At 62.9% G+C, this 44,555-nt stretch carries 39 protein-coding genes; 28 read left to right on the top strand and 11 right to left on the bottom strand.

Annotated elements, in window-relative coordinates; genetic code table 11:
• The first annotated feature begins 183 nt into the window (after positions 1–183).
• The gene (locus ACW9IN_RS25625; protein ID WP_457368462.1) at positions 184–1,110 is read left to right on the top strand and encodes an SdiA-regulated domain-containing protein; all 927 of its coding nucleotides are present in this window, start codon (positions 184–186) and stop codon (positions 1,108–1,110) included.
• A 121-nt stretch (positions 1,111–1,231) separates the two neighbouring features.
• Positions 1,232–2,158: an SdiA-regulated domain-containing protein gene (locus tag ACW9IN_RS25620; protein WP_457368461.1), complete on the top strand. Its 927-nt coding sequence runs from the start codon at positions 1,232–1,234 to the stop codon at positions 2,156–2,158.
• Positions 2,159–2,162: 4 nt separating this feature from the next.
• On the opposite strand, the gene rpiA (ACW9IN_RS25615) is transcribed toward ACW9IN_RS25620, so the two are convergent.
• Complete coding sequence (rpiA, locus tag ACW9IN_RS25615) at positions 2,163–2,834, bottom strand: ribose-5-phosphate isomerase RpiA (RefSeq protein ID WP_457368460.1); 672 nt, start codon at positions 2,832–2,834, stop codon at positions 2,163–2,165.
• A 108-nt stretch (positions 2,835–2,942) separates the two neighbouring features.
• Here rpiA (ACW9IN_RS25615) and ilvA point away from each other — a divergent pair, with 108 nt between their 5' ends.
• Positions 2,943–4,487, top strand: coding sequence for a threonine ammonia-lyase, biosynthetic (ilvA, locus tag ACW9IN_RS25610; protein WP_457368463.1), 1,545 nt, complete (start codon positions 2,943–2,945; stop codon positions 4,485–4,487).
• 41 nt (positions 4,488–4,528) lie between these two features.
• On the top strand, positions 4,529–4,942 hold the full coding sequence (locus ACW9IN_RS25605; protein ID WP_457368459.1) for a DUF2269 family protein: 414 nt from the start codon (positions 4,529–4,531) through the stop codon (positions 4,940–4,942).
• 93 nt (positions 4,943–5,035) lie between these two features.
• On the opposite strand, the gene ACW9IN_RS25600 is transcribed toward ACW9IN_RS25605, so the two are convergent.
• The gene (locus ACW9IN_RS25600; protein WP_457368458.1) at positions 5,036–5,692 is read right to left on the bottom strand and encodes a histidinol-phosphatase; all 657 of its coding nucleotides are present in this window, start codon (positions 5,690–5,692) and stop codon (positions 5,036–5,038) included.
• Between the two features lie 143 nt (positions 5,693–5,835).
• On the opposite strand from ACW9IN_RS25600, the gene ACW9IN_RS25595 reads away from it, so the two are divergent.
• Positions 5,836–6,315: an RNA pyrophosphohydrolase gene (locus tag ACW9IN_RS25595; RefSeq protein WP_003176750.1), complete on the top strand. Its 480-nt coding sequence runs from the start codon at positions 5,836–5,838 to the stop codon at positions 6,313–6,315.
• 22 nt (positions 6,316–6,337) lie between these two features.
• On the top strand, positions 6,338–8,617 hold the full coding sequence (gene ptsP, locus ACW9IN_RS25590; protein ID WP_457368457.1) for a phosphoenolpyruvate--protein phosphotransferase: 2,280 nt from the start codon (positions 6,338–6,340) through the stop codon (positions 8,615–8,617).
• A gap of 97 nt (positions 8,618–8,714) precedes the next feature.
• On the opposite strand, the gene ACW9IN_RS25585 is transcribed toward ptsP, so the two are convergent.
• A complete protein-coding gene (locus ACW9IN_RS25585; protein ID WP_457368456.1) occupies positions 8,715–9,461 on the bottom strand; it encodes an NRDE family protein in 747 nt (248 codons plus the stop codon).
• 121 nt (positions 9,462–9,582) lie between these two features.
• On the opposite strand from ACW9IN_RS25585, the gene ACW9IN_RS25580 reads away from it, so the two are divergent.
• The 3 genes from ACW9IN_RS25580 to ACW9IN_RS25570 all read left to right on the top strand — a co-directional run bounded on the left by ACW9IN_RS25580 (position 9,583) and on the right by ACW9IN_RS25570 (position 12,142).
• Positions 9,583–10,365, top strand: coding sequence for a sulfite exporter TauE/SafE family protein (locus ACW9IN_RS25580; protein WP_457368455.1), 783 nt, complete (start codon positions 9,583–9,585; stop codon positions 10,363–10,365).
• 64 nt (positions 10,366–10,429) lie between these two features.
• A complete protein-coding gene (gene lgt / locus ACW9IN_RS25575; protein ID WP_457368454.1) occupies positions 10,430–11,242 on the top strand; it encodes a prolipoprotein diacylglyceryl transferase in 813 nt (270 codons plus the stop codon).
• A gap of 66 nt (positions 11,243–11,308) precedes the next feature.
• Positions 11,309–12,142 carry a thymidylate synthase gene (locus tag ACW9IN_RS25570; RefSeq protein WP_457368453.1) on the top strand — a complete coding sequence of 278 codons (834 nt, stop codon included), beginning with the start codon at positions 11,309–11,311 and terminating at the stop codon, positions 12,140–12,142.
• A 3-nt stretch (positions 12,143–12,145) separates the two neighbouring features.
• Here ACW9IN_RS25570 and ACW9IN_RS25565 read toward each other — a convergent pair whose 3' ends face one another.
• The 3 genes from ACW9IN_RS25565 to ACW9IN_RS25555 all read right to left on the bottom strand — a co-directional run bounded on the left by ACW9IN_RS25565 (position 12,146) and on the right by ACW9IN_RS25555 (position 15,534).
• Entirely contained in the window at positions 12,146–12,907 is a 762-nt protein-coding gene (locus ACW9IN_RS25565) for an SDR family NAD(P)-dependent oxidoreductase (protein WP_457368452.1), read from the bottom strand.
• A gap of 531 nt (positions 12,908–13,438) precedes the next feature.
• Positions 13,439–14,395: a C-terminal binding protein gene (locus ACW9IN_RS25560; protein ID WP_457368451.1), complete on the bottom strand. Its 957-nt coding sequence runs from the start codon at positions 14,393–14,395 to the stop codon at positions 13,439–13,441.
• Positions 14,392–15,534 carry a fumarylacetoacetate hydrolase family protein gene (locus tag ACW9IN_RS25555; protein WP_457368450.1) on the bottom strand — a complete coding sequence of 381 codons (1,143 nt, stop codon included), beginning with the start codon at positions 15,532–15,534 and terminating at the stop codon, positions 14,392–14,394. Before ACW9IN_RS25555 ends, ACW9IN_RS25560 begins: the two co-directional genes overlap by 4 nt.
• A gap of 288 nt (positions 15,535–15,822) precedes the next feature.
• Here ACW9IN_RS25555 and ACW9IN_RS25550 point away from each other — a divergent pair, with 288 nt between their 5' ends.
• From ACW9IN_RS25550 to ACW9IN_RS25510, 9 genes are all read left to right on the top strand, one after another.
• Positions 15,823–17,307: an aldehyde dehydrogenase family protein gene (locus ACW9IN_RS25550; RefSeq protein WP_457368449.1), complete on the top strand. Its 1,485-nt coding sequence runs from the start codon at positions 15,823–15,825 to the stop codon at positions 17,305–17,307.
• Between the two features lie 3 nt (positions 17,308–17,310).
• On the top strand, positions 17,311–18,810 hold the full coding sequence (xylB, locus tag ACW9IN_RS25545) for a xylulokinase (RefSeq protein WP_457368448.1): 1,500 nt from the start codon (positions 17,311–17,313) through the stop codon (positions 18,808–18,810).
• Between the two features lie 10 nt (positions 18,811–18,820).
• Positions 18,821–19,495 carry an HAD-IA family hydrolase gene (locus ACW9IN_RS25540; RefSeq protein WP_457368447.1) on the top strand — a complete coding sequence of 225 codons (675 nt, stop codon included), beginning with the start codon at positions 18,821–18,823 and terminating at the stop codon, positions 19,493–19,495.
• Positions 19,492–20,331 carry a MurR/RpiR family transcriptional regulator gene (locus ACW9IN_RS25535; RefSeq protein ID WP_457368446.1) on the top strand — a complete coding sequence of 280 codons (840 nt, stop codon included), beginning with the start codon at positions 19,492–19,494 and terminating at the stop codon, positions 20,329–20,331. Before ACW9IN_RS25540 ends, ACW9IN_RS25535 begins: the two co-directional genes overlap by 4 nt.
• Positions 20,332–20,352: 21 nt before the next feature.
• Positions 20,353–21,063 (top strand): ribose 5-phosphate isomerase A, encoded by a 711-nt coding sequence (gene rpiA, locus ACW9IN_RS25530; RefSeq protein WP_457368445.1) that lies wholly within the window; start codon positions 20,353–20,355, stop codon positions 21,061–21,063.
• A gap of 86 nt (positions 21,064–21,149) precedes the next feature.
• Positions 21,150–22,238, top strand: coding sequence for a sugar ABC transporter substrate-binding protein (locus ACW9IN_RS25525; protein WP_457368444.1), 1,089 nt, complete (start codon positions 21,150–21,152; stop codon positions 22,236–22,238).
• Positions 22,239–22,306: 68 nt separating this feature from the next.
• Positions 22,307–23,815, top strand: a complete 1,509-nt coding sequence (locus ACW9IN_RS25520; protein ID WP_457368443.1) for a sugar ABC transporter ATP-binding protein — start codon at positions 22,307–22,309, stop codon at positions 23,813–23,815.
• Positions 23,816–23,841: 26 nt separating this feature from the next.
• Entirely contained in the window at positions 23,842–24,840 is a 999-nt protein-coding gene (locus tag ACW9IN_RS25515; RefSeq protein ID WP_457368442.1) for an ABC transporter permease, read from the top strand.
• A gap of 25 nt (positions 24,841–24,865) precedes the next feature.
• On the top strand, positions 24,866–26,386 hold the full coding sequence (locus ACW9IN_RS25510; RefSeq protein WP_457368441.1) for an aldehyde dehydrogenase (NADP(+)): 1,521 nt from the start codon (positions 24,866–24,868) through the stop codon (positions 26,384–26,386).
• A gap of 183 nt (positions 26,387–26,569) precedes the next feature.
• Here the strand turns inward: ACW9IN_RS25510 and cadR are convergent, their stop codons facing one another.
• The gene (cadR, locus tag ACW9IN_RS25505) at positions 26,570–27,010 is read right to left on the bottom strand and encodes a Cd(II)/Pb(II)-responsive transcriptional regulator (RefSeq protein WP_457368440.1); all 441 of its coding nucleotides are present in this window, start codon (positions 27,008–27,010) and stop codon (positions 26,570–26,572) included.
• A gap of 85 nt (positions 27,011–27,095) precedes the next feature.
• Between cadR and ACW9IN_RS25500 the strand changes: the two genes are divergently transcribed.
• Together ACW9IN_RS25500 and ACW9IN_RS25495 are read left to right on the top strand one after the other, a co-directional pair.
• Positions 27,096–29,342 carry a heavy metal translocating P-type ATPase gene (locus ACW9IN_RS25500; RefSeq protein ID WP_457368439.1) on the top strand — a complete coding sequence of 749 codons (2,247 nt, stop codon included), beginning with the start codon at positions 27,096–27,098 and terminating at the stop codon, positions 29,340–29,342.
• A gap of 16 nt (positions 29,343–29,358) precedes the next feature.
• The gene (locus ACW9IN_RS25495; protein WP_457368438.1) at positions 29,359–30,222 is read left to right on the top strand and encodes a LysR family transcriptional regulator; all 864 of its coding nucleotides are present in this window, start codon (positions 29,359–29,361) and stop codon (positions 30,220–30,222) included.
• A 6-nt stretch (positions 30,223–30,228) separates the two neighbouring features.
• Here the strand turns inward: ACW9IN_RS25495 and ACW9IN_RS25490 are convergent, their stop codons facing one another.
• On the bottom strand, positions 30,229–31,647 hold the full coding sequence (locus ACW9IN_RS25490) for an MFS transporter (RefSeq protein ID WP_457368437.1): 1,419 nt from the start codon (positions 31,645–31,647) through the stop codon (positions 30,229–30,231).
• A 118-nt stretch (positions 31,648–31,765) separates the two neighbouring features.
• Here ACW9IN_RS25490 and ACW9IN_RS25485 point away from each other — a divergent pair, with 118 nt between their 5' ends.
• The 6 genes from ACW9IN_RS25485 (at position 31,766) to ACW9IN_RS25460 (ending at position 38,381) form a co-directional block, all read left to right on the top strand.
• On the top strand, positions 31,766–32,641 hold the full coding sequence (locus ACW9IN_RS25485; RefSeq protein ID WP_457368436.1) for a LysR family transcriptional regulator: 876 nt from the start codon (positions 31,766–31,768) through the stop codon (positions 32,639–32,641).
• Positions 32,642–32,751: 110 nt separating this feature from the next.
• Positions 32,752–33,816, top strand: a complete 1,065-nt coding sequence (locus ACW9IN_RS25480) for a putative 2-aminoethylphosphonate ABC transporter ATP-binding protein (RefSeq protein ID WP_457368435.1) — start codon at positions 32,752–32,754, stop codon at positions 33,814–33,816.
• 1 nt (position 33,817) lies between these two features.
• Positions 33,818–35,524, top strand: coding sequence for a putative 2-aminoethylphosphonate ABC transporter permease subunit (locus ACW9IN_RS25475; protein WP_457368434.1), 1,707 nt, complete (start codon positions 33,818–33,820; stop codon positions 35,522–35,524).
• Positions 35,525–35,546: 22 nt separating this feature from the next.
• The gene (locus ACW9IN_RS25470; RefSeq protein WP_457368433.1) at positions 35,547–36,569 is read left to right on the top strand and encodes a putative 2-aminoethylphosphonate ABC transporter substrate-binding protein; all 1,023 of its coding nucleotides are present in this window, start codon (positions 35,547–35,549) and stop codon (positions 36,567–36,569) included.
• Positions 36,570–36,693: 124 nt separating this feature from the next.
• Complete coding sequence (locus ACW9IN_RS25465) at positions 36,694–37,830, top strand: TIGR03364 family FAD-dependent oxidoreductase (RefSeq protein ID WP_457368432.1); 1,137 nt, start codon at positions 36,694–36,696, stop codon at positions 37,828–37,830.
• The gene (locus tag ACW9IN_RS25460) at positions 37,827–38,381 is read left to right on the top strand and encodes a phosphonate degradation HD-domain oxygenase (protein WP_457368431.1); all 555 of its coding nucleotides are present in this window, start codon (positions 37,827–37,829) and stop codon (positions 38,379–38,381) included. Before ACW9IN_RS25465 ends, ACW9IN_RS25460 begins: the two co-directional genes overlap by 4 nt.
• On the opposite strand, the gene ACW9IN_RS25455 is transcribed toward ACW9IN_RS25460, so the two are convergent.
• Both ACW9IN_RS25455 and ACW9IN_RS25450 read right to left on the bottom strand, forming a co-directional pair.
• The gene (locus ACW9IN_RS25455) at positions 38,378–39,745 is read right to left on the bottom strand and encodes a DUF3482 domain-containing protein (RefSeq protein ID WP_457368430.1); all 1,368 of its coding nucleotides are present in this window, start codon (positions 39,743–39,745) and stop codon (positions 38,378–38,380) included. The two genes, ACW9IN_RS25460 and ACW9IN_RS25455, sit on opposite strands and share 4 nt — an antisense overlap.
• A complete protein-coding gene (locus ACW9IN_RS25450) occupies positions 39,738–41,117 on the bottom strand; it encodes a DUF2868 domain-containing protein (RefSeq protein ID WP_457368429.1) in 1,380 nt (459 codons plus the stop codon). The genes ACW9IN_RS25455 and ACW9IN_RS25450 overlap by 8 nt, the downstream gene beginning before the upstream one ends.
• A 69-nt stretch (positions 41,118–41,186) precedes the next feature.
• Here ACW9IN_RS25450 and ACW9IN_RS25445 point away from each other — a divergent pair, with 69 nt between their 5' ends.
• Positions 41,187–41,699, top strand: a complete 513-nt coding sequence (locus ACW9IN_RS25445) for a dihydrofolate reductase (RefSeq protein WP_457368428.1) — start codon at positions 41,187–41,189, stop codon at positions 41,697–41,699.
• Between the two features lie 96 nt (positions 41,700–41,795).
• Here ACW9IN_RS25445 and ACW9IN_RS25440 read toward each other — a convergent pair whose 3' ends face one another.
• Positions 41,796–43,187: an L-cystine transporter gene (locus ACW9IN_RS25440; protein WP_457368427.1), complete on the bottom strand. Its 1,392-nt coding sequence runs from the start codon at positions 43,185–43,187 to the stop codon at positions 41,796–41,798.
• Between the two features lie 242 nt (positions 43,188–43,429).
• Between ACW9IN_RS25440 and ACW9IN_RS25435 the strand changes: the two genes are divergently transcribed.
• Positions 43,430–44,488, top strand: a complete 1,059-nt coding sequence (locus tag ACW9IN_RS25435) for a haloacid dehalogenase-like hydrolase (RefSeq protein WP_457368426.1) — start codon at positions 43,430–43,432, stop codon at positions 44,486–44,488.
• Positions 44,489–44,555: the final 67 nt, after the last annotated feature.

Below are 44,555 nucleotides of genomic sequence, written 5' to 3'. Positions count from 1 at the left end.
CGGTGTGACTGATACACCGAGTCGTCCGCATCGCAGGCAAGCCAGCTCCCACATGGATTTGGGTACGCCTGAACATCGTCTTTGCATTTTTTTCACACGCCATCCGGATAATCGTCAGCCTTTAGCGCGCGGGCCCTGTGTTCCTGTGCTTTACCTAACGTGAACCCCCGGAAAAAGCGCCCAATGGCCGTGCCCCTGCCTACTATCACTCCCAAACCGCGATCCCGCTTTGCCCTGCGCTGGTACTCCTGGCTCCTGCTGGTCGGGGCGATTGTGTATGGCGTCGCCTGGGCCATGCACTGGGATGATCGTGGCGCGCTTTGGGTGCTGGAGCGTTTCGAGTCGCCGACCGAGCGCCAGGCCAGTGTCTGGCTGCCGGACTACCATGCCGTGATCGACGCCAAGTTGCTGCCGGGCATGGAGAAGGACGAAGCCTCGGACGTTGCCTACAACCCCCAAACCAAGACCCTGTTTTCCGTCATGGGCAAAAACCCGTTCCTGGTCGAGCTGAGCCTGCAAGGCGATGTGCTGCGCAAGATGCCGCTCAATGGCTGGAACAACCCGGAAGGCCTGACGGTACTGGAAAACGGCTTGATGGCCGTGGTCGATGAGCGCCAACACAGCCTGACCATCGTCAAGGTCGATGCCGCCACCACCCAGTTGAGCAAGGCTGACTTCCCCAGTTATGACCTGGGTCCATCCAAGGACCAGAACAAAGCGTTCGAAGCCATCACCTGGGACCCGCGCAACCAGCAGATCATCTTGGGTGAGGAGCGCCCTCCAGCGCTGTTCACCTGGAAAAGCGATGGCAGCCAGACCCTGAATGGCGACAAACAGAAGCTGGCCAGCACCGAGCTGGACATGCGCAACCTGTCGGCGCTGGCCATCGACCCACGTACCGGCCACTTGCTTGCATTGTCCGCCGATTCCCACCTGTTGCTGGAGCTGGATGAAAAGGGTGAACAGGTCAGCTTCATGACGTTGCTGGGCGGTTTCAACGGGCTGAAGAGCACCATTCCCCGGGCCGAAGGGGTGACCATGGACGAAAACGGAACGCTGTATGTGCTTAGCGAGCCGAATCTGTTCTATCGTTTCGAGAAGCAGCGATAACACCCCGATTACGTCGGATAAGTCTCTATAAACGGCAGTCGCCAGACATCAAGGTGCGTTTAAGTTTAAATTCAGAGAAGCGTGATATTTATTCGCCACTTTTGACTTTGAGCCCGCCCCGATGCGCCGATTCGCCCGCCCCAAACCGATATTCCTGATGCTCGCGCTGATCGCCCTGATCGGCGCCGGGGCTGTTGCGCAGCACTTTCGCCTGTTCGAGCGCGCCTGGTTCAACTGGCAAGTGTGGCGCAAACCAGCGGATGAGCGCTCGATCGGTCTGGCGGATTACCGGGTGGCGCTGGAAGCCCAGGTGATCGACGGGCTCGACGACGATGTCTCGGCACTGACCTTCGACCCGGTGCGCAAAAGCCTGTTTACCGTCACCAATAAAAACGCCGAACTGATCGAGCTGTCCCTTGAAGGCAAGATCCTGCGGCGCATTCCGCTGGTGGGTTTCGGTGATGCCGAGGCGGTGGAGTTCATCAGTGAGAACATTTATGTGATCAGCGATGAGCGTCAGCAGCGGCTGATCAAGGTGCACGTGGATGACGATACCCAGTTCCTCGATGCCGCCGACGCGGAACAGATGACCCTGGGCGTGCACGTCGGTGGCAACAAGGGGTTTGAAGGGCTGGCCTACGATTCGGTGGGCAAGCGCCTGTTTGTGGCGAAAGAGCGCGACCCGATGCTGATCTATGAAGTGCATGGTTTTCCCCATTACAAACCGGAAAAAACCTATTCGGTGCACGTGATCAATAACCCCAGGCGCGACGCCGGGCTGTTCGTGCGTGACCTCTCAAGCCTGCAATACGACGAGCGCAGCGGCCATTTACTGGCACTGTCCGATGAGTCGTTTCTGGTGCTGGAGCTCGATATCGACGGTCGCCCCTTGAGCAGTCTGTCTCTGCTCAAGGGGCGCCATGGCCTGACAAAGCGGGTGCCGCAGGCCGAGGGGATCGCCATGGATGACGACGGTACGCTGTACCTCGTCAGCGAGCCGAACCTGTTCTATGTCTTCAAGAAAACCATCCCTGAAGTACCGAAGTAACGCATCAGGCCTTGAGGGTTTTGACGCCTTCGGAAGTGCCCAGCAGCAGAACGTCGGCAGGGCGCGCCGCGAACAGGCCATTGGTGACCACGCCAACGATCGCATTGATCTGGGTCTCAAGGGCGACCGGATCGGTGATCTGCAGGTTGAACACATCGAGGATGATGTTGCCGTTGTCGGTCAGCACGCCTTCGCGATACACCGGGTCGCCGCCCAGTTTCACCAGTTCGCGGGCCACGTGGCTGCGAGCCATCGGGATCACTTCCACCGGCAGTGGGAAGGCGCCGAGCACCGGCACCAGCTTGCTGGCGTCGGCGATGCAGATGAAGGTCTTGGCCACGGCGGCGACGATCTTCTCGCGGGTCAGCGCTGCGCCGCCGCCCTTGATCAGGTTCAGGCGGGCGTCGCTTTCATCGGCGCCGTCGACGTAGAACTCCAGGTCGCTCACGGTATTGAGCTCGTACACTGGAATGCCATGGCCCTTGAGACGGGCAGCGGTGGCTTCGGAACTGGCCACTGCGCCATCGAACGCGCCTTTGTGCAGGGCCAGTGCATCGATAAAGCAGTTGGCGGTGGAGCCGGTGCCGACGCCGACGATGCTCTTGTCGTCGAGTTTGGGAAGGATTAAATCGACGGCGGCCTGGGCCACTGCCTGTTTGAGTTGATCCTGGGTCATGCGGGCTCCGGAACGGGCGGGGAGTTATCGAGGGCGGCGAGTATAACCCAACAAAACCTCGGGATTCGTGTGGTCGCCCGGCCAAAAGCCGGGTTAGACTCCTTGGCCCTGCCAAACCGTGAAAGTAGAAGCCCGCCGATGCTTGAACACTACGTCAAAAAGATCCTCACCTCGCGCGTCTATGACGTCGCCGTAGAAACCCCGCTGCAGAGCGCCCGTCAGCTCTCCGAGCGGCTGGGCAACCAGATCTGGCTCAAGCGTGAAGACTTGCAGCCGGTGTTCTCGTTCAAGATTCGCGGCGCCTACAACAAGCTCACCCAGTTGAGCGACGCCGAGCGTGCACGTGGCGTGGTGACGGCCTCGGCGGGCAACCATGCCCAGGGCCTGGCCCTGGCGGCCAAGGTGCTGGGGGTCAAGGCCACGATCGTGATGCCCAAAACCACCCCGGAGATCAAGGTCGAAGGCGTGCGCTCCCGTGGCGGCAAAGTAGTGCTGCACGGTGATTCGTTCCCGGAAGCCCTGGCCTATTCGTTGAAGCTGGTCGACGAAAAAGGCTACGTCTATATCCACCCCTACGATGATCCGCACACCATTGCCGGGCAGGGCACCGTGGCCATGGAAATCCTGCGCCAGCACCCGGGTCCGCTGGACGCGATCTTCGTACCGGTGGGCGGCGGCGGGCTGATCGCCGGTATTGCGGCGTACGTGAAATACCTGCGCCCGGAAATCAAGATCATCGGCGTCGAGCCGGACGACTCCAACTGCCTGCAAGCTGCGCTGGCCGCTGGCGAGCGCGTGGTGTTGCCGACCGTCGGGATCTTTGCCGATGGCGTGGCAGTGGCGCAGATCGGCCAGCACACCTTCGATATCTGCAAGGAATATGTCGACGAAGTGATCACCGTGAGCACCGATGAAATCTGTGCCGCGATCAAGGATATCTACGACGACACCCGGTCCATCACCGAGCCGGCAGGCGCGCTGGGTGTGGCCGGGATCAAGAAGTACGTGGAAACCCGTGGCGTCAGCGGGCAGACCCTGGTGGCCATCGATTCCGGCGCCAACGTCAACTTCGACCGTCTGCGCCATGTGGCCGAGCGCGCCGAGCTGGGTGAGGGTCGCGAAGCCATCATCGCCGTGACCATCCCCGAAAAGCCGGGCAGCTTCAAGGCGTTTTGCGAGGCCGTGGGCAAGCGCCAGATCACCGAATTCAACTACCGCTACCACTCCGGCAGCGAAGCGCACATCTTCGTTGGCGTGCAGACTCACCCGGAAAACGATCCGCGCAGCGCGCTGATCGCCAGTCTGACCGACCAGGGGTTCCCGGTGCTGGACTTGACCGAGAACGAGTTGGCCAAGTTGCACATCCGCCATATGGTCGGCGGGCATGCGGCGCAGGTCAGCGATGAAGTGGTATTCCGTTTCGAATTCCCCGAGCGTCCGGGCGCCCTGTTCAACTTTCTTAACAAATTGGGCGGGCGCTGGAACATCTCGATGTTCCACTATCGCAACCACGGCGCAGCCGACGGCCGTGTGGTCGCGGGTCTGCAAGTACCGGCGAGCGAACGTCACCTGGTGCCGGCGGCCCTCGAAGCCATTGGCTACCCGTATTGGGATGAAAGCGATAACCCGGCCTACAAACTGTTCCTCGGTTGAGCGACTACGCTGATTGGGGCGACCTTTAAGGAATAGGACACATGGAAACCCTGACCACCCTGAAAGTGATCCACATCGCGGCCACCGCGTTGCTGTTGCTCAGCGGCCTGGGCCTGGCGCTGCTGGCCTGGCGCAAGCGCAGCGCCGGCCCGGCGGTGACCGTGCAGCGCCCGTGGGCGTTCGTATGGTTGTTGATGGGCATTTGCGTGGTGAGCATGCCGTTCACCGGTTGGTGGCTGGTGCACCTGATCGGCTGGCCGCTGGGGCAGACCTGGATCCTGGGCTCCAGCATCCTTTACACCGTGGCGGCGCTGGCCTGGTTCTGGCTGGTGGCTCGCCTCAATCGCCTGCGCAAGGGCGAGGGTGGCAGTCTGAATTTCACCTTGGTGCTGGCGGTGGTCAGCCTGGTGGGCTTCGTGGCGATTGCCGGGTTGATGGGCGCCAAGCCGGTTTAAGGCTTAAGGCCGAGTCGCCTTCATCGCAGGCAAGCCAGCTCCCACCTTGGGATGCGTTCCCCTGTGGGAGCTGGCTTGCCTGCGATAGCGCACTCAACTGCGCAGCGAAATTACCGGCCAGCCACGTTTCTCGGCTTCGGCCCGCAGATTCGGGTCCGGATCCACCGCCACCGCATGGGTCACTTGCTCCAACAGCGGCAGGTCATTCATCGAATCGCTATAGAAATAGCTGTCTTCCAGGCTATGCCCGGTCTCTTCCAGCCAACGGTTCAGGCGTGTCACCTTGCCTTCGCGAAAGCACGGCACGTCGGTGCTGCGCCCGGTATAACGACCATTTTCCATCTCGCACTCGGTGGCGATCAGGGTTTCCACGCCCAGGCGCGCGGCAATCGGTGCAGTGACGAAACGGTTGGTGGCGGTGATGATCACCAGCTTGTCACCGGCGGCGCGGTGTTTGGCGAGCAATTCGGCGGCCTTGGGCAGCATCAGGGCGTCGATGCAGTCGCGCATGAAGTCGTTGTGCCACTCATCCAACTGGGCCATCTCGGTGCGGCCGAGGATTTCCAGGCTGAAGTTCAGGTAGGCGGCGTTGTCCAGCTTGCCTGCCAGGTAGTCCTGGTAGAACTCGTCGTTGCGAGCCTTGTAGGCCACCGGGTCGAGAATCCCCCGTTCACACAGGTAATCGCCCCACGCGTGATCGCTGTCACCGCCGAGAAGGGTGTTGTCCAAGTCGAATAAAGCCAGGCGCATTGCAGTTACTCGCTGAAAAGTCTGTAAAAAGGCGTCCAGAATACGGTCTTTTCACAAGAGTGCACATAAGGTAAGAAGCCTCGTTGCCGCTTGATCAACCTTTGTGGAACAATGCGGCGACATGCGTTTGCGAGGTTGTTGCCGTGATCGACCCCGATGGTTTCCGTCCTAATGTCGGGATTATTCTTACGAATGATGCCGGACAGGTGCTATGGGCTCGCCGAATCAACCAAGATGCCTGGCAGTTTCCCCAGGGTGGAATCAACCCCGACGAAACCCCTGAAGACGCCTTGTACCGTGAGTTGAACGAAGAAGTCGGCCTTGAGCGTGAAGATGTACAAATTCTGGCCTGTACCCGAGGTTGGTTGCGCTATCGTTTGCCGCAACGGCTGGTGCGTACCCACAGCCAACCGCTGTGCATCGGCCAAAAGCAGAAATGGTTTCTCCTGCGGCTGATCTCCAACGAGCAGCGGGTGCGGATGGACCTGACCGGTAAACCGGAATTCGATGGCTGGCGCTGGGTCAGCTATTGGTACCCGCTGGGCCAGGTGGTGACATTCAAGCGCGAGGTTTATCGTCGCGCTCTCAAAGAGCTTGCCCCGCGCCTTTTAGCGCGCGACTGACGACGGAGTTCGACCCCGAGCCATGCTCAATACGCTGCGCAAGATCGTCCAGGAAGTTAACTCCGCCAAGGATCTCAAGGCGGCGTTGGGGATTATTGTGTTGCGCGTCAAGGAAGCCATGGGCAGCCAGGTCTGCTCGGTTTACCTGCTGGACCCCGAGACCAACCGTTTTGTGCTGATGGCCACCGAGGGCTTGAACAAGCGCTCCATCGGCAAGGTCAGCATGGCGCCCAATGAAGGTCTGGTGGGCCTGGTGGGGACGCGTGAAGAACCCCTGAACCTTGAACACGCCGCCGATCACCCGCGTTATCGCTACTTTGCCGAAACCGGCGAAGAGCGTTACGCCTCGTTCCTCGGCGCGCCGATCATCCATCACCGTCGTGTCGTCGGTGTATTGGTCATCCAGCAAAAAGAACGCCGCCAGTTCGACGAAGGTGAAGAAGCCTTCCTCGTGACCATGAGCGCACAGCTCGCCGGCGTTATCGCCCACGCCGAAGCCACCGGCTCGATTCGCGGCCTGAATCGCCAGGGCAAGGGTATCCAGGAAGCCAAGTTCGTCGGTGTGCCGGGTTCGCCGGGTGCAGCGGTGGGTACCGCCGTGGTCATGTTGCCGCCGGCTGATCTGGACGTGGTGCCGGACAAGACCGTCGATGACATCGACGCTGAAATCAAACTGTTCAAGACCGCCCTGGAAGGGGTGCGCGCCGACATGCGCAACCTGTCGACCAAGCTGGCCACCCAGCTGCGCCCCGAAGAGCGTGCGTTGTTCGACGTGTACCAGATGATGCTCGACGACGCATCCCTGGGGAACGAAGTCAAAACCGTGATCAAGACCGGCCAGTGGGCTCAGGGCGCACTGCGCCAAGTGGTCACCGATCACGTCAATCGCTTTGAAATGATGGATGACGATTACCTGCGCGAGCGGGCCTCGGACGTGCGCGACCTCGGTCGCCGGCTGTTGGCCTACCTGCAGGAAGATCGAACCACCAACATGGTTTTCCCCGACAACACCATTCTGGTCAGTGAAGAACTGACCGCCACCCAGCTCGGTGAAGTGCCGGAAGGCAAGCTGGTGGGCCTGGTGTCGGTACTCGGTTCGGGTAACTCCCACGTCGCGATCCTGGCCCGGGCCATGGGCATTCCGACGGTGATGGGTCTGGTGGACCTGCCGTATGCCAAGGTCGACGGCATCGACATGATCGTCGACGGCCATCGCGGTGAAGTCTTCACCAACCCCAGCGATGTACTGCGCAAGCAATACGGCGAGGTGGTGGAAGAAGAGAAACAACTGGCGCAGGGCCTCGATTCGTTGCGCGAACTGCCGTGTGTGACCACCGATGGCCATCGTGTGCCGCTGCTGGTCAACACCGGTCTTCTGGCCGACGTGGCCCGTGCGCAACAGCGCGGCGCCGAGGGCGTGGGGCTGTACCGTACCGAAGTGCCGTTCATGATCAACCAGCGCTTCCCGAGCGAGAAGGAGCAGTTGGCGATCTATCGCGAGCAACTGCAAGCCTTCCACCCGTTGCCGGTGACCATGCGCAGCCTGGACATCGGCGGTGACAAGTCGTTGTCGTATTTCCCCATCAAGGAAGACAACCCGTTCCTGGGCTGGCGCGGCATTCGCGTGACCCTCGACCACCCGGAAATCTTCCTGGTGCAGACTCGCGCCATGCTCAAGGCCAGCGAAGGGCTGAACAACCTGCGCATCCTGCTGCCGATGATCTCCGGCACCCACGAGCTGGAAGAGGCCTTGCACCTGATCCACCGCGCCTGGGGCGAAGTGCGTGACGAAGGCGCCGACGTGCCGATGCCGCCGATTGGCGTGATGATCGAAATTCCGGCGGCGGTGTACCAGGCCAAGGAGCTGGCGCGGCAGGTGGACTTCCTGTCGGTGGGTTCCAACGACCTGACCCAGTACCTGCTGGCCGTGGATCGCAACAACCCACGGGTCGCCGACCTCTACGACTATCTGCACCCGGCGGTGCTGCAAGCCCTGCAACATGTGGTGCGCGAGGCCCATGCCGAAGGCAAGCCGGTGAGCATCTGCGGTGAAATGGCCGGCGATCCGGCGGCCGCGGTACTGTTGATGGCGATGGGCTTTGACAGCCTGTCGATGAACGCCACCAACTTGCCTAAAGTGAAATGGATGCTGCGCCAGGTCGGACTGGGCATGGCCAAGGAGTTGCTGGAAGAGTTGATGACTATCGACAATCCGCAAGTTATCCACAGCTCGCTGCAACTGGCGCTGAAAAACCTGGGGCTGACGCGGATGATCAACCCGGCCTCTGCCAAAACCCTCTAGACCGAGTCGCCTTCATCGCAGGCAAGCCAGCTCCCACAGGGGAATGAATTTCCAGTGTGGGGGCTGGCTTGCCTGCGATGAGGATGGTCCAGGCGCCTCAAATGTGGAGTTCTACTTCGCCGAGTCGTCCACCCTGCGGTCCGAAACTGCGCTCCACCATGCGCCGCGTCCCATCCGCATTCACAATCAACGCCGTGCTCGCCCTTGTCCCGTAACTCTGGCTGGCGATAAACACGCTCGACAGCAGGCTCTCCGTCGCCAACCCCACTCCGGTATCCGGCAGTTCTGCAAAGGGCGCCGTCTGCGGGTCACTCAATATCGCCAGCAACGCTTCCGGCTGCGGGTCATTCAACACATCGCTCAATGCTGCGCGAGCCTTGAGCAGCTTCGGCCAGGGCGTGTCCAGCCCGGCATTGGACAACCCATAAATGCCCGCCGCCAACCGCGTCGGTTCTGTGTGATGCGCGTTGTAGTGCCACAGCTCATCCCGCGTGCCCACCAGCAGGTTAAACCCGGCATATTCGATCGAACGACCGTTAACGTCCGCCAAATATTGCTCAACAGGCTGCGAACCGCTGAGAAAGCGCGCGACCAGTTCGCCCCGCGACTTGCGCGCCGGCGGCTGGTGCGGGTCGCGAATATTGGTCAGCGCTGCAAAGCGGCCCTCGGTATTGACCCCCAGCCAGGTGCCGCCGGCTTCCTGATCGCGCCCGGCGTATACCCCGGGCGCATCCTGCCACTGGGCCAGCGGCAGGCTGGGGCGAGCGTAGAATTCATCGCGGTTGGCCGCGACGATCAGCGGTTGGGCGTGGCCCGGCCGCCAGGCAAAGACAATCAGGCACATCAGGTGATTCCCGTTTGTGTTTTCGGCCACTCTACCCACACCGGTGCGCACGTTCCATCGTCTCCAGTTGGGTTGCATGCCTTCCATCCGTTAACATGCCGGTCTGTGTCTGGGGGCTCCCATGGAATTTGTGCTGTATTTGCTGCTGGGCGCCTGCGCGGGCGTGCTCGCCGGGCTGTTCGGCGTGGGCGGCGGGATCATCATCGTGCCGGTGCTGGTGTTCAGTTTCACCTTGCAAGGTTTCGACCCACAGGTCCTGACCCACCTGGCGGTCGGCACGTCCCTGGCGACGATCATTTTTACCTCGGTCAATGCCGTGCGTGAGCACCACCGACGCGGCGCGGTGCGTTGGCCGATCTTCGTGTGGATGACCGTGGGCATCCTGATCGGCGCCGGTTTTGGTGCGCTGACCGCCGAGGCGATTTCCGGCCCGCACCTGCAGAAGATCATTGGTGTGTTTGCGCTGCTGGTGGCCGTGCAACTGGCGCTGGAGGTCAAGCCCAAGGCCAGCCGGACCGTGCCGGGCAAGGCCGGGTTGACCCTGGCCGGCACGCTGATCGGCTGGGCCTCGGCGATTTTCGGGATTGGCGGCGGTTCGTTGACCGTGCCTTTCCTGACCTGGCGCAGCGTGCCGATGCAGCAGGCCGTGGCCACCTCATCGGCCTGTGGCCTGCCGATTGCGGTGGCCAGTGCATTAAGTTTCATGATTCTGGGCTGGCATGACCCGCTGTTGCCCGCTCATAGTCTAGGGTTCGTGTATTTGCCGGCCCTGGTGGGCATTGCCCTGACCAGCATGGTGTTCGCCCGTTTCGGCGCACGGCTGGCGCACCGGTTGTCACCGCGTTTGCTCAAGCGGCTGTTCGCCGGCCTGCTGTTCTGTGTTGGTTTGAATTTTCTGTTGTAACGAAGGCTTAATCGCGCCCGGGCATGGTCCGCTCGCCTAACGAATGATTTAACGAGGAGTCGCAATGCTGCCTTACCCGCAGATCGACCCGGTGGCCCTGGCCATCGGTCCGCTGAAAATCCACTGGTACGGGTTGATGTACCTGATCGGCATCGGCGGTGCCTGGCTGCTGGCTTCCCGGCGCCTGAACCGCTTCGATCCGACCTGGACCAAGGAGAAGCTCTCCGACATGGTGTTCTGGTTGTCGATGGGGGTGATTGTCGGCGGGCGCCTGGGGTATGTGCTGTTCTACGATCTGTCCGCGTATATCGCCAACCCGACGCTGATCTTCGAAGTGTGGAAAGGCGGCATGGCGTTCCACGGTGGTTTCATCGGCGTGATGATCGCCGCATGGTGGTTCGGGCGGCGCAATGGCAAGTCGTTCTTTCAACTGATGGACTTCGTCGCGCCGATGGTGCCGATCGGCTTGGGCGCCGGGCGCATCGGCAACTTCATCAACGCCGAGCTGTGGGGCAAACCGACCGACGTGCCGTGGGCCATGGTGTTCCCGCCGTTCAGCGACCCGGCGCAATTGCCGCGCCACCCGTCGCAGCTTTACCAATTCGCATTGGAAGGCGTGGCGCTGTTCCTTATCCTCTACATCTTCTCGCGCAAGCCACGCCCGACCATGGCCGTGTCCGGCATGTTCGCGCTGTTCTATGGCATCTTCCGTTTCATCGTCGAGTTCGTCCGCGTGCCGGATGCACAGCTGGGCTACCTGGCGTTCGGTTGGGTGACCATGGGTCAGATCCTCAGCCTGCCGATGATCCTGGGCGGCCTGGGCCTGCTGTGGTGGGCGTACAATCGCCCGCAGCCCTTGAAGAACGCCGCGCTTTAAATTCGAATGCCGGGGCTCTTCCTTGCAGGGATGAGCCTCCTTGGCTTCAACGATACGGGTACCCAAATGAAGCAATATCTCGAACTGCTGAACGACGTCGTGACCAATGGATTGACCAAGGGCGATCGCACCGGCACCGGCACCAAGGCCGTGTTCGCCCGTCAGTTTCGGCATAACCTGGCCGACGGCTTCCCGCTGCTGACCACCAAGAAGCTTCACTTCAAAAGTATCGCCAATGAACTGATCTGGATGTTGAGTGGCAACACCAATATCCAGTGGCTCAATGAAAATGGCGTGCGCATCTGGGATGAATGGGCCACCGAAGAAGGTGACCTGGGCCCGGTGTACGGCGAGCAGTGGACCGCCTGGCCGACCAAGGACGGCGGCAAGATCAACCAGATCGACTACATGGTCGAGACGTTGAAGACCAACCCCAACAGCCGGCGGATCCTGTTCCACGGCTGGAACGTCGAATACCTGCCGGACGAGACCAAGAGCCCCCAGCAGAACGCGCTCGACGGCAAGCAAGCGCTGCCGCCATGCCATTTGCTGTACCAGGCATTCGTGCATGACCGGCACCTGTCGATGCAGCTGTATATCCGCAGCTCCGACGTCTTCCTAGGCCTGCCGTACAACACCGCGGCGCTGGCCCTGTTGACCCACATGCTGGCGCAGCAGTGCGACCTGATCCCCCACGAGATCATCGTCACCACTGGCGACACCCACGCGTACAGCAACCACATGGAACAGATCCAGACCCAGCTGGCGCGCACGCCGAAGAAACTGCCGGAACTGGTGATCAAGCGCAAACCCGCGTCGATCTACGACTACAGGTTCGAAGACTTCGAAATCGTCGGTTACGACGCCGACCCCAGCATCAAGGCCGACGTCGCCATCTGACCGCTAGACGCAGGTGTAGCCCGCATCCGCATTGATGATCGAGCCTGTCAGCAGGCTCGAAGCATCGGAGGCGAGGAACTGCACCAGCGACGCCACTTCATGGGGTTGCCCCATGCGCCCGGCGGGGGTCATGTCCAGCCAGCGCTGAATCAACCCCGGCTGGCTTTCCAGCCCATGCAGCAACGGCGTTTCGATATACGTCGGCGCCACCGCATTGACCCGCACCCCACGGGTGGCCCACTCCACCGCCAAAGACTTGGTCAGTTGATGCACCCCGGCTTTGGACGCGTTGTAGTGACATTGCGGCTGCGGCACATTCACCACCTGCCCTGACATCGACCCGATATTGATCACCGACCCGCGCCCGGCTTCCAGCATGCGCCGACCAAAACCCCGGCAAGTACGAAACACACCGGTCAGGTTGACGGTGATCACCTTGTCCCATTCCTCGTCAGTCATCTCCTCGGCTGGAGTGTTGGTGACGATGCCGGCGTTGCATACCAGAATGTCCAGCGGCGGCAGCGACGTGGCCAATGCTTTGATCGCGGCGCTGTTCGTTACATCCAACGCTTCCGCGCGCGCGACATAACCTTTCTCGACCAACTTCTGTGCAGTCGCCAAGGCTCGGGCATGCAAGATATCGGTGCAAATCACCTCAGCCCCGGTCGCCGCCAAAGCCTCGGCAATCGCCGCCCCAATACCCTGACCAGCCCCCGTCACCAGCGCCAGCTTGCCGTTCAGCGCCTGTTTTTCCGAATAATTCATCCCGCATCCCTCACACAAATGAAAAGCCAGCCACACACGCTTTTGATCCTGCTTTTGATCCTGCTTTTGATCTTGATCCTGGGCGCCCCATCAACCACGCTGGCCGGAAGTCGATATTGATTTGGGGGGTAAACCGGCAGGGATGCCGGTTTAGCCGCCCCGCGCCATGGATGGCGCGTGGCGGCGGCCCTCCAAATCAATGTCGGATTGCGGGCACACCGAGCCTAAGCGAGGTGCCCAGTGGTGGGGCAAGAGCCTTTTGGTTACTTTTGGGCTGTTCAAAAGTGACCCGCTGTAAGAGCGGAACCATAAGCTGCCGTTACCTAAATAATGGATATATACACCGACAAACCGCCATCGCAGGCAAGCCAGCTCCCACATTTCGAATGCGGTGAGCCAGACAAACCAGCTCCCACATTTCGAATGCGGCGAGCCAGACAAACCAGCTCCCACATTTCGAATGCGATGAGCCAGACAAACCAGCTCCCACATTTCAATCACGGTGAGCCAGGCAAATCCCGAACGCCCTCATCAAGTCAGCGCACAACGCAACGCTTCACCACGCAAGCCGCGCAACGCTTCCTCACTGGCCAGCCGCTGCAACGCATCCACCGACGCATCGGAAAAAAACGCCGCATGGGGCGACACCAACAAATGCGGCGCACTGCGCAACGGCGAATCCCCCGGCAATGGCTCCTTCTCAAACACATCGAGTCCCGCGCCCGACAACTGCCCGTTGACCAACGCCTGGGCCAGCGCCGTTTCATCGATCAACCCGCCACGGGAACAGTTGATGAGGATCGCGCCCCTGGGCATCTTCGCGATGGCGTCCGCGTTGATCACGTGGCGCGTCTCGGGCGTCAGCGGTACATGCAGCGACAGCACATTGGCACAGGCAATCACCTCGGCCTGCGACATCGGCTCGATCCCCGACTCCCGCGCCTGCTGGTTGGTGACATACGGGTCATAACCCACCAGCGTGCAGCCGAACGCCGACATGCGCGCAGCAAACGCGCGGGCAATGCGCCCCAGGCCGATCAGGCCCACGGTGGTGTCACGCAGGGAGCGCACGCCGTCGACCATCTGCGCGATCTTCCACTCGCCGTTGCGAATGCCGCTACCGTAGTGATCGAGCTTGCGCGCCAGGGCCAGGGTCATCGCGGCGGCGTGATCGGCCACCTCTTCGACGCCATAGTCCGGCACGTTGCACACCCGAATTCCCAGCGCTTTGGCGGCGGCCAGGTCGACGTTGTCCACACCGACGCCGTAACGCACCACCACCGCTCCCGGCGCCATGGCGGCCATCACGCGGTGGGTCATGGGCGCGAAATTATTGAGCACCGCATGGGCGCCACGCACGGCGTCCAGGGTTTCGTCTTCGCTGCGGCACTGATGTTCAGAGAATTGCGCGCCGACCAATGCGGCGGCTGCCTGTTCATGGCGTGTGTTGCCGAACGCCTGGTCGGTCACGACGAACTTCTGGCTCATAGCAGCCCCCGTTTTGCCAGGTTGCGCATCAGCGCGCGGGTACCGTAGGTCCAGGGCGCGGCTTCGTCGGAGTACACGACGGTGTTGCGCAGGGTGCCCAGCAGCGGCGTGGAGATTTCCACCAGGTCGCCGGCCTTGTGGGTAAAGCCCGAGCCCTTTTTCTCGCGGTCCTGGGTCGGCGCGAACATGGTGCCGAGGAACAGCATGAACCCGTCCGGGTATTGGTGCGAAGCGTTGCGCGTCTGCTTGACCAGCTCAGCCGGTTTGCGGCTGATCTCGGCCATGTTCGAACCGCCGGACATCTCAAAACCGTCGAGGCCGCTGACGGACAGGGTCAGGGTCGCGTTCTCAATGTCGGCAAGGGTGAAGTGTTCATCGAACAGGCGAATGAACGGGCCGATGGAGCATGACGCATTGTTGTCCTTGGCCTTGCCCAGCAGCAGCGCGGAGCGGCCTTCCACATCGCGCAGGTTCACGTCGTTGCCGAGGGTGGCGCCGCGAATATTGCCGTGGCCGTCCACCGCCAGCACCACTTCGGGTTCCGGGTTGTTCCATTCGGAGATGCGATTGATGCCCACCTGCGCGCCGTAACCGACCGCAGCCATGGGCTGGGATTTGGTGAATACCTCGGCATCCGGGCCGATGCCCACTTCCAGGTATTGCGACCACAGGCCCTCGGCAATCAGCGCGGCCTTGATCTCGGCAGCCTTGGCCGAACCGGCCTGCACATTGGACAGGCTGTCGCCGATCAGAGAACCGATCAACGCGCGCAGTTCATTGGCGCGGCCAGGATCGCCGGCGGTGCGTTCGTCGATCACGCGCTCGACCATGCTTCTGGCAAAGGTCACGCCGCAGGCTTTCAGCGCCTGGAAGTCGCACGGCGCCAGCAGGCAAGGGCGGTCCGAGTGATAGCCCATCTCGGAGGGTTCAAGGATCAGGTCGGCCAGGTCGCCCACCCGTTCACCGGTCAGGGTGTCGAAGCGCTCGGCGGGGTTGTTGTCGAGAAAGTCGGCCATGGAGACCACGGACGGGGTCACGTCGATCAGCACGTTTTCCCGCAGGATCACCACGCTGGGACCCTTGCCGGGAAGCCAGACCCGGCCGACCAATTTGGCGTGCTTGAGTGAGATGGGCAGCATGAGGGTGGTCCTTTATTGTTTGATATCTAGTAATGCTACTTTTCGATTTTGAGCACGGTCAAGCGATCTCGCATGAAAGAAATCGTACTTTTCGCGATAAAAAGCGCTTTTTTAGACTAATTTGCTGAAAAATAAGGCGAAAAATAAGTGTTTCAACCGTCTGTGGACGTTTTTGGTGCAAAGCGTCTCAGCATGAAATTTCGCCAGGCTATTGCAAAAAGCTAGCAATACTATATTTTCGAATTAAGCGAGTGGTTCAACCGCCAAGACAGGTGACGGAGCAGTTCAATGCATAACAATAATTTGCCCTCCGATTTGATTGCCGCGCTGGAAGGCGCCTTGTTTATCAACGGTCAGTTTCGTCAGGGTGCCGGTGCACGGTTGCCGGTGGAGAACCCGGCGACGGGTGAAGTCCTGGGGCATATCGCCGCCGCCACCCCCGCAGAAATCAACGAAGCGGTGGCTGCCGCGCGCCGTGCGTTTCTGGTCTGGTCCCGTGAATTGCCCAAGACCCGCGCCACCGCCTTGCACCGCCTGGGCGATTTGATCGCCGCCGATGCGCAGAACATGGCGCACGTGATGACCGCCGAGCAGGGCAAGCCGGTCAATGAAGCGCGCGGCGAAGTACTCAAGCTCGCCGAGGCGTGCCACTTCTATGCCGAAGAAGCCACCCGCGTGCACGGCGAAATCGTGCCCAACGACCAGCCGGGTTTCCAGAGCCTGGTGGTGCGCGAACCGGTTGGCGTAGTGGCCGCGATCACGCCCTGGAACTATCCGGCGGAACTGGTGGGTTGGAAGCTCTGCGCGAGCCTGGCGTCCGGTTGCACCATCGTGATCAAACCCGCTGAACTAACCCCTTACACCGCCCTGGCCATCGCGCAGAAATGCCTGGAAGCCGGGATTCCTGCCGGGGTGGTCAACGTACTGACCGGCAAGGGTTCCCAGGTTGGCCAAGCGTTGGTGGAGCACCCCGATGTCAGCAAGGTTGCCTTCACCGGCTCCAGCGCCGTGGGCTTACATATCCAGCGCAGTTGCCCGCAGGTCAAGCGCCTGTCCCTGGAACTGGGCGGCAACTGCCCGATGGTGGTGACCGCCAGCGCCGACGTGGCGGCAGCCGTCAAAGGCGCCACACGGCGCAGCTTTCGCAATTGCGGGCAGATCTGCATCGCGATCAACCGCATCTATGTGCACCGCTCGATCTACGACGAGTTCGTTACTCAACTGGGCGCCGCCGCCGACGCACTGACCGTGCGCAACGGCCTGGAAAACCCTGGCGCCGACCTGGGCGCGATGGCTTCCGCCGAGCCGCTGAATAAAACCCGTGACCACCTGGAAGATGCACTGGCCAAAGGCGCACGCCTGGTGGCCGGCGGCAAGGCGCCGCAAGGTGAGGAATTTGCCCGTGGGCATTTCTTCCGGCCCACGGTGGTCGCCGATTGCACCCACCAGATGCTCGTGATGAGCGAAGAAACCTTCGGCCCGCTGGTCGGGGTCGCGCCTTTCGATACCCTGGCCGAAGCCGTACAACTGGCCAACGACACGCCCTACGGCCTGGCCTCGTACGTGTATGCCCGCGACCTGGTGGATATCCACACCCTGTCGGCGCAGCTCGACTACGGCAACGTCGCCATCAACAACGTCGACGCCGGCATCATGAATGCGCCCTACGGTGGCCGCAAACAGAGTGGCGTGGGTTACGAACACGGGCGCGAAGGGTTGCTGGAGTACTTCAACTTCAAGCATGTGCGCTTGCACCATGGCGTCGGGAATTGAGCCATGCAGGCCCTTATTGGTATCGACATCGGCACCTCCGGGTGCAAGGCGTTGCTGCTCGACGTGCAAGGCGCGGTGATTGCCGCCGACACGGCGACCTATCCGCTGTCCCAACCCCGGCCCGGCTGGACCGAGCAAGACCCTGAGCTGTGGATCGAAGGCGCGCGCCGTGCGATCGCCGGTGTACTGGCCAAGGCGCCGGGCGTGGAGTTGCTCGCCGTGGGCCTGTCCGGGCAGATGCACGGGCTGGTGCCGCTGGACGCCGCGCATAACGTGCTGCGCCCGGCGATCCTGTGGAACGACCAGCGCAACGCCGCCGAGTGCGAGTGGGCCACCCAGGCCGCCGGTGGCCTCGACGGTCTGCTGGCCGCCACCGACAACCGCCTGCTGGTGGGCTACACCGGCGGCAAGATCCTGTGGATGCAACGCCATGAACCGGCGCTGTTCGCCCGCCTGGCCACGGTACTCAACCCCAAGGATTACCTGCGCCTGCGCCTGACCGGCGAAGTCGCCAGCGAAGTCTCCGACGCGTCGGGCACCGGCCTGTTCAATGTGCGTTCGCGGCAATGGGCGACCGGGCTGATCGAGACCCTGGGCATTGACTCGGCGGTGTTGCCGCCGGTGTTCGAATCCCAGGTGATTTCCGGTCGCGTCAGCGCAAGCGGTGCCCATCTGTTCGGCTTGCCCCAAGGCACGCCGGTGGCGGGCGGCGGTGGGGATTCGGTGATCCAGACCATCGGCTCCGGCGTGATCGCGCCGGGCGAATTACAGACCACCATCGGCACCGCCGGCATCCTCGCCGCCGCGCTGGACACGCCCCGGGACAACCCCGACGGTCGCCTGCAAGTGTTCTGCAACGTGGCGGCGGACAAATGGCATTGCATGGGCGTGTCGCTGAATGCCGGCGGTTCGATGAATTGGTTCCGCGACGCCCTGTGCGCGGGCGTGTCCTTCGACCAGATCGTCGCCGAAGCCGCCGACAGCCCGCCCGGTGCCCATGGGCTGTTGTTTCTGCCGTACCTCAACGGCGAGCGCTGCCCCTACCCGGACCCGGTCCTGCGTGCGGCCTTTATCGGCCTGACCGGTCGCCATCAACGTGGCGACATGGCCCGCGCGGTCATGGAGGGCTCGGTGTATGCCCTGGCCGACATGTACGCCTTGATGCGCCCGATGGGCATCACCGGCCAGGTGATCAAGGCGTCCGGTGGCGGTGCCCGTTCAGCGCTGTGGCGGCAATTGCAGGCGGATATTTTTGGCTGTGAGGTGGTGACCACCGAAGGCGCGGCCGAGGGGGCCGCGTTCGGTGCGGCGCTGGTGGCCGGGTTGGCGGTGAATGTCTGGACTGACGCGGCCAGCGCGGCGGCCAGTTGCCGAGCCATCACCCGCCAGGCGCCCGATGGCGCCACCGCTGAGGTGCACGCCCAGGCCCATCGCATTTATCGCTCTTTGTATCCGACGCTCCGGGACACCTTTGTCGAGCTCGGTGCCCCTCTTTTCGATTAGGAGTCTTTTCATGGCCGTCTACAACGCGCTGATTTTCGATCTCGACGGGACGCTCATCGACAGCGCTTCCGATATCGCGAAGGCCCTGAATGTCGGCTTCACGCTGAACGGCTGGCCCGAACTCGACCCGGATCATGTGGAGACCTTCCTTGGCAACGGGCCTCGGCGCCTGATCGTCGACATCCTCGAAGACCTCGGCATCGCCTATGACGAAGCCCAGGTGCAGCAGGCGTTCGAAGGTTATTTGCGCGCCTACATGGATGACCCGGCCGGGCGCACGCGGTTTTATCCCCATGTGCGCGAAGACCTGGTGGCGCTGCGCGAGGCCGGCATTCGCCTGGGCATCTGCACCAACAAAAACCACGCGGTCACCGGCAAGGTGCTGGCGCAATTGGGGTTGGCGGACTTGTTCGATGCGGCCATCGGCGCCGACGCGGTGCCGGCCTGCAAGCCCGATCCCGGTCACTTGCTCGCGGTCGCCGAGGCCATGGCGCTGGCGGATGACACCTGGGCTTATGTGGGCGACACCCGCGTCGACCAGCAAACCGCACGCGCCGCCGGCGTGGCGTTTTTTGTGGTGCCGTGGGGCGGTGGCCCGCTGGTGGAGATTTCCCCGGAGCAGCGCTTGAACCGTTTGGCTGATCTGTTACAACGCAGCCCACCAATCGCCAAGGAGCGGATATGAGCGACAGTTTGCTGCAACGCATTATTGATGAAAGCAAGAACATGCACCGCGCCGAGCGCCGGGTGGCGAATTTCGTCTCCACCTCGCCTTCGAAAGTGCTGCAAATGAGCATGGCGAAACTCTCGGAAACCTGTTCGGTGAGCGATCCGACGGTGATGCGTTTTTGCCGGCGCTTCGGCTTCGAGAGTTACCAGGAATTGAAACTGCACCTGGTGCAGAGCCTGGTGCCGTCGGCGCCGTTTGCCTACGAGCAGATCATCCCCGATGACAGCATCGACAACATTGTGCGCAAGACCTGCCGCAATTCGTTGAATGCGATCCAGCGTTTGGAAGAAGACCTCAAGCCCGAAACCGTCGCCGAAGCCGCGCGGCTGTTGCAGGCCGCCAGTTGGGTGGGCATCTACGCCACCGGCATTTCGGTGGTCAACGCGCTGGACGCCGAACACAAGTTCCAGCGCCTGGGCATGCGTTGCCAGGCCCTGCTCGGTGGCAAGCGCCAGGAGATGCACGCCGAAGGCGCGCGCAGCGGTGAAGTGGCGCTGATCTTCTCGCAGTCGGGCCACACCCGGCAGATGGTCGACATGGCGATTGCCGCGCGCAAGGCCGGGGCCAAAGTGGTGTCCATCGCCGCCGATGACAGCCCGCTGGCCAAGGTCTCCGACGTGCTGATCGCGGTAAAGCCCTACGAACACACCGAGCTGATGACGCCGCTGGCGTCACGGCTCAACCACCATCTGGTCACCAACATGCTGGTGGCGGCGATTGCCATCGCCAGCGGCAGTCAGTTCCCCGATCAACTGACCGCCCTCGATTCCTGGCGTACCGACAAAATTTAACCCCGATCCGTGGAGCAGGTAATGAGTAATCAACAGAACGAAGCCAAGAAGGTCGCCGCCCGCCGGGTGATCGAGGAGTTCGTGCGCGATGGCATGAAGCTGGGCCTGGGCTCCGGCACCACCTCGCATTTCTTCGTACGTGAGTTGGGCAAGCACGTGGCCAACGGCTTGAAACTGACCTGCACCACCACCTCGCGTTCCACCAACGATGTGGCGCGGGAAGTCGGCATCGAGATCACCGACCCCAACGAGATCGGGGAAATCGACCTGACCGTCGACGGCCCGGACGAGATCGACCACCACTTCAACATGATCAAGGGCGGTGGCGCTTGCCTGTTGTGGGAAAAGATCGTCGCCCACGCCTCCAAACGCATGATCTGCGTGACCGACGAAACCAAGATCGTCGACAGCCTTGGCGCCTTCCCGCTGCCGGTGGAAGTGGTGCAGTTCGGCTGGAAGCAGACCGAGCGCCAGGTGCGCCGCGTGCTGGGCGAACACGGCATCAACGACGTGCAGATCATCCGCCGCGAACGCAACGGCGAGACCGTGGTGACCGACAGCGGCAACTTCATTCTCGATTGCCATTGCGGCCCGGTTATCACCAACCCGGCGCCGTTGGAAATCGAACTCAACCGGATCCCCGGCGTGGTGGAAAACGGTCTGTTCACCCGCGAAGCGGCGGGCATGGTGGTGGGCTGTTTCGATGGGAGTTCCTACGTACGGATGCGCTGACGGCATCCGGGTTTCAAGCAAGGCTGGGTGCGTGAAAGAAGGCGAAAGGCGTATTAAACCTACAATAATAAGTCGGAGATACTTCCATGAAAAAAGTCGATCTATCCAACGTAAGCCGCCGTAGTGTGCTGGCGGGCGGTGTTGTCCTGGGACTGGGCGCGATGCTCGGGCGCAGCGCGTTTGCCGCGACACCCTTGTCCATTGCCTACTCCAACAAGAGTCTGGACTACTACTTCTTCGTGATTCAGGAAGAGTCGGTCAAGCGCGCTGTGCAGGCCCTGGCCGGCAAGTTCCAGGCGACCAACGCCAGCTTCGACACCACCACCCAGCTGGGCCAATGGCAAAGCCTGATGCTGTCCCAGCCGTCGGCGATCATCTCCGACCCCATCGACAGCCAGGCCATCGTTTCGGCCATCAAGCGCTATAACCAGCGCAAGATCCCGGTAGGCATCATCGACACCCCGGCGGACGGCGGCGACGTGGCGATCACCGTGAGCTTCGACAACTTCAAGGGCGGCGTGATGGCCGCTGAAGAAATCGTCAAACGCCTGGTGGCCAAATACGGCAGCCCCAAAGGCACCGTGCTCAACTGCTTCGGTGCCTTGGCCTCGGTGGCCTGGCGCCTGCGCAAAGAGGGCATGGACTCGGTGTTCGCCAAATACCCCGAGATCAAATACCTTGCGCGCCCCACCGAAGGCCAGCTGGACAAAATGCAGTCGGTCACCCTGTCGACCCTCTCGGAATTCCCTGACCTGGACGCCGTGCACGCGCCGTCGGACTCGCCTTCACGGGGCATCGCCGCCGCGCTGAAGCAGAAAGACCGCTGGAAGAAAGTCGGCGAGAAAGGCCACGTGATCTTTATCAACATCGACGGCGAGCCGGTGGCGCTGGACTGGATCAAGGAAGGCTACATGGACGGCTGCGTGTCCCAGGACCCGGTCGCCTACGGCCAGATCGCCGTGGAAATGATCACCAAACACGCCCTCAAGGGCGAAGCCGTGCCGCTGGGCACCTACCAGAACAAGGATTACTTCTGGGAAACCGGCGAGATCGTGCAGGGCAAGACCGGCCCGGCGCTGATCATTCCGGCGTTCATGATCACCCCCGAAAACGCCGACGACAAACGCCACTGGGGCTACGTCGCGGAGAAGGTGTGGGGTGTGCCCTCGAAGTGATGGTCCGTCGCGCAGCGTGACAGGCTGGCGCGATGTTTATCCGACTAGGTGATGGTGAGAACAATAAAATGACCTTACACCCAACGCCCGACGACACGATCCTGAGCATCGAGAACGTCGCCAAAAGCTACGGCCCGGTCCGCGCCCTGCGCGGTGTGTCCACGCAGATCCGCCGCGGCTCCATTCACGGGCTGCTGGGGGAAAACGGTGCGGGCAAATCCACGCTGGTGGGGATCATCTCCGGCCAGGTCATCCCGACCTCCGGGCAGATCCTGATGAACGGGCAACCGCTCAAGCAGGTGGACGTCAAGGCGATGGAGCAGGCCGGGGTGTTCCTGGTAACCCAGGAGCCGATGATCATCGGCAACCTGACCGCCGCCGAGAACCTGATGCTGGGTATCTGGCCGACTCGCAACGGCTTCGTCGACTGGAAGCAGTTGAACGCCGACGCGGCACGCATGCTCGACGGTTCCGGCATCGACCCCACGGCCCTGGCCGGGCAGTTGGACGCCGTGGCGCGGCGCAAGCTGAACATCCTGCGGGCGATGTTTTCCGGGGGCAAGGTCATCATTCTGGACGAGCCGACGGCTTCGCTGACCGTGGTGGATCGCCGGCAGTTGTTCGACTTCATGCTGCGCCTGAAAGGCGAGGGCGTGACCTTCATTTTCATCTCCCACTACAACGACGAGATCCTCGAAATCTGCGACGCCGTCACGGTGTTGCGCGACGGCAGCCTGGCAGGCACGCGCTCGGATATCACCGGGCTGACTTCCGAACAACTCACCGAACTGGTGATCGGCCATGGCGTGGAGCTGTTCCAGCGCGAGCGCCGCGATCACAGCGGCAAGGCGCCGGCGATTTCCCTGCGCGGTGTGCGCGGCAAGTGGCTGGCGCTGGACAGCCTGGATATCGCGCCGGGTGAGGTGGTGGGTTTTACCGGCCTGCCGGGCGCCGGGGCGAAAGAGATGGCGCGGGCGATCTTCGGCCTGCACCCGGCGTTGGGCACCCTGTCCATCGGCGGCGAAGGCATGCGGCCCTTGCCGCGCTCGCCCAATGCGGCGTTTGAGGCCGGTATTGCGTACCTCTCCGACGACCGGCGCAAGGACGGCGCGGTGGGGCAAATGTCGATCGGCAGCAATATCGCCATGTCATCCCTGGGCGTGCGTACCCGGTTGGGTTTTATCGACAGCGAGGCCGAAGCCTCGGTGATCGACCACTATTTTGCGGCCATGGGCGTCAAGTCGCCCAACCCGGATTACGCGGTGAACACTCTCAGCGGCGGCAATCAGCAAAAAGTCTGCCTGGGCCGGGTGCTGGCCACCCAGCCGCGCCTGTTGATGGTGGACGAGCCGACCCGGGGCATCGACATGGGCGTCAAGCAGGACGTCTTGCGCATCATCGACGAACTCAGCGATGCCGGCGTGGCCGTGATCATCGTGTCCAGCGACACCGATGAGTTGGTGCGCGCGGTGGACCGGGTGTGCATTTTCGACCAGGGCGCGATCAAGGAAACATTGACGGGGGCGGACATCTCCGTCGAGCGCATCCGCGCATCGGTACAAGGATCCAGCAGTTGAATAAGAAAAAGAGTGGAGACACGGGTATGAGTACGTTAGTGAAGCCCGGTAACGGGGCGTCGCCTGCCGCGAGCAGAATCAACGGCCCGGCAGTGCTGGGTTGGGTGCTGCACAACGTGGTGTGGATCTGGTTGATCGCACTGGTGGCGCTGTTCGGCACCTTCAACGAGTTTTTCTTCACCCTGTTCAACCTGCAGAACGTGATGGTGCAGGCCACGGTGCTGGGCACCCTGGGGTTGGCGGTGGCGTTGCCGCTGCTGGTGGCGGAGATCGACCTGTCGATTCCAGCCAATGCCGGGTTCTCGTCGGCGGTCGGCGTGCTGGCCTATTCCGACTGGGGCCTGCCTTGGTACCTGGCGGTGATCATCGGCTTGCTGGTGGGCACTTTGATCGGCTTCTTCAACGGGCTGTGCATCACGCGTCTGAAGATGGTGTCGCTGATCGAAACCCTGGCGATGATGATCATCCTGCAAGGCGCGCTGTTGGCGCTGACCCAGGGCACCACGCTGACCAACATGTCTGACGGCTACATCTGGATCGGCCAGGTGACGCTGGGCGGTTGGCCACTGATGCCGGTGGTGTTCCTGATCGCCCTGGTGGTGATGGGCGTGGTGCTGCGGCGCACGGTGCTGGGGCGTTCGATCTACGCGGTGGGCGGCAACCCGATTGCGTCGAACTCGGCGGGTATTCGCGTGGACCGGGTGAAGATCATCACCTACACCATTTCCGGTTTTCTCGCGGCGCTGGCCGGTTTTCTGCTGGCCTCCTGGCAGATGGCGATCACCTCGAGCCAGGGTTCCAGTTACCTGCTGTACGCGATTGCCGCGCCGATCATCGGTGGCGTCAGCGTGTTTGGCGGACGCGGCAACGTGAAAGGCGTGCTGGGCGGTGTCCTGTTGCTGACCGTGATTCAGGTCGGCCTGGCAATCGTGAATGTGCCGTCGTTTTATGTCGGCATGATCGGCGGCGTGATGATCTTCATCGCGGTGGCCATCGACGCCATCCGCGTGCGTTATTTCGGTTAATCCACTTCAACTTCGGGAACTGCCCATGTCTTTCACTCCCCACGGCAAACACCTTATTGCAGGCGAATGGGTCGCTGGCGACAGCACCTTTTCCAATGCGCCGACCCAGGGCCCGGCCCAATGGTTTTCGGCGGGCAGCGTCGAACTGGTCAACCGCGCCTGCGAGGCCGCCGAAGCGGCGTTCTGGAGTTTCGGTTATTCGAACCGGGAAGCGCGGGCTGCGTTATTGAACGCTATCGCCGATGAAATCGAAGCGCGGGCGGCGATCATCACCACCGTCGGCGCGCTGGAAACCGGCCTGCCGGAGGGGCGCTTGCAAGGTGAGCGTGGGCGCACGGTGGGGCAGTTGCGCTTGTTCGCCTCGCATATCCTGGCGGGCGATTACCTGGACCGTCGCCACGACGTGCCGCTGCCGGACCGTCAGCCGTTGCCGCGTCCGGACATTCGCCTGATCCAGCGCCCCATCGGGCCGGTGGCGGTGTTTGGCGCGTCGAACTTTCCGCTGGCGTTTTCCACGGCGGGCGGCGACGTGGCCTCGGCCCTGGCCGCCGGTTGCCCGGTGGTGGTGAAGGGGCACGAAGCGCATCCGGGCACCAGCGAGATTGTGGCCGAAGCGATTCATGCGGCCATCCAGACGTGCGACGTGCACCCTGGCGTCTTCAGTCTGGTGCATGGCGGCTCGCGGGCAGTGGGGCAGCGGTTGGTGCAACACCCGTTGATCAAGGCGGTGGGCTTTACCGGTTCGCTCGGCGCGGGCAGGGCGCTGTTCGATCTGTGCGCCAAGCGGTTCGAGCCGATTCCGTTTTTTGGCGAGTTGGGCTCGGTGAACCCGATGTTCCTGATGCCCCACGCCGTGGCGGCGCGGGGTCAGGAAATCGCCAAGGGCTGGGCCGGTTCGCTGACCCTGGGCGCGGGACAGTTCTGCACCAACCCTGGGGTGGCCGTGCTGGTTGAGGGTGAGGCCGCCAATGGGTTTATCGAGGCATCGGTGAGCGCGCTGGAACCGGTCGGCGCCCAGGTGATGCTGACCGATGGCATTGCCGCTGCCTACCGTGACGGGCGTGACCGCGTGGCGAATGCCGTGGGCGTGCGCGAAGTGCTGTCCAACACCTGTGAGCTGCGCCAGGCGAAGCCATATCTGTTTGCCACCACGGGCCGTGAATGGCTGGCCAATGCATCGCTGGGTCACGAAGTCTTTGGCCCGCTGGGCCTGGTGGTGACGGTGAAGGATGGCGACGAGCTGCTGGAAGTCGCGCGTTCGCTGGAAGGCCAACTGACTTGCACGATTCATCTGGATGCCGCTGACAGCGCCGAGGTCAGCCGCTTGTTGCCGATCCTGGAGCGCAAGGCCGGGCGCATCCTCGCCAATGGTTTCCCGACCGGTGTGGAAGTGAGCGAAGCCATGGTGCACGGCGGACCCTACCCGGCGTCGACCAACTTCGGCGCCACCTCGGTGGGCACCCTGGCGATCCGCCGGTTCCTGCGGCCAGTGAGTTACCAGAACATCCCCGAGGCCCTGTTACCCGAGGACCTGCAACAACAGTAAATGACTGTGGGAGCTGGCTTGCCTGCGATAGCAGTGGGCCAGGCAATTTTTTATCGACTCTGCCGCCGTCTTCGCAGGCAAGCCAGCTCCCACAGGGGATCTTCGTCGCTGCCAATCCCCTGTGGGAGTTGTCGAGCTTCAGCGAGGCTGCGAAGGCGGCCTGTAAGGCGCCATCCATCTGGCCTAGTGCCCGTGGCTGCGGCCCACATGGGAGTGCTCGGCCTCGCTGGCGACCACGCTGCCACTGACTTCCAGTCGCTGCAGAATCCCGCACTCCGGCCCGCCACCACAGCGCTGGCGCAGGTCCAGCAACTGGTCTTGCAGGGCCAATAGCCCATCGATCCGCGCCTTTACATGGTGGATATGTTCGTCGATCAGCGCATTCACGCTTTCGCACTGGTCCTGGGGGCTGTCGCGCAGGCTGAGCAGGCTGCGGATTTCTTCCAGGGTCATGTCCAGGCTGCGGCAGTTGCGGATGAAGATCAGCCGTTCGGTGTGCGCCTGGGTGTACACGCGGTAGTTGGCGTCCGTGCGCGCGGGGGGCGGCAACAGGCCTTCCTTTTCGTAGTAACGGATGGTTTCCACCTGACAGTCGGTCAGTTTCGCCAATTCGCCGATCTTCATTGCAGCAATCTCCAAATGGGTGCTTGACCCTATAGTGGCTACAGGGTCTTTACTTGGCAACAGGCACCTTTACGGACGCGACAGAATGAGCGATTCCCTGCACACCCCGCACAAGCATGATCATGACCACGGCCCCAAAAAACTCACCCCCGTGCACGCCCATGCCCACGGCGGTTCCTGCTGCTCCGGCACGCCAGCGCCTGCATTGGTACAACTGAGCGAAGCCCCGACCGCCGGGTCCCGCCTGAGCACCTTTCGCATCGAAGCCATGGACTGCCCCACCGAGCAGACGCTGATCCAGAACAAACTCGGCAAGCTCGCCGGTGTGCAGCAGCTGGAATTCAACCTGATCAACCGCATCCTCGGTGTCACCCATGACTTGCCGAGCACCGCGCCGATCATCGACGCGATCAAATCCTTGGGGATGCAGGCCGACCCTATCGAAGAAGGCGCGCCCGCCGCCGCACCGACGCCCAAGAAACACTGGTGGCCGCTGGCGGTGTCCGGCGTTGGCGCCCTGGGTGCCGAAGTACTGCACTTCACCAACGCCGCACCCACTTGGGTGATTGCGCTGGTGGCATTGGTATCGATCCTCAGCGGCGGCCTCGCCACCTATAAAAAGGGCTGGATCGCCCTGAAAAACCTCAACCTGAACATCAACGCGCTGATGAGCATCGCCGTGACCGGCGCGGTGTTGATCGGCCAATGGCCAGAAGCGGCGATGGTGATGTTTCTGTTCACCGTGGCCGAACTGATCGAAGCCAAGTCTCTGGACCGTGCGCGCAATGCCATCAGCGGTTTGATGCAGATGACGTCGGAGCAGGCCACCGTGCAGCAGGCCGACGGGTCCTGGATTGAACAGGGCGTCAAAAACATCGAACTGGGTGCCATCGTGCGGGTAAGGCCCGGCGAGCGTATCGGCCTGGACGGTGAGGTCACTGCCGGCCAATCCACGATCGATCAGGCGCCGATCACCGGTGAGAGCCTGCCGGTCGAAAAGACCGTGGGCGATAAAGTCTTCGCGGGCACCATCAATCAGGCCGGCTCTCTGGAATTCAAGGTCACGGCGGCGGCCAACAATTCCACCCTGGCGCGGATCATTCACGCGGTGGAGCAGGCCCAGGGCGCGCGGGCGCCGACCCAGCGCTTCGTCGACAGTTTCTCGAAGGTCTACACCCCGGCGGTATTCCTGTTCGCCCTGGGCGTGGCATTGGTTCCACCGCTGTTCATGGCTGGCGCCTGGTTCGACTGGATCTACCGCGCGCTGGTGCTGCTGGTGGTGGCATGCCCCTGCGCTCTGGTGATTTCCACCCCGGTGACCATTGTCAGCGGGCTGGCGGCGGCGGCGCGCAAAGGCATCCTGATCAAGGGCGGTGTGTACCTGGAAGGCGGGTACAAACTCGACTATCTGGCGCTCGACAAGACCGGCACCATCACCCATGGCAAGCCGGTGCAAACCGACTACCTGGCGCTGTTTCCGAATCTCGAAGACAGTGCGCCGGCCCTGGCCGCCAGCCTGGCCGGGCGCTCCGATCACCCGGTGTCGCTGGCCATCGCCGCTGCTGCTGTGGATAAAAACCTGCCGGCCCACGTTGTGGATAACTTCGCAGCCCTGGCCGGGCGTGGCGTGCGCGGCGATATCAACGGCGAAACCTACCACTTGGGCAACCATCGCCTGGTGGAAGACCTGGGCCTGTGCTCGCCAGCCCTGGAAGAAAAACTCTTCGCCCTGGAAAAACAAGGCAAGTCCGTGGTGTTGCTGCTCGACAAGTCCGGCCCGCTGGCGCTGTTCGCCGTGGCCGACACGGTCAAGGACAGCAGCCGTGAAGCCATCCAGCAGTTGCACGCGCTGGGCATCAAGACCTTGATGCTGACCGGTGACAATACCCACACCGCCCAGGCCATTGCCGCCCAGGTCGGTATCGACCAGGCCCAAGGCGACCTGTTGCCCACCGACAAGCTGCAAGCCATCGAAACCCTCTACGGGCAAGGGCGCCGCGTGGGCATGGTCGGCGACGGCATCAACGACGCCCCGGCCCTGGCCCGCGCCGAGATCGGTTTTGCCATGGCGGCAGCCGGCACCGACACCGCCATCGAGACCGCCGATGTGGCGCTGATGGACGACGATTTGCGCAAGATTCCGGCTTTCATTCGGTTGTCGCGGCAAACGTCGAGTATCCTCAAGCAGAACATCACCTTGGCGCTGGTGATCAAGGCGATCTTCCTGGTGGTGACGTTCCTGGGCATGGCCACCATGTGGATGGCGGTGTTCGCCGACATGGGCGTGGCCCTGCTGGTGGTATTCAATGGCCTGCGCCTGTTGCGCAAATAGTCGATGAGAGGGTGATGTGCTGAGTGCCGAACTGAAGGCGTTTTACAGGGTCGCCCGCCTGGGCAGCATTACCCAGGCGGCGAAAAAACTCGGCCTCAGCCAGCCCACGGTCACCACTCAGATTCGCAACCTGGAAAGCCAGTACGGCGTCGAATTGTTCTACCGGGGCGGCCGCCGCCTCACCGTCAGCGACGACGGCGCGCGCCTGCTGCCGATGGTCAAGGCGCTGTTGCAGCAAGAAGCGGACATCGAGTTTTTCCTGCGCAACACCGGCCAGGTCCAGGGCGCATTGAGGATTGCCGCGACGGCGCCGTACTACATCCTCGACCTGGTCAAAGCCTTTCGCGAGCGTCTGCCGCAGGTGGAGGTGTCGGTGGAAATCGGCAACTCCCAGCAGGTGCTGGAGGCGTTGGACGACTACCGTGTCGACGTCGCTGCGTCGTCCCAGTTGCTCGAAGATCCGCGCCTGATCCGCCGCGTGCTGGGCACCGACCCGCTGGTGCTGGCGGTACACCGCAACCATCCCCTGGCCACACTCGAGCATGTGCCGTTGACTGCGCTCGCCGGCCACACGCTGTTGATGCGCGAGGCCGGCTCCACCACGCGACGGCTGACCGAAGCATTGCTGCAAGGCGCCGGCGTGAGCCACGGCCCGCTGCTGGAAATCGGCAGCCGGGAGTCGATTCGCGAGGCGGTGCTGCGCAACATCGGCATCAGCATCATTGCCCGCCAGGAAGTGCCCCATGACCCGCAATTGCGCGTGCTGACCATCGAAAATGCGCCGCAGATTCCGGAATACCTCTACTGCCTCAAGGAGCGCAAAGGCGCGCGCTTGCCGGCGGCGTTCCTGGGGTTGGCCCAGGAAATGTCGCCGCTCTGAACCCTGTCAGGTGCGCCGGGCCAGGCTGAAACTCAACAGCGCGCCCACCGTCAGAAAGCCCGCGATGCACAAGCACGAGACGATGAACGCGTGGCTGATGGCCGCCGGCTCCGTACTCCCGCCCACCAGCGTGTAGAACACGCCGCCGATCACCGCGACGCTGAGCGAGGTGCTGATTTGCAGCGCGGAGCTGGCGATGCCTGCGATCATGCCGGAAAACGCCGGGGCGACGCGGCCCGTGATCATGCGCATCACGGTCGGCAGCGCCAGACCCTGGCCGAAACCGACGGTGAACAGCACCGCGCCCAGTGCCACCGGGTGCAGGTGCGCGCCGGTCGGTGTGTCTGCGATCAACCAGGCCAGGATGACCAGCCCGAGGACTTCCAGGCACATGCCGATGCCATTCACGTATTCGCCCAGCAGGCGCAAAGCCACGGGTGTCGACAGCGGCCCGAGCAAGAAACCCGCGCCGAACGGCAGGAACACCAGCCCGGCATCCAGGGCGCTGACGTGCAGGGCGCCTTGCAGGTAAATCGAGAACAGCAAAAAGAACACGCCAATGGCGTACAGCGTCAGCGCCACCAGCAGCGCGCGGCCCAGCCCCGGGGCGCGCAGTGCGGCGGGATCCAGCAGCGGTGCGCCGCCGGTCTGGGCCAATCGCGATTCATATCGCCAGAACCCGCGCAGCAGCAGCGGCACCGCGATCAGCGACAGCCAGGACCACCAGGGCCAACCGGCCTCGCGTCCCTCGATCAACGGCACGATCAACGCGCCCAGGGTCAGCATCGACAGGGCCATGCCGCCCAGGTCCAGCTTGTTGGCGTGTTGTACGCGCAGGTCTTTGAGCAGGGGAACCCCCAGCAATAGCACCAGCAGCGCCACCGGCAGGTTGACCAGAAAGATCGCACGCCAGCCCAGCCCGAGAACGTTCTGTGAAATCAGGATGCCCCCCAGCGCCTGGCCGACCACCGCCGCCAGGCCGAACACCGCGCCGTACAGGCTGAGTGCGAAGGGCTTTTGTGTGTCGTGAAACAGCACATGCACCGCGGCGAGTGCCTGCGGCGCCATCACCGCAGCGGTGATGCCTTGCAGCGCGCGCCCAGCCACCAGTGCCCAGGGCGACCAGGCCAGGCCGCACAGCGTGGAGGCGGCGGCAAAACCGATCAGCCCGGCGAGAAACACTCGGCCACGACCGAACAGATCCCCGAGCCGACCACCGGTGATCAGCGTCACCGCATACAGCGCGGCATACGCGGAAATCACCAGTTGCTCGGCCGAGGACGAGGCGCCCAGGTCCGTCTGGATCGAGGGCAGGGCCACGTTGACGATGAAGAAGTCCAGCGGCGGCAGAAAGGCGCCCACCAGCAGCACGGCAAACATCGCCCAGCGGCGAGTGTCGGTTGAAGCGACAGCAACTTGAAGCATGGGTTGTCTCCAAAGGGAACCGAAGGGTTCCGAATGCGAACCTATTCTGAGGACACCGGGCTTGCGACGGGACTGCCATTGCTGCATCTTCGCTGTTCATATTTGTACGGGCATCGGCATGGAATGGAATGACTTGCGCGTGTTTCTGGCGATCGCCCGCAGTGGTTCGCTGGGCGCGGCGGCCAAGCAACTGGGAGTGAGCCATCCCACCGTCGGGCGGCGTTTGCAGGCGCTGGAGCAGCTCAATGGGCAGGTGTTTTTCCGGCGTACCAGCCAAGGGCTTGTGCTGACGGCGGCGGGTGAGAGCATTCTGTTCCTGGCGCAGGAAATGGAGCGCAGCGCCCTGGCCATCGAGCGGCGTATCGCCGGCGGTGGTGATCAGCCCGAAGGCTTGTTGCGGATCTCGTCGGCGGATTGGTTCGCCGGTTATGTCCTGGCGCCGGTGTTGGGCGAGTTGCTGCGCCGTTATCCGCTGATCGTCCCGGAAGTGATCGCCGCGCACCGGCTGTTCGACCTGGCGCGGCGCGACGCCGACATTGCCTTCAGGATCGTGCCGTTCACTGAGCCTGACATTGTGCAGCGTCGATTGACGACCATGCCCTACGGGCTTTATGTCGCGGCTCACGCGGATTTTTCCCCGGGCCCGGAGGGTGAGGGGCTGGGGCTGATCCTGATGAACACCGCGCAGTCCCATTACCCCGATGTGCTGTGGCTGCAAAAACGTTACCCCCGCGCGAAAACCCGCTTCACCAGCAGCAGCCGTACCGCACAGGCGCGGATGTGTGCGCTGGGGCTGGGCGTGGCGGTGTTGCCGCGAGCGTTGGGCGACCAGTCGCCTTTGCTGCGGCGCCTGGACGTGGGTGAAGCGCCGCCGGGGCGTGATATCTGGATGGGCTATCACCAGGACATGCGCCAGATGGACCGACTGCGGGCCCTGGCCGACCTGGCCGCCGAGATGATTGGTGGCGACGGCGCCGACGCGCCGGCGGGATAAACCCTACCCAAATTCACCAATACCACTATCACTCCCTTTTGCCTTTCTGCCACAAGGGGGACGCATTGCCTGCCTAGCATGGCCTTCATCCGTTCGATGAGGTGCCTTGCATGAACACAGCCCTGAGCCAACCCGGCGCACCGATGAAGGTGCGCGGTATCCAGAAACGCTTCGGCGCCTTTACCGCGCTGGACAACGTGTCCCTGGACGTCGCCGCCGGTGAGCTGGTGTGTCTGCTGGGGCCGTCCGGCTGTGGCAAGACCACCTTGTTGCGTTGCATCGCCGGCCTTGAGCGCCAGGACAGCGGCGAGCTTTACCTGGGCAGCCGGGATGTTTCCCGACTGGCACCGCAGGCGCGGGACTACGGCATTCTGTTCCAGTCCTACGCGCTGTTTCCCAACCTCACCGTTGAAGCGAATATCGGCTACGGCCTCACCGGCAGCGGACGTGATGAAGTGCGCCAGCGCGTTGGCCAGATGCTCGAACTGGTGGGCCTGGTCGGCAGTGAAAAGAAATACCCCGGCCAGCTTTCCGGCGGTCAGCAGCAACGCGTGGCCCTTGCCCGGGCGCTGGCGCCGGCACCCTCGCTGTTACTGTTGGACGAGCCGATGTCGGCCCTCGATGCCCGCGTGCGCGAGCATCTGTGCACCGAGTTGCGTCAGTTGCAACGGCGCCTGGGCATCACCACGCTGATGGTCACCCACAACCAGGACGAAGCCATGTTGATGGCCGACCGCATCGCCGTGATGAACAACGGCAAGGTCGAGCAATACGCCACCCCCCAAGAGATTTACGACCGCCCGGCCACACCATTCGTGGCCGAGTTCGTCGGCCAGGGCAACTGGCTGCCGTTCAGCCGCAACAGTGCCAGCCACGCCCAGGTCGGCGGGATGAACATGCGCCTGGCCGACGATGCCGGCCAGGCCGCGTCCGGGCGTCTGTTCTGCCGCCCGGAGGCGATCAGCGTCAACCCGCCGGTGCATGAAGAAAACCTGTTCCCGGCCAAAATCCGCGAGATCACTTTCCTTGGCAACCGTTGCCGCATGAGTTTCGAGCTGGCGCAACTGCCTGGTCATCCGCTGCTGGCCGAACTGGCGCCCGAAGCCATGCCGCGCCTGGGCGCCCAGGATATCTGGGTGGCCCTGCCGCCGCGCAGCCTGCAGGTGTTTGCCTGAGATGGCGGCGGTCATGACTTTGCCGCGTCAGGTGTCCCGTGCCGAAGTCGGCGACCGTCTGTTCGTCGTCGGCGGCAAGCTTGTGTGGTTGGTGCTGTTGGGTGTGGCGGTGTTGCTGCCGTTGCTGGCGATCTTCTGGCGCGGCTTCAGCAGTGAGGCCGGACAGGGCGGTGGTCTTGTCGCCGCGCGGGAACTGATCGCGAGCGACAATTTCCACTGGCTGCTGGGTAACAGCCTGAAGGTTTCCCTCAGCGTGGCGGCCATCGTCGTACCCCTGGCCTACCTGTTTGCCTACGCCCTGCAACGTACGCTGATCCCCGGCAAGGCGATCTGGCGTGGCCTGTCATTGCTGCCGCTGATGGCGCCGTCGATGTTGCCGGGTATCGCGCTGGTGTACCTGTTCGGCAATCAGGGCCTGTTGCGTGGCCTGCTCTCGGAGAATATCTACGGCTTCTGGGGCATTGTGCTCGGTGAGGTGATCTACACCTTCCCGCACGCCTTGATGATTTTGCTGTCGGCGCTGTCCCTGGCCGATGCGCGGTTGTTCGATGCAGCCTCCAGCATGGGTGCAAGCCCGGCCCGGGCGTTTCGCAGCATCACCTGGCCGGCCACGCGCCAGGCGGTGTTCGCCGCGTTTTGCCTGGTGTTTACCCTGACCATCACTGACTTTGGCGTGCCCGTGGTGGTCGGCGGCGATTACCAGGTGCTGGCGCTGGAAGCCTACAAAGCCGTGGTCGGCCAGCAGCAGTTCGGGCGCGGCGCATTGATCGGCATGGTGTTGCTGCTGCCGGCACTGTTCAGCTTTGGCGTGGATGCGTGGCTGCGTCGTCGTCACGGTGATTCGATGAGCGGGCGCGCCCAGGTTTTCCAGCCGACGCCGTCGCGCACCCGAGACGCCTGCTATCTGGCGCTGGTGCTGTTGATCTGCGCCGCGTTGCTGCTGGTGTTCGGCATGGCGGTGTATTCGTCGCTGGTCAAATTCTGGCCGTACAACCTGTCGCTGTCGCTCAACCACTACCAGTTCGAAGACACCGCCGGCGGTGGCTGGCTGGCCTATCGCAACAGCCTGACCCTGGCGCTGTGCACGGCATTGATCGGCAGCGTGCTGATCTTCACCGGCGCCTACCTGATGGAAAAGACCCGCGATCAGAAGGGCCTGAACCTGGCGCTGCGCTTGCTCAGCTTCGTGCCGATGGCCGTGCCCGGCCTGGTGCTGGGCTTGGGCTACGTGTTCTTTTTCAACCTGTCGGGCAACCCGCTGCATGTGTTCTACGGGACCATGGCTCTGTTGGTGGTGTGCACCATTGCGCACTACCTGACCACTGCGCAGATGACGGCCACCACGGCGTTGCGCCAGCTGGACGCCGAATTCGAAGCCGCCGCGCTGTCCCTCAAGGCGCCGCTGTACCGCCATTACCTGCGCGTGACCGTGCCGATCTGCCTGCCCGCGTTGCTGGACATCGTGCGCTACCTGTTCGTGTCGGCGATGACCACCGTGTCGGCCGCGATCTTTCTCTACAGCCCCGACACCATCCTCGCCGCCGTCGCCGTGCTGAACATGGACGACGCCGGCAACGTGGGCGGCGCGGCGGCCATGTCGACCTTGATTCTGTTCACCTCAGTCGGCGTCTCGCTGCTGCTGGCGTGGGCCTCACGTGGCGCGTTGCGCCGTTCTCAAGCCTGGCGCCAGACCACGCCCGGCCACTAAACATCCCTGAAGGAGGTGCTTCATGTTCAAGCCCCTGGCGCTGGTCGCTGCCGTACTCACCGCATTCAGCCTGAATGCCTTCGCCAAGACCGAACTGACCGTGTACACGGCCCTCGAAGCCGAGCAGTTGAAGAGCTACAAAAAAGCCTTCGAGCAGGCCAACCCGGAGATCGAGATCAAGTGGGTGCGCGACTCCACGGGCATCATTACCGCCAAGCTGCTGGCCGAGAAAGACCGCCCGCAAGCTGACGTGGTCTGGGGCCTGGCGGCTTCCAGCCTGGCGATCCTCGACCAGCAGGGCATGCTCGACAACTACGCGCCCAAGGACCTGGACAAGATCGGCAAAAACTACCGCGACACCGCCAACCCGCCGGCCTGGGTCGGCATGGACGTGTGGGCCGCAACCATTTGCTTCAACACCGTCGAAGCGGAGAAACAGGGCCTGACCAAACCGGTGAGCTGGCAAGACCTGACCAAGCCTGAGTACAAGGGCAAGATCGTGATGCCCAATCCGGCGTCGTCCGGTACTGGCTTCCTGGACGTCAGCGCCTGGTTGCAGACCTTTGGCGAGAAACAGGGCTGGCAGTACATGGACGACCTGCACCAGAACATCGGTCAGTACGTTCACTCCGGTTCCAAACCGTGCAAGCTGGCGGCGTCGGGCGAGTTCCCGATCGGAATCTCCTTCGAATACCCGGCCGTGCAGTTGAAGCGCCAGGGCGCGCCGCTGGACATCATCCTGCCCAAAGAAGGCCTGGGTTGGGACATCGAAGCCACTGCTGTGATGAAAGGTACGAGCCACGCCGATGCGGCGAAAAAACTGGCTGACTTCTCGGCCAGCACTGCGGCCATGGACCTGTACAAAGACAACTTCGCCGTCCTCGCCCAACCGGGCATCGCCAAGCCGCAGACCGAACTGCCGGCGGACTATGAACAGCGCTTGATCAAGAACGACTTTGCCTGGGCGTCGAAGAACCGCGACAGCATCCTGGCCGAGTGGCGCAAGCGTTATGACGGCAAGTCGGAGAAGGTGGCCGGTCAGTAAATTTTCGTAAGGGCTGATGGCCTCTTCGCGGGCAAGCCCGCTCCCACATTTGAATGTGTTCACAAATCAAAATGTGGGAGCTGGCTTGCCTGCGAAGGCGGCTTCGAATTCAGGACATCTCTCCATGACACAACACAATGACCTGCTGATCGTCGGCGCCGGCATCCTCGGCCTGTCCCACGCCTACGCCGCCGCCAGGCGCGGCCTCAAGGTCAAGGTCTTCGAACGCAGTGCCACGCCGCTGGGTGCTTCGGTACGCAACTTCGGCCAGGCCCTGGTCACCGGCCAACCGCCGGGGCCGATGCTCGACCTGGCGCGGGAAAGCCGTGACATCTGGGCGCACTGGGCACAAGTCGCGGGTCTGGAACTCAAGCGCAACGGCGCGTACCTGTTCGCCCGCACCGAAGCCGAAGAGCATCTGCTGGAAGCCTTCTGCGCTGGTCGCGCTCAACGGCACGGCTACAACGTCGAACTGCTGCAAGGTTCGGCGATGAAAGACCTGTACGGCGGCCAGTTCCGTCATCACCGCGCGGCGCTGCACGGCAAGGACGATCAACAGCTGTATTCCCGCGAGGCAATTCCGGCGCTGATTCACTACCTGAGCCAGGCGCTGGGTGTGGAGTTTCACTTCTCGACGCTGGTACGCGATGTCGAGCCCGGCCAACTGCACAGCACCGCGGGCAGCTTTCGGGGGACGCAGATCATTGTCTGCGCCGGTCACGATTACCAGACCTTGCTGGCCGAGGCCCTGGCCGAACTCAACCCGAGTCTCTGCCGCCTGCAAATGCTGCGCGCACGGCCAGTGGTGAACCTGAACTTGCAACACGCACTGCTGACCGGTCTGAGCTGCGTGCACTACGGCGCGTTCGCCGACCTGCCGGAGGCGGCACCGGTGCAGGCACAGATCCTGCGCGACGCGTCGCACCTGCATGAGCATGGGATTCACTTGCTGATCAGCCCGACGCCCCATGGCGAGCTGATTATCGGCGACTCCCACGACTACGGCAGCGATGCCTCGCCGTTCAATGCCGAGCAGGTCGATGACTGGATGATCGAACTGGCCGAGCAGACCCTGGGCTGCAAGGTTCAGGTGGTGGAGCGTTGGCAGGGGGTGTACGGCTCGCGTGGGCCGGGACCGTTTTCGTTCCTGCAGGTGGCGCCGGGCGTGAGTGCGGCCTTGATGCACACCGGCGTGGGCATGAGTGTGGGGCCGGCGATGGCCGAGCGAAATATCACGGCAATGTGGGGAGAGGCGACATGAACCGGGAACAGACGATTGCCGAGGTCTTCGGCTTGTATGAACAGCACGGCACGGCGGATTACATCGGCGAGCCGGTGTCGCAGATCGAGCATATGTCCCAGGCTGCGCAGCTCGCGTTGGCGGAAGGGTATGACGATGAAGTGGTGCTGGCGGCGTTTTTCCATGATATCGGCCATCTCTGTGGTCAGGGCGGCGAGAACATGGGCGGCTACGGTGTGGTCAGCCATGAGCGGCTGGGGGCGGATTACCTGCGCCGCGCCGGGTTCAGCGAGCGCATGGCAAAGCTGGTGGAATACCACGTGCAAGCCAAGCGCTACCTGACGTTCAGCCAGCCGGACTATTACGCGCGCTTGAGCGAAGCCAGCCGCCGTACCCTGGGGTATCAGGGCGGCGTGATGAGCGCCGAGGAAGCGCACGCGTTCGAACAGGACCCGCTGTGCGCCGTCAGCCTGCGCATGCGCCACTGGGACGAACAGGCCAAGGAAATGCACGTGCCGGTGCTGGACCTTGAACTGCTCAAGGCCAAGGCCCGGCAACTGCTGGCGGCTTAGGTTTCGTCCAGGCGCTGGGCCAGGGCTTCGACCTGTTCCTGGCGTTCGGCCTGGCTGAGTCTGGCGTGGGGGTTGAGGGACGACCATTGCGGGTGGGCCCGTGACTTGTGCAGTGCGTCCGGCAACTTGCCTTCGCGCCAGGTTTTGTCCTGGGGCGTGTCGACCTTGATGCTGTGCAGTGCCGCGTGCCCGCGCAGGTTCAGCGCCTTGAGCAACTGGCGCTGGCGCAGGGCGAGCAGGCGCAGCACGCTGTCGTCCACGGTCAGCTCGCGCTGGCCCTTGAGCTTGCCCAACAGACGGCCACCGTAGCTGCGCGCGGTTTGCAGCGCGCCACCGGCAATCGCACCGGCGATGGCGGCGGCGCCGAGGGTCAGGCCGCCGACCAGCAGGTCCACACCCGCTCCGGCAGCCGCGCCGGCAGCGATGCCACCACCGACGCGCACGCCGAGTTGCTTGAGGGTTTCAGGGTTGAACAGGTCGTCACCCCAGCGGCCATCCAGCAGCGGCAAGTCGCTGGCGGCGGCATCCTGCGGGCGAAAGCCGTACAGCTTGAGCAGGGCCTCCACGCATTTCTGCTCGCGCTGGCGCACGGCTTGGCGCAGATCGCCGATGGCCTGTTGCTCATTTTCGATCACCACGCTGCGACGGCAGGCGGCGCAGTCCAGCAGCAACTCGGCAATCAGCCGCGCGGCACTCTGCTGGCGGGCCAGGCGTTGGGCTTCCTGGTCGAGAATCAGGCGCTCCAGTTGTGGCCGGGCGTTTTCCAGCAGCAGGGCGAGGCTTTCATACAGGCGCCGTTCGCCGTCTTCCGGTGGCGCCACACTGTCGAATCGCACCAGGGCATGCAGGCCGAGGCGCGCGAGGGCTTCACGCCAGTCCGGCTCGCGGTGTTCGTTGCTGCTGACGAAATTGAGCACCGGCAGCAATGGCTTGCCACAACTGGCCAGCACTTGCAGCTCATCACGGTATTTGGCCAGCACCGGTTCGCGGGCGTCGATCACATACAGGCCGGCGTCCGAGGCCAGCAACTGGCGCAGTACCTTGGCTTCCTGTTCGAACCGTTGGCGCGCTTCGCTGCCCTCCAGAAAGCGCGCCAGGCGGGCCGGGCCGTCGAGGCGTTCACCCGGGCGGTCCTGGCGTTCGAGGTAGTCGAGCAGGGCGATGGCGTCTTCCAGGCCAGGCGTGTCGTACAGCTCCAGCAAGGCTTCGCCGTCCACCGACAGGCGCGCGCCTTCCACATGCCGCGTGGTGCTGGGACGATGGGAGACTTCGCCGAAGCCCACGTCACGGGTCAGCGTGCGCAGCAGCGAGGTCTTGCCGACGTTGGTGTGGCCGACCACGGCGAGTTTCAACGGTTTAGTCATGACCGGTCTCCAGCCAGTTCAGCGGCGCACAGTCGGCGAACGGCAGTTCAAGCTGTTGCAACGCGGCGTGCCAGTCGCCCAGTCGTTCGGCGTCCAGTGCCTGGCCGGCGGGCGCTTGCAGCAGCCACACGCGGGTGGCCGTGGCGCTACGGGCCAGTTCGCCGATCAACGCCAGGCTGCCGCGGTCCGGCGAACGGCGCGGGTCGCAGGCAATGGCCAGGCGCGCAGGCGGGAAGCGCGTGAGCTGTTCCAGCAGTGTGTGGCGTGATTCGCGGCTGTCGAGGATGCCGGCGTTCTTCACACCGGCGGGCAGTTTGGGTGGCCAGGGATGTTGGTCGTCCAGTTCGATGGCCACCAGCAGGGCGCCGCTGCTCTCCAATTCACTGACGCCGCCGCTGACGGGGTGCAATTGTTCCGGCGCGGCGTCGTTGATCCCAAGGCGTTCGCTGCTCGGCATCAAGCGTTCGCGCAAGTGGCTGTAGCCGGGCAGGTTCAGGTCCAGGCGCAGGACCGCGCGCCCGCGCTTCCAACGCCACAGGCAGAGCAGGGCGAGGATCAGGCGCGGCAGCAAACCGTAGACCAGCAGCACGCCGACCAGCCAGGCCGCCCAGGCCTGGCGGGCGCTTTCGATATTCAGCGCGGCATCGCCGCTGGCGCGGATCATTTCGACGGTCGGTACGTTGAAGCCCAGCCAGGCCGGCAGTGTGCCGAGCGCCTGGGTGACGGCGACGAAGGTGTCGGCACCGAGAATGGTGGTTTCCCACACAAAGCCGTAGCGTCGGGTGGCGAGCAGTGTCAGAAGAATCACCAGGGCGCTGAGCAACGCCAGCAGCCACAGGCTGTTGACCAGTACGCCAACGGCCCAACGATTGAGTTTCTGCCGTTGCAGCAGCAGTAAAAGCGCCGGCGCCAGTTGCGCGGCCTTGGCGTCGCGGGCGAGCTTTTCGCTAAGCCACAGCCACAACCGCCCGAGGCTGGCGCTGTGTTCTCCGGCGAACAACAGGCCCAGGGCCCAACTGACCAGCAGGATCAGGTTCAGGCCCAGCAGGCTGCCCAATGCCCAGAACACATTCACCGGGGTCAGACCGTCACCCAGCGCAGCGAAGGCCAGGCCGGCGCCGCTGATCACAGCGACAATCGCCAGCAGCACCAGCGCCAGGCGCGCCCCTTGCAGCCAGCGGGTGAGGGCGGCGGTCAGGCCATCGCGCTCGGCCAGGTGCAAGGCACGCTGTTGGATGCGCGTCGGCAGGTCGCCTCCGGCCGCGCGGGCCAGGCGGTTGGCTTCCAGGTCATCCAGGTTACCCGCGTGTTCTTCGCGCAGGCGCACGGTTTCGGTCAGCCAGAGTTTGTGCAGCGGATTCAGTGCAGTCACGCGCCTTCCTGTTGAGCCAGTGAGGTCTGAGCATAACCGCTGGCTTGCACCTCTGGTATTCTCGTTGCCATGAAAAAAACTCTCCCTTTAAGCCTGATCGCAGCCCTCGGTGAAAACCGTGTGATCGGCGTCGACAACAGCATGCCCTGGCATTTGCCGGGGGATTTCAAATATTTCAAGGCCACCACCCTGGGCAAGCCGATCATCATGGGGCGCAAGACCTGGGATTCCCTGGGCCGACCGCTGCCAGGGCGCTTGAACCTTGTGGTCAGTCGTCAGACCGATCTTGAGCTTGAAGGTGCGGAAGTTTTTCCGTCACTGGAGGCTGCCATCGAGCGTGCCGAGGCCTGGGCGCTGGAGCAGGGCGCGGACGAACTGATGCTGATCGGCGGCGCGCAATTGTATGCGCAGGGTCTGGAGCAGGCGGATCGGCTTTATCTGACGCGGGTGGCGTTGAGTCCGGAAGGGGATGCGTGGTTTCCGGAATTTGATCGGGGCCAGTGGAAGTTGGTGTCGAATCTGGAGAATGCGCCGGAAGGCGACAAGCCAGCGTACAACTTCGAAGTCTGGGAAAAAGCCTAAAAGCATCGCAGGCAAGCCAGCTCCCACAGTTTGATCCGGTTTCTTCAGGAAAACTCGGTCAAATGTGGGAGCGGGCTTGCCCGCGATAGCGGTCTATCAGCCTTGCGCTAACTCGGCATGCTCATCGGCATTCAACAGTTCTTTGTCTGTCTGCCCCATCACCTGGCTGGTAATCGCGCCGGCGGTCATCGAACCATTCACGTTCAACGCTGTGCGGCCCATGTCGATCAGCGGCTCCACGGAAATCAGCAGCGCCACCAGTGACACCGGCAAGCCCATGGCCGGCAATACGATCAGCGCGGCAAAGGTCGCACCGCCGCCTACGCCCGCCACGCCGGCCGAGCTCAAGGTCACAATCGCCACCAGGGTTGCAATCCACAGCGGGTCCAACGGGTTGATACCCACGGTTGGCGCGACCATCACCGCCAGCATGGCCGGGTAAAGGCCGGCGCAACCGTTCTGGCCGATGGTGGCGCCGAACGAGGCGGCAAAACTGGCGATGGATTGCGGAATGCCCACACGGCGCGTCTGCGCTTCAATGCTCAGCGGGATCGCCGCCGCGCTGGAGCGGCTGGTGAAGGCGAAGGTCAGCACCGGCCACACCTTGCGCAAGAAGCGCAGCGGGTTGATCCCGGCCACGGCCAGCAGCAGGCCGTGCACCCCGAACATCAGGCCGAGGGCCAGGTACGAGACCACCACAAAACTGCCGAGCTTGATGATGTCCTGCAGGTTGGAGCCGGCCACCACTTTGGTCATCAGTGCCAATACGCCGTAGGGCGTGAGCTTCATCACCAGGCGCACCAGTCGCATCACCCAGGCTTGCAGGGTGTCGATGGCGTTGAGCACTTTCCGGCCTTTTTCCACGTCGTCCTTGAGCAGTTGCAGCGCGGCGACGCCCAGGAACGCGGCGAAAATCACCACGCTGATGATCGACGTCGGTTTAGCCCGCGCCAGGTCGGCGAATGGGTTCGACGGCACAAACGACAGCAGCAATTGCGGGATATTCAGGTCGGCGACCTTGCCGGCGTAATCACTCTGGATGACTTGCAGGCGGGCCATTTCCTGGGTGCCGGCCACCAGGCCCTCGGCGGTGAGGCCGAACAGGTTGGTCAGGCCAATGCCGATCAGCGCCGCAATCGCGGTAGTGAACAGCAAGGTGCCGATGGTCAGGAAGCTGATCTTGCCCAGGGAAGCAGCGTTGTGCAGGCGCGCCACGGCGCTGAGGATCGAGGCAAACACCAGCGGGATCACGATCATTTGCAGCAGTTGCACATAACCGTTGCCAACCAGGTCGAACCAGCCGATGGAGGCCTTGAGCACTGGGTTGCCATCGCCGTAAATCGTGTGCAGGACGGTGCCGAACACCACGCCGAGCACCAGCGCGAGCAACACTTTTTTGGCCAGGCTCCAAGTGGTGCGGCGGGTTTGTGCCAGGCCCAGCAGCAGGGCCACGAACACCAATACGTTGAGGATCAGGGGCAGATTCATTGAAGCTCCATGTGAGAGTGCAGCCAATCGCGTGAACCTGCGATTGCGAACCGAAAATGCTAACAGCTTGAAATATATGAATTTAATACCGAAATGGAATGGCCGCTGTCGCTTTTGGAATAAGCCCGTGGCGCTCTCGCACATGGCGGTGGCGCAATCACGACGCAAGCGGTCGCGCTCGGGCGGTGACTGTCATATGGATTTGTTAGCGTCGATGTCTTTAACTCAGGGAGAAAACGCCGATGAAGCTCGCACCGAGACTGTTTGCCGCTGCGCTGTGCCTGGGCCTCGCCAGCCAGGTGATGGCCGCCACCGAGTTGAAACACTGGCCGGCGCCCGCCGCCAAGCAACTGAATGAAATGATCGCCGCCAACGCCAACAAGGGTAACTTCGCGGTGTTCGACATGGATAACACCAGCTACCGCTACGACCTCGAAGAGTCCCTGCTGCCCTACCTGGAAAACAAGGGCCTGATCACCCGCGACACCATGGATCCGTCGCTCAAGCTTATCCCCTTCAAGGACACGGCCGACCATAAGGAAAGTCTGTTCAGCTACTACTACCGTCTCTGCGAAGTCGACGACATGGTCTGCTATCCCTGGGTGGCGCAGATCTTTTCCGGCTTCACCCTCAAGGAACTCAAGGGCTACGTGGATGAGCTGATGGCCTCGGGCAAGCCGGTGCCGGTCACCTATTACGAAGGTGACGTGGTGAAAACCTCCGAAGTACAGCCGCCGAAAGTCTTCACCGGCCAGGCCGAGCTGTACAACAAGCTGATGGAAAACGGCATCGAGGTGTATGTGATGACCGCCGCCTCCGAAGAGCTGGTGCGCATGGTCGCCGCCGACCCGAAGTACGGCTACAACGTCAAACCCGAGAACGTGATCGGCGTGACCACCCTGCTCAAGGACCGCAAGACCGGCGAACTGACCACCGCCCGCAAACAGATCGCCGCCGGCAAATATGACGAGAAGGCCAACCTCGACCTGGAACTCACCCCGTACCTGTGGACCCCGGCGACCTGGATGGCCGGCAAGCACGCAGCGATCCTCACTTACATCGATGAATGGAAAAAGCCGGTGATTGTGGGTGGCGACACCCCGACCAGTGACGGCTACATGCTGTTCCACGATGTGGACGTGGCCAAGGGCGGCATCCACCTGTGGATCAACCGCAAGGACAAGTACATGACCCAGCTCAACGGCATGATGGCCAAGCACGCGGCGGCGCAGGCCAAGGAAGGGTTGCCGGTGACGGCGGACAAGAACTGGGTGATCGTCAAGCCGGACGACATCCAGTAACACCGGGTCGTCTGCATCGCAGGCAAGCCAGCTCCCACATTTGATCGGGTTCACACGGTCAAAATGT

It is taken from the genome of Pseudomonas sp. SDO5271_S396 (genome assembly GCF_054071795.1).
The sequence above is the reverse complement of the archived record's forward strand: the minus strand, read 5'-3'. Positions and strand labels throughout refer to the sequence as shown.

Coding starts and splice junctions, on each gene's coding strand:
- ACW9IN_RS25460 (WP_457368431.1), top strand. CDS start 37,827: ATGAACCGGGAACAGACGATTGCCGAGGTCTTCGGCTTGTATGAACAG.
- ACW9IN_RS25565 (WP_457368452.1), bottom strand. CDS start 12,907: ATGAATTATTCGGAAAAACAGGCGCTGAACGGCAAGCTGGCGCTGGTG.
- ACW9IN_RS25570 (WP_457368453.1), top strand. CDS start 11,309: ATGAAGCAATATCTCGAACTGCTGAACGACGTCGTGACCAATGGATTG.
- ACW9IN_RS25470 (WP_457368433.1), top strand. CDS start 35,547: ATGTTCAAGCCCCTGGCGCTGGTCGCTGCCGTACTCACCGCATTCAGC.
- ACW9IN_RS25555 (WP_457368450.1), bottom strand. CDS start 15,534: ATGCTGCCCATCTCACTCAAGCACGCCAAATTGGTCGGCCGGGTCTGG.
- ACW9IN_RS25480 (WP_457368435.1), top strand. CDS start 32,752: ATGAACACAGCCCTGAGCCAACCCGGCGCACCGATGAAGGTGCGCGGT.
- ACW9IN_RS25490 (WP_457368437.1), bottom strand. CDS start 31,647: ATGCTTCAAGTTGCTGTCGCTTCAACCGACACTCGCCGCTGGGCGATG.
- ACW9IN_RS25585 (WP_457368456.1), bottom strand. CDS start 9,461: ATGTGCCTGATTGTCTTTGCCTGGCGGCCGGGCCACGCCCAACCGCTG.
- ACW9IN_RS25525 (WP_457368444.1), top strand. CDS start 21,150: ATGAAAAAAGTCGATCTATCCAACGTAAGCCGCCGTAGTGTGCTGGCG.
- ACW9IN_RS25500 (WP_457368439.1), top strand. CDS start 27,096: ATGAGCGATTCCCTGCACACCCCGCACAAGCATGATCATGACCACGGC.
- ACW9IN_RS25465 (WP_457368432.1), top strand. CDS start 36,694: ATGACACAACACAATGACCTGCTGATCGTCGGCGCCGGCATCCTCGGC.
- rpiA (WP_457368460.1), bottom strand. CDS start 2,834: ATGACCCAGGATCAACTCAAACAGGCAGTGGCCCAGGCCGCCGTCGAT.
- ACW9IN_RS25560 (WP_457368451.1), bottom strand. CDS start 14,395: ATGAGCCAGAAGTTCGTCGTGACCGACCAGGCGTTCGGCAACACACGC.
- ACW9IN_RS25605 (WP_457368459.1), top strand. CDS start 4,529: ATGGAAACCCTGACCACCCTGAAAGTGATCCACATCGCGGCCACCGCG.
- ACW9IN_RS25445 (WP_457368428.1), top strand. CDS start 41,187: ATGAAAAAAACTCTCCCTTTAAGCCTGATCGCAGCCCTCGGTGAAAAC.
- cadR (WP_457368440.1), bottom strand. CDS start 27,010: ATGAAGATCGGCGAATTGGCGAAACTGACCGACTGTCAGGTGGAAACC.
- ACW9IN_RS25620 (WP_457368461.1), top strand. CDS start 1,232: ATGCGCCGATTCGCCCGCCCCAAACCGATATTCCTGATGCTCGCGCTG.
- ACW9IN_RS25440 (WP_457368427.1), bottom strand. CDS start 43,187: ATGAATCTGCCCCTGATCCTCAACGTATTGGTGTTCGTGGCCCTGCTG.
- lgt (WP_457368454.1), top strand. CDS start 10,430: ATGCTGCCTTACCCGCAGATCGACCCGGTGGCCCTGGCCATCGGTCCG.
- ACW9IN_RS25520 (WP_457368443.1), top strand. CDS start 22,307: ATGACCTTACACCCAACGCCCGACGACACGATCCTGAGCATCGAGAAC.
- ACW9IN_RS25515 (WP_457368442.1), top strand. CDS start 23,842: ATGAGTACGTTAGTGAAGCCCGGTAACGGGGCGTCGCCTGCCGCGAGC.
- ACW9IN_RS25455 (WP_457368430.1), bottom strand. CDS start 39,745: ATGACTAAACCGTTGAAACTCGCCGTGGTCGGCCACACCAACGTCGGC.
- ACW9IN_RS25550 (WP_457368449.1), top strand. CDS start 15,823: ATGCATAACAATAATTTGCCCTCCGATTTGATTGCCGCGCTGGAAGGC.
- ACW9IN_RS25535 (WP_457368446.1), top strand. CDS start 19,492: ATGAGCGACAGTTTGCTGCAACGCATTATTGATGAAAGCAAGAACATG.
- ACW9IN_RS25600 (WP_457368458.1), bottom strand. CDS start 5,692: ATGCGCCTGGCTTTATTCGACTTGGACAACACCCTTCTCGGCGGTGAC.
- ACW9IN_RS25580 (WP_457368455.1), top strand. CDS start 9,583: ATGGAATTTGTGCTGTATTTGCTGCTGGGCGCCTGCGCGGGCGTGCTC.
- ACW9IN_RS25485 (WP_457368436.1), top strand. CDS start 31,766: ATGGAATGGAATGACTTGCGCGTGTTTCTGGCGATCGCCCGCAGTGGT.
- ptsP (WP_457368457.1), top strand. CDS start 6,338: ATGCTCAATACGCTGCGCAAGATCGTCCAGGAAGTTAACTCCGCCAAG.
- rpiA (WP_457368445.1), top strand. CDS start 20,353: ATGAGTAATCAACAGAACGAAGCCAAGAAGGTCGCCGCCCGCCGGGTG.
- xylB (WP_457368448.1), top strand. CDS start 17,311: ATGCAGGCCCTTATTGGTATCGACATCGGCACCTCCGGGTGCAAGGCG.
- ACW9IN_RS25510 (WP_457368441.1), top strand. CDS start 24,866: ATGTCTTTCACTCCCCACGGCAAACACCTTATTGCAGGCGAATGGGTC.
- ACW9IN_RS25475 (WP_457368434.1), top strand. CDS start 33,818: ATGGCGGCGGTCATGACTTTGCCGCGTCAGGTGTCCCGTGCCGAAGTC.
- ACW9IN_RS25625 (WP_457368462.1), top strand. CDS start 184: ATGGCCGTGCCCCTGCCTACTATCACTCCCAAACCGCGATCCCGCTTT.
- ACW9IN_RS25540 (WP_457368447.1), top strand. CDS start 18,821: ATGGCCGTCTACAACGCGCTGATTTTCGATCTCGACGGGACGCTCATC.
- ACW9IN_RS25435 (WP_457368426.1), top strand. CDS start 43,430: ATGAAGCTCGCACCGAGACTGTTTGCCGCTGCGCTGTGCCTGGGCCTC.